The organism is Rhizobacter terrae, assembly GCF_003852895.1.
Taxonomy (GTDB): domain Bacteria; phylum Pseudomonadota; class Gammaproteobacteria; order Burkholderiales; family Burkholderiaceae_C; genus Albitalea; species Albitalea terrae.
Map to the genome: position 1 here is coordinate 513,100 of NZ_QUSW01000004.1, position 56,090 is coordinate 569,189.

Here is a 56,090-nt window from a genome sequence, read left to right on the forward strand (position 1 = left end):
CATGGGCAGCGCGGTGGCCGTCGCCGGCTCTTCGCGCAAGCGAGCGAGCACCTTGCCCGACCGCTCGGGCACCTACCGGCTCGACGGCTACACCCTGGAGCTGCGCTACGACAGCGGCCGCGTCGAACGCCTGGCCTTCTGCACGACGGACAACCGCGACACCCTCTACTTCAACGGCGAGGAACTGCGGCGCGAGAAGCCCGACAAGCGCTGAGGCTCCTCAGTCTTCCAGGCGCACGTGCATCAGGTGCACGAGTGCCGGCACCGTCTTGCTCGACTTGTCGCTCAGCGCGCCGTACTTGTCGTACAGCGCGTTGAGGTCGGCCGCCAGCGCCGCCTGCTCCTCGTGGGTGAGCCACAGCCTCGCCCAGTAGTAGATGAAGTCATCGGGCGGCGGCTCCACGCCTTCGCGCGGCATGATGGTCGTGAACGGCCCCCCGTTGCCATAGGGCTGGAAGCACAGCTCAAGGTCGGGCGCCTGCTTGGCGAGCGAGCGCGCGAGCGTCTGCTCGGCCGTCGTGTTCCATCGTGCCGAGAAGTCGGCAAACACCGCCTCGTAGCTTTCCATCGGCGCGTCCTTCAAAGCCACGCGCAAGCGGTCGGCAATGCTCCGGTAGAAGGTGAGCGTGTGGCGGCCGCGCTTCTCCGTGCGCTCCACGCGGATCAGGCCCGTCTCCACCAGGCGGTTGATCCAGTAGCTCATCGCCGTCTTCTTCACGCCCAGCTCGGCGCTGGCACTGGCGAGGTCGCTGCTGCGGCCCAGAAACGGCTTGAGGTGTATCCGCTTGTTCGGATGCCAGAGGATCTCCGCGGCCGCGGGATCGGTGACGAGCCAATCCGCCGCCGGCGTCCAGCGTGGTGCCATGTGTTCGAACTCCCGTTTCTCGATTGTTCTCGCGCCGCGAAGAGAGCGTGCGGCGATTCAGTCGGGCCGATGTTATTTGAACGGTGAGGCCCCTACTCTGCGCCCCGGCTCAGGACACGGTGGCCAGCAACGACAACACAGGGAGAGTCAACAATGCTGTCATCACAAGGAAAGCTCAGGGAAACGAAGCGACTCACCTCGGGTTGGGCCGCCGCTGTCCTGGCCGTTGCATTGGCGGGATGTGGGGGTGGAGGCGGCGCGAGTGCACCGCCTCCGGGCCCCGCGCCCGAACCGCCACCGCCCGCGCCCGCTGCCGCGCAGCTCGAAGGGCGCCTGTGGCACAACGACTTCGCGCTGGACACCGTCGACGGCACGGAAATTTCTCCCCTCGACGGCAAGCTGCCCGTGCTCGCATCCACCAACAGCGAAGCGAACCCGTGGCCGGACGGCACGCAGTTCGTCATCACCGACAGCAGCACCTACGGCCAGACCGACCTGAAGGTGATGGCCCTTGCCTCCGGCCAGACGCTCTACAGCCTGCGGACTGCCGGGTACCTGCGAGGCGCGAACCCATCGCCGGTCAACAAGGCGCTGCTGATGGCCACCATCGGGGACGACTCCATCTCGCCGGCCGACACCATCTTCATCGACCTCACCACGATGGCCGTGCTGCGCCGCTTCAGCGCCGAAGCGCCGGTGAACTGGCTGCCCGATGGCCGCTACATGCGCGTGCTGGCCGATGGCACCTTGCGCATCGGCGACGTGAATGGCGCCGAGGTGGACGCAGGCCGCGTCCAACCACCTGCAGACCACACGGCCCACGCATTGTGGGTGAGCCCCAAGGGCGACAAGATCACCTGGAGCATCACGCACCGGGTCTCGCCCACGCCTGAGAACGACATCTGGATCTCGGACCTGGACGGCAGCCACCTGGAGCGCATCACGCAGACCAAGATGAGCAACTACGCCGTCTGGTCGCCCGACAGCAGCAAGATCGCCTTCGACGTGGACACGGGCCACTTCTGCAACGGCGTGGGCTGCATGGGCTCGTGCGACCTGTGGTGGGTGCCCATCACCTCGCGCGGCGTGATCGCCGTGCCGGCCTCGGGCGACGCGTGGCGCTTCACGGTCAAGAACCGCTATGGCAGCGACCACACCCTGAACTGCGAACTGATGGCATGGACGAAATGACTCCAGCCGGAGAACCAACCATGCCGTCATCACAAGGAAAGACCAGGGAAACGAAACGGCTCGCTTCAGGGTGGGTCGCCGCCGTCCTGGCCATTGCGCTTGCGGGTTGTGGCGGAGGAGGCAGCGGATCAGCCCCTGGACCTGGCCCGGCCCCCGAACCACCGCCTCCTCCCCCGCCTGCGGCCGCACAGTTGCACGGCCGCCTGTGGCACAACAACTACGCGCTGGACTACCGCGAAGGCACGCAGATCGCGTCGCCCGAGGGCAAGCTGCCGGTGCTGGCAACGACCAACCAGGACGCGCACCCCTGGCCGGACGGCACGCAGTTCGTCACCGACAACTGGAACGTCTACGACGACAACAGCGACCTGCAGGTGGTGGACATGGCCAGCGGGCAGATGCTGTACAGCGCGAAGGCGGACGGCTACCTGCGCAACTCGCGGCCATCGCCCGTGAGCAAGACGATGATGATGGCCACCATCGGCAAGGACTCCATCTCGCCGGCCGACACCATCTTCATCGACCTCAAGACGATGTCGGTGGTGCGCCGCTTCAGCGCCGACGACCCGGTCAACTGGCTGCCCGACGGCCGCTACCTGCGCGTGCTGTCGGACGGCACCCTTCGCATCGGCGACCTGGCCGCCGGCGAGGTTGACGCGGGCCGGATCGATCCACCGGCCGCGCACAGCGTGCAGCACCTGTGGGTCAGCCCCAAGGGCGACCAGGTGGCCTGGCGCATCCAGCACAACGTGTCGCCCACGCCCGAGGTCGATCTGTGGGTGTCCAAGCTGGACGGCAGCAACCTCGAACGCGTGACGCAGACCAAGATGAGCCACGACGCGCACTGGTCTCCCGACGGCAGCAAGATCGCCTTCGACGTGGACACCGGCCACTTCTGCAACGGCGTCGGCTGCGTGGGGACATGCGACTTGTGGTGGGTGCCCGCCACGGCGCGCAACGTGATCGCCGTGCCCGCGTCCGGCGACGCATGGACCTTCAAGGTCATGGACACCCGTGGCTCCGAGCAGACCCTGGGCTGCGCCCTGATCGCCTGGACCCAGTAGCGCCGGCCGGGCCCGAAGGCGCCCTTGCCAGGGTGCGGAATCGCCGGGGACAATCGGCCGATTCCGCATTCCACGAAACCCCAAGGCGCCTTCCATGACCTACTGCGTGGGCATCAAGCTCGATGCCGGCCTCGTCTTCCTGTCCGACTCCCGCACCAACGCGGGGCTGGACCAGATCAGCACCTTCCGCAAGATGATGGTCTACGAGCGCCCCGGCGACCGCTTCATGGTGATGCTTTCGGCGGGCAACCTGTCCATCAGCCAGTCGGTGCGCGAGATCCTGCAGGTGGAAAAGCTCGACAACGGCACCGGGGTGCCGCTGACCATCTGGAACGCCACCAGCATGTTCGACGCCGTGCGCGTGCTGGGCAGCGCGGTGCGCCGGGTGTACGACCAGGACGGCCCCTCGCTCAAGCAGGCGGGCATCGAATTCAACGCCAGCTTCATCTTCGGCGGGCAGATCGGCAAGGAGGCCATGCGCCTGTTCCTCGTCTACTCCGCGGGCAACTTCATCGAGGCCACGCGCGAGACCTGCTACTTCCAGATCGGCGAGTCCAAGTACGGCAAGCCGGTGCTCGACCGCATGATCACCCCCAGCACGCCGCTGGACGAAGCCTCCAAGTGCGCGCTGGTGTCCATGGATTCCACGCTGAAGTCCAACCTCTCGGTGGGCCTGCCGCTGGACCTGCTGGTCTATGACGCCGGCGCCCTGCAGAGCAGCCAGATCGTCTGCATCGACGAGCAGAACCCGTACTTCCAGATGATCCGCACCACCTGGGGCCAGAAGCTGCGCCAGGTGTTCGAGGACATCGAGGACCCGCAGTGGAACGGCGGGCAGACGCAGTACCCGCTGCGGCCGGCGTCGGCACGCTACGAACCGATGAAGAAGATCACCACGCCCAGCGAGAAGATCATCTGACGCATCTGACGCCTCGAAACCGGACGGCCGGCGCGACGCACCTATAATCGCGCTTTACCACCACAGCACTTCCACGGTGCTGCATGCAATGACCAAGTTCGTCTTTGTCACCGGCGGTGTGGTGTCCTCGCTGGGCAAGGGCATCGCGGCTGCGTCCCTCGCGGCGATCCTCGAATCGCGCGGCCTCAAAGTCACCCTCATCAAGCTCGACCCGTACCTGAACGTGGATCCGGGCACGATGTCGCCCTTCCAGCACGGCGAGGTGTTCGTCACCGACGACGGCGCCGAAACCGACCTGGACCTTGGCCACTACGAGCGCTTCATCACCACGAAGATGCGCAAGGCCAACAACTTCACCACCGGCCAGATCTACAAGAGCGTGCTCGAGAAGGAGCGCCGCGGCGACTACCTCGGCAAGACGGTGCAGGTGATTCCCCACGTCACCAACGAGATCCAGGAATTCGTCAAGCGCGGCGCCGGCGTGGGCACGCCCAATGCCGTGGACGTCGCCATCGTGGAAATCGGCGGCACCGTGGGCGACATCGAGTCTCTGCCCTTCCTGGAAGCCGTGCGCCAGATGAGCCTGCGCATGGGCCCCAACAGCAGCGCCTTCGTGCACCTCACCTACGTGCCCTGGATCGCCGCCGCCGGCGAGCTCAAGACCAAGCCCACCCAGCACACCGTGCAGAAGATGCGCGAGATCGGCATCCAGCCCGACGCCCTGCTGTGCCGGGCCGACCGCCGCATCCCCGAGGAAGAGCGCGAGAAGATCTCCCTCTTCACCAACGTGCCCGAGTGGGGCGTGATCTCGGTGTGGGACGCCGACACCATCTACAAGGTGCCGCGCATGCTGCACGAGCAGGGGCTCGACGGCCTCATCTGCGACAAGCTGCGCATCAACACCCCGCCGGCCAACCTCAAGCGCTGGGACGAACTCGTGCACGAGGTGGAACATCCGCAACGCGAGGTGACCATCGGCATGTGCGGCAAGTACACCGACCTGTCGGACTCGTACAAGTCGCTCAACGAGGCGCTGCGCCACGCCGGCATCCACAACCATGCGCGCGTCAACATCGAGTACGTCGATTCCGAGACGCTCACGCCCGACAACGTGGGCCAGCTCGACCGCTACGACGCGCTGCTGGTGCCCGGCGGCTTCGGCAAGCGCGGGGTGGAAGGCAAGATCCTCACCGCGCAGTACGCCCGCGAGAACAAGATCCCCTACCTGGGCATCTGCCTGGGCATGCAGGTCGCGACCATCGAGTACGCGCGGCACAAGGCGGGGCTGGCCAAGGCCAACAGCACGGAGTTCGAGTCCGACACGCCGCATCCGGTCATCGCCCTCATCGAGGAATGGCAGGACGCCGACGGCTCCATCCAGAAGCGCACGGCGCAGTCCGACCTCGGCGGCACCATGCGCCTCGGCGCGCAGTCGTCCGACGTGAAGCCGGGCACGCTGGCCCACGAGATCTACGGCGACGTGGTGACCGAGCGCCACCGCCACCGCTACGAAGCCAACGTGAACTACCTCGACAAGCTGAGCGAGGCCGGCCTGGTCATCTCGGCGCTCACCCAGCGCGAGAAGCTCACCGAGATCGTGGAGCTGCCGCGAAGCGTGCACCCATGGTTCATGGGCGTGCAGTTCCACCCGGAGTTCAAGTCCACGCCCTGGGGCGGGCATCCGCTGTTCAAGTCGTTCATCGAGCAGGCGCTCAAGCACCAGAGCGAGCGCACGCAACGCAAGGTGGCGGCGTGAGGAGTCCAGCATGAAGTTGTGCGGTTTCGATGTCGGACTCGACAAGCCCTTCTTCCTCATCTCCGGACCTTGCGTGGTCGAGTCCGAGCAGTTGCAGATGGACGTGGCCGGGCGCCTGAAGGAGATCACCTCGGCACTGGGCATCCCGTTCATCTTCAAGAGCAGCTACGACAAGGCCAACCGCTCCAGCGGCACGTCCTTCCGCGGCCCGGGCATGGAAAAGGGCCTGGAGATCCTCGCCAAGGTCAAGCGCGAGCTGAACGTGCCGGTGCTCACCGACGTCCACAGCGAAGCCGAGATTCCCACCGTCGCGAAATTCGTGGACGTGCTGCAGACGCCGGCCTTCCTGTGCCGCCAGACCGATTTCATCCGCGCCGTGGCCCAGTCGGGCAAGCCGGTGAACATCAAGAAGGGGCAGTTCCTCGCGCCGCACGACATGAAGAACGTCATCGACAAGGCCCGCGCTGCCGCCCGCGAGAAGGGCCTGCCCGAAGACAGCTTCCTGGCCTGCGAACGCGGCGCCAGCTTCGGCTACAACAACCTGGTGAGCGACATGCGCTCGCTGGCCATCATGCGCGAGACCGGTGCCCCGGTGGTGTTCGACGCCACCCACTCGGTGCAGCTGCCCGGCGGGCAGGGCACCAGCTCCGGCGGCCAGCGCGAGTTCGTGCCGGTGCTGTCGCGCGCCGCGGTGGCCGTGGGCGTGGCGGGCCTCTTCATGGAGACCCACCCCGACCCCGCCAATGCGCTGAGCGACGGGCCCAATGCCGTGCCGCTCAAGCACATGAAGGCGCTGCTGGAGCAACTCGTCGCGCTGGACCGGGTCGTGAAGAAGCAGCCGCTTCTCGAGAACGACTTCAGCTGCTGAAGACAAGGACGTTCCCGATGGCCCCCGGCTACCTGCTCGTCACCATGCACATCAGCGACCCCGAGCGCTACAAGCAGTACCTGGCCGAAGCCCCCAAGTCCGTCCAGGCCTTCGGTGGCGAGTACCTGGTGCGTGGCGGCAGGCACGAGACGCTCGAAGGCGAGTGGAACCCGCACCGCATCGCCGTGCTGCGCTTTCCCAGCTACGAAAAGGCCAAGGCCTTCTACGACGACGCGCAGTACACCCAGACCCGGCAACTTCGCCAAGGCACGACCGAGTACTTCAACATGGTGCTCGTCGAAGGCTTCGAGGGTGCCATTCCCCAGAATCTTGATGCGCGCAGGTAACCGGATTCCGGCATGCTGCCCGCCGCCCTTTGCTACTGTTTTGACTGAACTGGAGTGAGAACCCCATGAGTGCCATCGTTGACATCGTCGGCCGAGAGATCCTCGACAGCCGCGGCAACCCCACCATCGAATGCGACGTGCTGCTGGAATCCGGCACCATGGGCCGCGCGGCCGTGCCCTCGGGCGCGTCCACCGGCTCGCGCGAGGCCATCGAGCTGCGTGACGGCGACAAGGGCCGCTACCTGGGCAAGGGCGTGCTCAAGGCCGTGGAGCACGTGAACACCGAGATCAGCGAAGCCGTGCTGGGCCTGGACGCCTCCGAGCAGGCTTTCCTGGACCGCACCCTGATCGACCTGGACGGCACCGAGAACAAGAGCCGCCTGGGCGCCAACGCCACCTTGGCGGTCTCGATGGCCGTGGCCCGCGCCGCGGCTGAAGAATCCGGCCTGCCCCTGTACCGCTACTTCGGCGGCTCCGGCGGCATGCAGATGCCCGTGCCGATGATGAACGTCATCAACGGCGGCGCGCACGCCAACAACAGCCTCGACCTGCAAGAGCTGATGATCATCCCCGTGGGCGCCCCGAGCTTCCGCGAGGCCGTGCGCTACGGTGCCGAGGTCTTCCACGCGCTCAAGAAGATCATCAACGACAAGGGCATGAGCACGGCCGTCGGCGACGAAGGCGGCTTCGCGCCGAACGTGGCCAGCCACGAAGCGGCCATCCAGCTCATCCTGCAGGCCATCGACAAGGCAGGCTTCACCGCCGGCGAGCAGATTGCCATCGGCCTGGACTGCGCGGCCAGCGAGTTCTACAAGGACGGCAAGTACGAGCTCAGTGCCGAAGGCCTGTCGCTCACCGCACCGGAGTGGACCGACATCCTCGCCACCTGGGTCGACAAGTACCCGATCATCAGCATCGAAGACGGCATGCACGAGGGCGACTGGACGGGCTGGAAGCACCTGACCGAGCGCCTGGGCTCCAAGGTCCAGCTGGTGGGTGACGACCTCTTCGTCACCAACACCAAGATCCTGAAGGAAGGCATCGACAAGCGCATCGCCAACTCGATCCTCATCAAGATCAACCAGATCGGCACGCTGACCGAGACCTTCGCCGCCATCGAGATGGCCAAGCGCGCGGGCTACACCGCAGTGATCAGCCACCGCTCGGGCGAGACGGAAGACTCCACCATCGCCGACATCGCCGTGGGCACCAACGCCGGCCAGATCAAGACCGGCTCGATGAGCCGCAGCGACCGCATCGCCAAATACAACCAGCTGCTGCGCATCGAAGAAGACCTCGGTGATGTCGCCAGCTACCCTGGCCGCGCCGCGTTCTACAACCTGCGCTGATCCAAACCACACGTGCGCTTCGTCACCCTCGCCCTCCTGGCCCTGATCGGCCTGGTGCATGCCGAACTCTGGTTCGGCAAGGGTGGCGTGTCGCGCGTGATGGAGCTGCAAGGCAAGCTCGCCGAGCAGAAGGCCACCAACGAGGCGGCGCGCACGCGCAATGCGCAGATGGACGCCGAGGTGCGCGACCTCAAGGAAGGCTTGGAGATGGTCGAGGAAAAAGCGCGCTACGAGCTGGGCATGGTCAAGCCTGACGAAATCCTCGTGCAGGTGTCCACGCCGCGGAAGTAAGGCGGCTTGCGATGGACGCCCTGCTGCACGCGATGCAGCCCCTGTTCGCATCGGCCTTCACGCTATGGGGCTCGGGCATCACCTGGCTGGAGATCGTCGCCTTCGTGCTGGCGGTCGCGATGGTGGTGCTGAACATCCGCGTGAATGCGTGGGCCTGGCCGCTGGCCATCGTCAGCTCGCTGCTGTACTTCGCGCTCTTCTGGAACAGCAAGCTGTACGGCGACGCCAGCCTGCAGATCTTCTTCGCCGCCGTGGCCGGCTGGGGCTGGTGGCAGTGGCTGCGCGGCACGACCGCCGAGGGCGACGCCCTGACCGTGCGCACACTCGGACCCAACGGCCGCTGGCTGGCCTTGCTGGCCCTGGCGCTGGCCTACCCCGCCACCGCCCTCTTCCTGCAGCACTACACCGACACTGACGTCGCCTGGGGCGACGCCTTCCCGACCGCCGCGAGTGTGGTGGGCCAATGGCTGCTGGGCCGCAAGTTCGTGGAGAACTGGCCGACCTGGGTGGTGGTGAACGTGGTCAGCGTGGGGCTGTTCGCCTACAAGGGGCTGTGGCTCACGGTGGTGCTGTACGCGCTCTTCATCGCGATGTCGTTCGTCGGCTGGCGGCAGTGGCGCCAGATGGCGGCTGCGGCTTGAGGTGAAGCCTGCGTTCGTCATCGGCATCCTGGGTGCCGAGAGCACGGGGAAGACGCTGCTGTCGTCGACCTTGCGTGATGCGCTGTCCACCGGCGGTCGCCGCGTTGCTGTCGTGAGCGAATATCTGCGCGAGTTCTGCGACCTGCAGGGACGCACGCCGATCGAGGCGGAGCAGGCAGGCATCGCCGCCGAACAATCGCACCGCATCGACGAGGCGGCACAGACCCACGACATCGTCATCGCCGACACCACCGCGCTGATGATCGCCGTCTACAGCGAGATCGTCTTCGGCGACACCTCGCTGTATGCGTCCGCCATCGAGGCGCACCGCCGCTGCGGCATCACCTTGCTCACCGCGCTGGACATCCCCTGGCAGGCAGATGCCCACCAACGCGACGGGCCGCACGTGCGCGAGCCGGTGGATGCACTGGTTCGCGCCGCCTTGCTGAAGGCGCAGCTGCCTTATGCGGTGGTGTCAGGCTCGGGCGAGAGACGGCTTGAATCGGCGCTGCTGGCCGTCAAGCATGCACTGGACGAGTCGTCGAGCGAAGACGAGGCACGCGCCAACCCACTGTGGAAGTGGGTGTGCGAGCGATGCGGCGATGCCAATTGCGAGAGACACCTGCTGCCCCGCATCGGGTGATGCGGCTCAATGCACCCCGCTCGACCCCGGCGCCTGCTTCAGCACCTGCGTGAACAGCTCCCCCACATCCACCGCGTCGTAGTGGTATTTCGTCCCGCAGAAGTCGCAGGCAATCTCCACGTTGCCGCGCTCTTCGAGGATGCTGTCGATCTCCTCACGCCCCAGGCTCTTGAGCATGCCGCTCACGCGTTCGCGTGAGCAGTTGCAGGCGAAGCGCGGCCCGTTGTCTCCCGTCATCGGCTCGAAGCGGCGCACCGTCTCCTCCCAGAAGAGGCGATGCAGCACGGTGTCGGCATCCAGCGTCAGCAGTTCCTCGCGCGTGAGCGTCGCGGCCAGGTGGGCGATGCGGTTGTAGGCCTCGTTCAGGCCGATCTCGTCCTCGTTGCGCGCGCCGGCCAGGTTGCCCGCGCCTTCCACCGGCAGCCGCTGGATCAGCAGCCCGGCCGCCACGTTTTCATCCGCCGCGAGGATCAGCTTCGTGTCCAGCTGCTCGGACTGCAGCATGTAGTGCTCCAGCACCTCGGACACCTTCTGCAGCGGCTCGCGATGGTCGCCATGCAGCGGGACCACGCCCTGGTAGGGCTGCTGACCGGGCAGCTTGTCCTTGGGGTCGAGCGTGATGGCGCAGCGGCCCTTGCCGTGCACGTTGAGCATCTGTTCCAGCGACGCCGACTCGGGCACCTCGCCCACCACCTTGGCCGTGACGCGGAACGCCAGGTCGGGCTGCACCTCGGCGACCGCCAGCTTCACCGGCCCATCGCCGAACACCTGCAGGACCAGCGCGCCGTTGAACTTGATGCTGGCCTGCATCAGCGTGGCCGCGGCCGCCATCTCGCCCAGCAGGTGCCGCACCGGTTGCGGGAACGCGTCCTGCGCCTTCTCGCGGCGGTGCAACACCTCGCGCCAGCTGTCGGTCAGGCGCACCAGCATGCCGCGCACCGGCAGCCCTTCGAACAGGAACTTGTGGAGTTCACTCACGAGGCATCCTCCAGCTTCACGAGTCCCTTCTTGAAGCGGCGCGCGTTCAGCACGTAATGCTCGGCGCTGCGCTGCAGCCCGGCGATCTGCTCGGGCGTCAGCTCGCGAACCGCCTTGGCGGGCGAGCCGATGATGAGCGAGCCATCCGGGAACTCCTTGCCTTCGGTCACGAGCGCACCGGCGCCCACCAGGCTGTTCTTGCCGATCTTCGCGCCGTTCAACACCACGGCCTTGATGCCGATGAGCGAGTTGTCGCCCACGGTGCAGCCGTGCAGCATGGCCTGGTGGCCCACCGTCACGTGGCGCCCGAGCGTGAGCGGGAAGCCCATGTCGGAGTGCATCACCGTGCCTTCCTGGATGTTCGTGCCCTCGCCCACCGTGAGCCATTCGTTGTCGCCGCGCAGCACGGCGCCGAACCACACGCTGGCGTCGTCTTCGAGCTTCACCTTGCCGATCACCTGGGCGCTGTCGGCCACCCAGGCGCTGTCCGCAATGTCGGGGTGGAGGTCGTCGATTCGGTAGGTGGCCATGGCGGTGCTGCAGGAAAGGAAAACCTCGATTTTACGAAGCGGCTCCAAGCCCTTGCCCGGGCAGCAGCCTTCGCAGCGCCCAGCCGGTGAACGGGCTGACCGGCTCGAGCCCCAGCGTCTGGCGGATGGACGGCTCCATGGTGGCGCGCATCAGCCGCCGGAACGCCCAGCGCGCGCCGGCCGGCACCGTCAGCTTCACCACGTCGCGCAGGCACAGCTGCGCCAGGCGCCGGCCTTCCTCGGTGAAGCGCAGGTGGCGCAGCTCGTAGGCGCGCTGCCCGGCCCGCCATTGCGCCAGCGTCCGAGGCAGGTCCTCGATGTGCATGGACTCGCCCACGCGGCGCCAGAAGCCGAGCAGCAGGTCCAGCTCGGGCGGGCTCAGGGGCGTGCGGCCGAACTCATCGTTCCAGCGCAGCGGCTCCAGGAAGAAGGTGGCCAGCACGTAGCGGAAGTCCTCGGGCGTGGCCTGCAGGCCGCGGTGCACGTCGCGCAGGCGTTGCACCGCCGCCTGCCCACGCGGGCTGTCGAAGCCGTCGCAGATGAGGTCGCGCAGCGTGGCCCGGGTGCGCGCCAGGCGGGCATGCGTCTGGGCCAGGAGCTGCGTGTGGCCGTACAGGGCCGTGACCAGGTGGCCGACGCCCATCATGCGGATCAAGGCCAGGTAGGTTCCCGCGCGGAAGGCCAGCCGGTGCCGGCCGTAGTAGAGCTGTTCGATGGTGAGGGGTGCCGCCGCTTGCATGGGGGCGATGATGCCAGCGTCGATAATCCCGCGATGCCTCCCACCCTCCGTGCCCGCGCCCTTGAAGTCCTGCAGATGGTGCAGCCGGCAGACAAGGCGGCGGCCGCACGCGAGCTGCATGAGCATCTGGCCGATCACGCGATCGACCCGTCGGAGGTGCTCGCCGAGCCGGCCGGGCTGCCTGGCCGGCCCGAGCGCCCCCGCCTCGTTCCGCCCAAGGACGTGCCTACGCGCTCACCTTTCACGCCGGAAGGCCGTGCCGCATTGCTGCACGCCATCGCGCACATCGAGTTCAACGCCATCAACCTCGCACTCGATGCCGTGTGGCGCTTCAGCGGCATGCCCGAGGCGTTCTACCGCGACTGGCTGCGGGTGGCGGCCGAAGAGGCCCTTCATTTCACGCTGCTGCGCGAGCACCTGATGTCGCTGGGCCACGACTACGGCGACTTCGACGCCCATGACGGCCTGTGGATCATGACCCAGCGCACCGCCCACGACATCGTGGCTCGCATGGCGCTGGTGCCGCGTACGCTGGAAGCCCGCGGGCTGGACGCCACGCCGCCGCTGCAGGCCAAGTTCGCCAAGGCGGGCGACGCGCGGGCCGTGGAGATCCTCGCCGTCATCCTGCGCGACGAGGTGGGCCACGTGGCCATCGGCAACCACTGGTATAGACATCTTTGCGACGAGCGCGGGCTGGACGCGGTGTCGCTGTACGGCGAGCTGGTGCAGCGCTACGCCGCGCCGAAACTGCGGCCGCCGTTCAACATCGAGGCGCGCACGGCCGCGGGTTTCACGGCCGATGAGATCGGCTATCTGCTGGGCGACGGCAAGGCAGACAGCCCCGGCTGAACGCCGCGGCGATCATCGACAATGTCGAGCGCGCCGGGCCTCACAAGCGCGGGCGCTGATCCACCAAATACATCCATCTCCAGGGAGAACTGCCATGAATGTCATCGCCCGCTGGCTGACAGCCGGCCTTCTGAGCCTTTGCGCCTTGTCGGCCACGGCCTCCGCCGCCATCGACCCCAATCTGCTGCTCGAAGACCTCAAGCAGCAAAAACTCTCCAAGGACGATTTCAGGCTGGCCATCTGGATGCCCGCGGAGTTCTTCATCGCATCGAACGGCAACTCCAGCGACGACCAGAAGCGGCAACTGAGCCGCCTGCTCGACGGCTACGTCCTGTTCATGGTGCTCGATGCCCAGCTCAGCCCGATGGCCACCGTCACGCCCACGCCTCGCGCCGAACTGCTTCAGAAGACGAACCTCGTCATCAATGGTGCAGCGCCCTTGTCGCCGCTGAAGGACACCGAGCTGAAGCAGGACTTCAAGACCTTCCGCGAAATCATGCGCCCCGTCCTCAAGAACATGGCCGGTCCCACAGGTGACGCCATGGAACTGCTGGTGTTCAAGCTCCCGGCCGGCGGCCCGAAGGTCATCCAGCCCACGGTCGAGGGCCGCCTCAAGCTCACCGTCAACGGCCATGTCCACGCCTGGCGCCTGCCTCTCGGAAGCCTTCTGCCTCCGATGATGGATCCCGAGAACGGCGACAGCTTCCCGGGCAACTACAAGTTCAGCCCGTTCAGCGGCAAGCCCTTGCAACCCCAGTAACAAGACCCACCGCGTTCACCCCGGCGTCGCCAACTCCCTACATTCGGCGGCGCGAGGGGTGCAATCCCGAATGTGGCAGCCCGCTGGCGTCATAAACTCCGCCACTTGCGCGGCCGGCCATTCATGAGATGTCCGGCCGGACCACAAGTATTCCGGAGGATTCCCAGATGACGACCCTGCTGGCACGACGCCACATCCTGGCCGCTGCACTGCTTTCGAGCCTGGCCCTGGCCGGCTGCGGCAAGAAGGACGCCACCGGCTCCGCGCCTGCCGCATCTGCCCCCACCACCGCCAGTGCGCGCGTGCTCGCCGTGGGCACCGACGCTGCCTACGCCCCCTTCGAGTCCCAGAACGAGAAGGGCGAGATCGTGGGCTTCGACATCGACGTGGTGAAGGCCGTGGCCGCCAAGGCCGGCCTTGAAGTCAAGTTCGTCAACACCCCCTGGGAAGGCATCTTCAACGCCCTGAACCAGGGCGACCGCGACCTGCTGGTGTCGGCGATCACCATCACCGACCAGCGCAAGCAGACGATGGACTTCTCCTCGCCCTACTTCGACGCCGTGCAGCTCATCGCGGTGAAGGCCGATGCCAAGGTGGCGAAGTTCGACGACCTCAAGCCGCTGAAGGTCGGCGTGCAGACCGGCACCACCGGCGACGAGGCGGTCAGCAAGCTGCAAGGCAAGACCAGCACGAACATCAAGCGCTTCGAGTCCACCCCGCTGGCGCTGAAGGAGCTGGAAGCCGGTGGCCTGGACGCCGTGGTGGCCGACAACGGGGTGGTCATCAACTACGTGGCCAACAACGCCGGCGCCAAGTTCAAGACGGTGAGCGACACCAGCTTCACGCCCGAGCAGTACGGCCTGGCGGTGAAGAAGGGCAATGCCGAGCTGCTGGCCAAGGTCAACAAGGGCCTGGCCGACATCAAGTCCGACGGCACCTACGACAACCTCTACAAGAAGTACTTCGGCACGGCGGCCGCCGCCGCGTCCGCCGCCTCGGCCGCCAGCAAATAAACCTCGCGCGGAGGCCGCATGCTCGACCTGCGCTGGGACATCCTCCTCGGCTACATGCCCTTGTTCATCGAGGGCCTGTGGATGACGGTGAAGCTCACCGTCATCTCCATCGGCGCCGGGCTGCTGCTGGGCGTGGTGCTGGGGCTGGTCAGCAGCTCCAAGGACGCCCCCAAGCCGCCATCCGCGCTGGTGGACTGGAGCTGGAAGATCCTGCGCGTGCTGACGCGCGCCTACGTGGGTTTCTTCCGCGGCACGCCGCTGTTCGTGCAGATCCTGCTGGTGCACTTCGCGCTCATGCCCACGCTGGTCCACCCGGACGGCGGCCTGCTGCTCAGCGGCGACGCGGCGCGCGAGTTCCGGCAGAACCACGGCGCCTTCTTTTCGGGCGCCCTCGCACTGACGCTCAATGCCGGTGCATACATCTCGGAAATCCTGCGCGCGGGCATCCAGAGCATCCACATGGGGCAGACGCAGGCGGCCTACAGCATCGGCCTCACCTACAGGCAGGCCATGCGCTACGTGGTGCTGCCCCAGGCGTTCCGCAGGATGGTGCCGGCCCTCGTCAACGAATTCGTGACCCTGGTCAAGGACTCGTCGCTGGTCTCGGCGATCGGCCTGGCCGAACTGGCCCTGGCCGCGCGCACCGTGGCGGGCTCGTATTCGCGCTACTGGGAGCCGTACCTCTTCATCTCGGCCATCTACCTGGTTCTGACCTTGTTGTTGTCCGCCCTGGCCAAGCGGTTAGAAGCACCGGCACATCTGCGCGGCCGATAAGGGTCATCCCCTGAGTCGCGCACGCAACATGCTTAGGACGAGACCGGCGTTATCGCGCTGACTTCACCTAGCATCATTCCGCTCTCACCATCGTCGAGGAGAACACACCGTGTCGAAGAAGAAGTTCACGTCCCGAAAGAAGCTGTTTGCGCCCGCGGTCCTGTCCGGGCTGGCCTGCTTTGGCGCCTCGCCGCTGGCCTTTGCACAGGACGCGGCTCCGGCACCCGCCGCCGCCGCTTCGGCCCCCGACAAGGCGGTGACGCTCGACCAGGTGATCATCACCTCGCAAAAGCGCAAGGAAGACATCCGCAAGGTGCCGTTGAGCGTGTCGGTGGTCTCCGGCGAGAGCATCGCCGAGAACCACGTCACCGACATCACCGACCTCACGCGCAGCGTGCCCAACGTGTCGTTCTCGTCACAGGGCGGTCCCGGCCTGAGCACCATCGAGATCCGCGGGGTGAGCTCGCAGGCAGGCTCGGCCACGGTGTCCATCTACCTCGACGACGTGTCGCTGACCACGCGCAACATCTACAGCCAGGGCTCGGCCGAACCCCGGTTCTTCGACGTGGAGCGCGTGGAAGTGCTGCGCGGCCCGCAAGGCACGCTGTACGGTGCGAGTTCGCTGGGCGGCACCATCAAGTTCATCAGCAAGCAGCCCGACACCAAGACCTTCTCCGGCAGCGCGACCGCCGAGATCTCCGGCACCTCGCACGGCGGCACCAACTACATGGCCCAGGGCATCCTGAACGTGCCGCTGGTCAAGGGCAGCGTGGGCCTGCGCCTGGGCGTGCAGACGGGCAAGGACAGCGGCTACATCGACCAGGTCGACCCGAACACGCTGGCAGTGACCAACAAGGGCATCAACAGCACGAGCTGGGAAGTGGTCAAGGCAGCGCTGAAGGCCGACATCGCGCCGGGCTGGTCCGTCACGCCTGCCCTGTTCGCGCAACGCGTGAAGCCCAAGGACATCGACGCCGCCTACCTCTCGGTGGGCGACTACCAGGGCGCCAACGCCGGCGTGCCGCTGGGCAAGTTCCAGACGAGCAAGATCGTGCAGGAGCCAGCCACCGACAAGCTCGTGGTGCCCAGCCTCACGGTGACCGGCGACGTCGGCTTCGGCGACCTCACCGGCATCCTGAGCGGCTACCAGCGACGCTTCACGCGGGTGCAGGACGGCACGTCGATCAACGTGCCCTACATCGGCGACGTGATCCGCTACGGCAACACGGACGGCGATCCGGCCGCGCTGGGCCGCGATGCCACGCCGCACGATGCGCTGGGCGTGCTGGTGGGTGCCATGCCCTCGGCCGTGAACCTGGACAACAAGATCGACCAGACCTCGCTGGAGCTGCGCCTGGCCTCGAAGGACTACCAGCCCGGCGGCAGTCCCTTCACCTGGATCGGCGGCGTGTACTTCGCCAAGACCAAGACGCAGGTCATCGACGATGAGCCGATCTTCGGCATCAACGCCGCCTTCACGGCTGCGGGCGTGGACATCAACGATCCGGCGCAGTTCGCCGGCACCTTCCCGGGTGCGTTCACCGGCGACAGCTCGTACTACAGCGCGCGCCACTACACCGACAACCAGACCTCCATCTTCGGCGAGCTGACCTACCACTTCAGCCCCACGCTGCGCGGCATCGTCGGCCTGCGTGCATTGCGCGCCACCCAGCACTTCACGCGCGAAGGCGACCGCTACTACGCGGGCGGCCCGTCCAGCGTGGTGATCGACAACAACACCAACGCCACCACACCGCGCTTCGCCATCAACTGGGACATGGACCCGCAGACCACGGTCTACGGCAACATCGCCAAGGGCTTCCGGCTGGGCGCGGCCAACCGCCCCGTGCCGATGACGGCCCTGGTCGCCGCCGACCTGGCGCAGCTGGGCCTGCCGTCGACCATTCCCGCGGCCTTCAAGCCCGACAGCCTGTGGAGCTATGAAGTGGGCAGCAAGTCGCGCCTGCTGGACAACCGGCTGGCGCTGAACCTTGCGGCGTTCTACATCGACTGGAAGGACATCCAGCAGGACGTGGTGCTGCCCTCCTCCGGCTTCGACTTCGAGACCAACGTCGGGCGCGCCAAGAGCTACGGCCTGGAAGTCGATGGCCGTTATCGCGCCACCGATGCGCTGACCCTCAATGCCGCGGCGAGCATCACGCGCGCTGTCTTCGCCGAAGACCAGCCCGCGCTGGGCACGACCGACGGCACGCCCACGGGCCCGCTGAACGTGCAAAAGGGCGACTGGGTGCAGGGCGTGCCGCGCTACAGCGCGCAACTGGGCTTCGAGTACAAGTTCTACTCCGCCGGCCCCGGCCAGGCCTTCATCCGCGGCAACGGGCAGTGGACGGGGTCCAGCCACGGCAGCTTCATCCGCACCTCCACCGACCACCTCCGCCCGGGCTACTTCACCGCCGGAGCAGCAGCAGGCATGACCTTCGACAAGTGGGAGTTCTCGGTGTTCGCCAAGAACCTCTTCAACAACGCGAAGGTGATCCAGCGGCCGTCGGTGCAAGGGGTGGACGAGGCGTTCTATCTGCGGCCGAGGACGATTGGCGTCACTGCGTCATACGAGCTGTGATTTGACTGGGGCCGCTGCGGCGGCCTGAGCTTGTCACCGCGCCCCGGCTTCGTGCCGGGGTTTTGCTTTTCAGCCCACGACGAAGTAGCGCTTCAACCCCGCCAAAATCATCTCCACCGCGATCGCCGTCAGCACCAGCCCCATCAGCTTCTCCAGCGCCGACACGACCGAATCGCCCAGCAGCTTGCGGATGCGGTCGCACAGCAGCAGCACCGCGCCGGAGACGAACATCGCGGTGAAGAGCGCGCCCACCCACTGCAGCATGCGGTCGGGCTGGCGCGAGGCCAGCAGCAGCACCGTCGCCATGGCCGACGGCCCGGCCAGCAGCGGCACGGCCAGCGGGAAGATCAAGGGCTCACGGCCTTCGGGCGTGCCGTACACGCCGCCTTCGTGGCTGAAGATCATGCGGATGGCGACCATCAGCAGGATCACCCCACCGGCCACTTCCAGCGAGCGCTCCGACAGGTGCATCACACGCAGGAAGCCGTCGCCCAGGAACATGAAGGCCAGCAACACGCAGAACGCGATGGACACCTCGCGCACCGCCACGCGCTTGCGCCGCTCCGGCGCGACCGTGCGCATGATGGGAATGAAGACCGGCAGGCTGCCCAGCGGATCGAGCACCAGCAGCAAAAGAATGAGGGCCGAGACGAAGGTGTGATCCATGGGCGGGAATTGTCGCGCAAGACCTGAGGTCGGCGTAACTGGCCTAGACCAGTTTCCTCACTCGCCCATGACAATTCCTTCACGCCGCGGGTCTGCTCCTCCGAACCATCCGGCCTGTCCATCCTTCGAGGTGCGCTGGATGCCCTGCAGCCCGCTGGTCTGGGTCATCACCTTCACCTCGTGGCCCTTGGCCTTCAAGGCATCGACCAGCGCCTGCGACGCCCGCCCATCCTCCAGCTCCGTCGGTCCGTTGCGCGAGCCGAAGTTCGGCAGCGAGATCGCCTCCTGCACGTTGAGCTTCCAGTCCAGCGTGCCGAACAGCACCTTGGCGGTGTAGTTGATGATGGCCGAGCCGCCGGGCGAGCCCACGCTCATCACCAGCTTGCCGTCGTCGCGGTTGAACACCAGGATGGGCGACATCGACGACCTCGGCCGCTTGCCGCCCTCCACCCGGTTGGCGACCGGCACGCCGTTCTCGCTCGGCGTGAAGGAGAAGTCGGTCAGCTCGTTGTTGAGCATGAAGCCGCGCACCATGATCTGCGAGCCGAAGACGTTCTCGATGGTCGTCGTCATGGCGATGGCGTTGCCGAAACCATCCACCACCGAGATGTGCGAGGTGCTGGGCAGCTCGGGGCTGCGGTCGTTCGCCAGGGCCACCGGCTGCGGAACCGGGGCGCCGGGCTGGGCCTTGCCCATGCTGCGGTCGGTGATGAGACGGCCTCGCTCCCACAGGTACTGCGGGTTCAGCAGCGCGTTGGCATTGCCGCCGGGCAGCGGCACGAAATCGGGGTCGGCGACGAAGCGGCCACGGTCGGCATAAGCCAGTCGGTCCGCCTCGGTGATGAGGTGCACGGCCTCCGGGTTCGGCTCCCAGCCGAAGCTCTGCTTGACGGGCGTGAGCATCTCCAGGTTGCGGGTTGCCATCAATCCCATGATCTGGCCCAGCGCCAGCGGACCGGACGACGGCGGCGGCATGCCGCACAGGCGCCATTGCTTGTAGTCGAAGCACAGCGGCGCGCGCTCCTTGGCGCGGTAGCCGGCGAGGTCCGCCTCGCTCAGCAAGCCGGCGTTGGTCGGATGGCTGCGCACCTTGGCGACGATGTCCTTGGCCACCGCCCCTTCGTAGAACGCCACCGGGCCGCGCTCGGCCACGTCGCGCAGCACGGCTGCGTACTCGGGGTTGCGCAGCACCGTGCCGATGGGCTTGGGCGTGCCGTCGGCTTGCAGGAAATAGGCCGCGGCGGCTGCGTCATTGCGCAGCGTCTTGCTGGCGTCGTCCTTGAGCTGCGCGAACAGCCTCGGGCTGATCTGGAAGCCGCCTTCGGCCAGCTTGATGGCCGGCTGGAACAGCGCCTTCCACGGCAGCTTGCCGTACTGCTGGTGCGCCAGCTCCAGCGCGCGCAGCGTGCCGGGCGTGCCCACCGAGCGGCCGCCCACCACGCCCTCCATGAAGCCCATGGGCTTGCCGTCCTTCATGAAGAGGTCGGGCGTGGCGGCGGCGGGTGCGGTCTCGCGGCCGTCGTAGGTCTTCACGGCCTTGCCGTCGAAGTGCACGAGGAACAGGCCACCACCGATGCCGGACGACTGCGGCTCCACCAGCCCCAGCACCATCTGCACCGCAATGGCCGCATCCACCGCGGAGCCGCCGGCCTTGAGCACCTGGAAGCCGGCGTCCGTGGCCAAGGGGTTGGCCGCGGCCACCATGAATTTGCTGGACGACCAGCCGGGCTTTTCGGTGTAGCCGCTGGCCGCCTCGGGCGCGCGCTGGGCGAAGTCGGGCACGCGGTAGTCGAGCGCACCGCCCGGGCCGGACGGCGCGGCGCACGCGCCCAGCAGGGCGGCAACGAGGGGAAGCAACAGGTGTCTGCGCAGGTTCATCAGGGTGTCTCCTTTGGCGCTGGCGATTGCACCATGTGCATCACCCGCTGCGGGTACGGAATCTCGATGTTCTCGGCGTTGAGCACGTCCAGCACCGCCAGGTTGACTTCGGACTTGACGCTGCCCTGCCCGTTCTCCGGGTCCCCGATCCAGAAGTGCATGTTCAGGTCCATGCCGTCGTTGCCGAAGCTGGCGAGCTGCACGGCAGGCGCCGGGTCTTCCAGCACGCGCGGCACGCGGCGGATGGCCTCTTCCAGCTTGGGCTGCAAGGCCCGCACGTCGGTGCCGTAGGCGATGGACACGGTGCTCGTGATGAGCACGCGCGGATCCGCCAGCGAGGAGTTCTCCACCCGCTGCGTGATGAGGATCTCGTTGGGCACGATGGACTCGCGCCCGCCCAGCGAGCGGATGACGGTGTAGCGGGTGCGGATGTCGGTGATGCGGCCTTCGAAGTTGTCGACCTTCACCATGTCGCCGATGCGCAGCGAGCGTTCGGCCAGGATGACGAAGCCGCTCACGTAGTTGGCCGCGATCTTCTGCAGGCCGAAGCCCAGGCCGACGCCGAGCGCGCCGCCCAGCACGCTGAGCGTCGTCAGGTCGATGCCCGCCGCCGACATGGCCATCAGCAGCCCGATGAACAGCAGCGCCGCACGCACGAGGTTGGCCGCGATCTTGCGCAGCGACAGGTTGGTGGCCACCGCGCCCTTGATGAGCTGCGCCTCGATGGCCGCGGAGATCCACAGGGCCAGCACCAGCACCACCACCGCCGAGAGCGAACCCTCGATCACGTTGCGCACCGAGATGCGCGCGCTGCCCATCTTCCAGGCGATGCCGTCGAGCTCCTCCATCACCACCGGCAGCACGCCGGTGACCCACAGCACCACGCCGATCCACGCCAGCCAGGACACCGTGCGCTCGATGGCGCGCATCACCCGCGAGGTGGGAAACGCCGCCGTCAGCACCCGCACCGTGAGCCGGATGACGACCAGCGAGGTCAGGATGGGAATGGCCAGCTTGAACACCGCCATCGGCACGCCCAGCGTGGGCAGCATGCCACGGGCAATGAAGGCGAGCACCAGGGCCAGCACCGGGAACAGCACGCCGTCGACGATGCGCCGGCCAAAGAGGATGGATGCCGGCTTGACCTGCGTGCCGCGCGCGAGGCGCACCACCGTCCAGGCGATGAGCAGGCAGCCGGCGATCAGGCCGGCTTCGGTCAGTGCGCTGGGCTGGAGCAGGGAGTCTGCGAGGTCTCGGAGTTCGGTGCTGGTGAGGGGACGGGACATGGGTTGTTGTTGTGCAGGAGCAATCTCAATCGACGTCGGCCAGCACCCGCAGGTGGGCCGCCACGCTGCGCGCAAGCGCGCCCAGCGCGTAGCCGCCTTCCAGGCAGGACACGATGCGTCCCTTGGCGTGGCGGTCGGCCACGTCCTTGATGCGGCGGGTGATCCATTCGTAGTCGGCCTCGACCAGCCCGAGCTGGCCCAGGTCGTCCTCGCGGTGCGCATCGAAGCCGGCGGAGATGAACACCATCTGCGGCTTGAACTCCTCCAGCCGCGGCATCCACATCGCCTCGATCATCTCGCGCACCTCGGGGCCCTTGGTGTAGGGCGGCACGGGCAGGTTGATCATGTTCGTGCCCTTGGGCACGGCGCCGCTGTAGGGGTACAGCGGGTGCTGGAAGATGCTGACCATCAACACCCGCTCGTCGCCGGCGATGATGTCTTCGGTGCCGTTGCCGTGGTGCACGTCGAAGTCGACGATGGCCACCCGCTTGAGGCCACGCACGTCCAGCGCATGGCGTGCGGCCACGGCCACGTTGTTGAAGAAGCAAAAGCCCATGGCCTGGTCGCGCGTGGCATGGTGGCCGGGCGGGCGCACCGAGCAGAAGGCGTTGTCGGCCTGGCCGTCGATGACGGCATCGGTGGCGGCCACCGCCGCGCCCGCGGCGCGCAGCACGGCGGCCCAGGTCTGCGGGCAGGCGCTGGTGTCGGGGTCCAGCGAGCGGGAGCGGCCGCTGTCGGCAATCTGCTCGAGCAGGTCCTTCAGCTCGGCCACGTACGCGCTGTGGTGTGCGAGTTCCACCTCGCGCAGGTCGACCTGGGGGGCATCGCGCATGTCCAGCGCCACGTCCAGCCCGGTGGCGCGCAGGTGGTCGGCGATGGCGTCCAGCCGCTGCGGGCACTCGGGGTGACCCTGGCCCATCTGGTGCAGCCGGCAGTCGGGGTGGGAGTAGAAGGCTGTGGGCATCTCAAGACGCGCAGTGCATACGGATTGAGCCAGCTCGAAGATTTGGGTTAACGTCAGCCGCATGCCTACACCGCTTGCAGCCCAGCTCACCCGCCTGATCGACCAGATTAGCACGATCATCGTGGGCAAACGTGCGCAGATCGAAGACTGCGTGGCCTGCCTCCTCGCCGGGGGACATCTGCTGATCGAGGACGTGCCCGGCGTCGGAAAGACCACGCTGGCGCATGCGCTGGCGGTGTCGCTGGGCCTGCGCTTCTCGCGGGTGCAGTTCACGGCCGACCTGATGCCCTCGGACCTCATCGGCGTGAGCATCTACGAGCGCAGCAAGGAATCCTTCGTCTTCCACCCGGGCCCGGTGTTCGCCCAGGTGCTGCTGTCCGACGAGATCAACCGCGCCGGGCCCAAGACGCAGAGCGCCCTGCTGGAAGCGATGGAGGAACAGCAGGTCACCGTCGAAGGCGAGACACGGGCGCTGCCGCGGCCGTTCTTCGTCATCGCCACGCAGAACCCGACCGACCAGCTGGGCACCTACCCGCTGCCGGAGTCGCAGCTGGACCGCTTCCTGATGTGCATCACGCTCGGCTACCCGGACCGGGCCAGTGAACGTGCGCTGCTGGCCGGCCAGGACCGCCGCGAGGCCATCCATGCGCTGGGCGCGATCATGACGCCCGAGGAGCTGGTGGCCGCGCAGAAGGCGGTGCTGGCCGTTCACGCCTCGGACGCCCTGCTCGACTACCTGCAGGCCGTGATCGCGGCGACGCGCTCCGGCGCCTGGTTCGTCGAAGGCCTGAGCCCGCGCGCGGGCATCGCCATCCTGCGCGCGGCCAAGGCCCGGGCCCTGCTGGGCGAGCGCGACTACGTGGCGCCGGACGACGTGCAGGCTATCCTCGTGCAGACGGCTGCCCACCGGCTGGTGCCGGTGGCCGGTGCGGGACGCGGCCGTGCCGAGCAGGTGCGCGCCATGGTGGCGGCGGTGGGATTGCCTTGACGCTGTCCATCCCCACGCCCACCGGCTTCGTCACCTCACGCTTTCGCGCCTGGTGGCAGGCCCGGCTGCGCAAGTCCGACACCCTCGTCCTCACCCAGCGCAACATCTACATCCTGCCCACGCGGGCCGGGCTGCTGTTCGCCGCGACGCTGGCCATCCTGCTCATCGCGTCCATCAACTACCAGCTCAACCTCGGCTACGTGCTCACCTTCTTGCTGGCGGGCAGCGGCATCGTGTCCATGCAGCTCACGCACAACACACTGCGCGGACTCACGCTGCACATGAAGCCGGTGCCGCCGGTGTTCGCGGGCGACGCGGCGGGCATGGAGGTGGTGCTGTCCAGCCCCTCGGGCGGCCGGCATGGCATCGGCCTGAAGGTGGAAGGGGCCGATGCCGACACCCTGACCTGGGTGGACGTGCCCGCCGGCGGCCAGGCCACCGCGCACGTCAGCTTCGTGCCGGCGGCACGCGGCCGGCACGACCTGCCCACGCTCAGCGCCGAGACCCGCTTCCCGCTGGGATTCTTCCGCGCCTGGACCATCTGGCGGCCGGCAGCGCAGGTGCTGGTGTACCCGCAGCCCGAGCGCCCGCCCGCGCCCATGCCCTCGGCCCGACCCGTGCCCGGCGGGCCCGCCCTCTCTCGCCGCACACAAGGTGCCGAAGTCGAAGGCGTGCGGGCGTACCGGCGCGGCGATCCGCTCAAGATGGTGTTCTGGAAGAAGGCCGCCAAGACCATGGAGACCGGCGGCGAGCTCGTGAGCCGCGACACCAGCGCATCCGCCCAGCACGAGCTGTGGCTGGACTGGCAGGCCTGCGGCACGCTGTCGCCGGAAGACAAGCTGTCGCGCCTGACGGCGTGGGTCCTCGCCGCCGACCGCGCCGGCGTGAACTACGGCCTGAAGCTGCCCGGCACCGACATCGGCCGCGACCACGGCGAGGCCCACCGCCGGCATTGCCTGGAGACCCTGGCGCTGTGGAACTGAGCCTGGTCCAGCGGTTCCACCGCCTGCCGCGCGAGGCGCGCGACACGCTGTTCCTGCTCGCGGTCATCGCCTGGACGGTGATGCCCCACCTGTCCCACCTGCCGCTGTGGTGCACCGCGTTGACGGCCCTGGTACTGGCCTGGCGCACCCAGCTCGCGCTGGCCAACGCGCCGCTGCCCGGCAAGTGGTGGCTGGCCGTGCTGCTGGTCGTCTCCGGCAGCCTCACGCTGTGGACCTTCCGCAGCCTGCTGGGCAAGGAACCGGGCGTGACCATGGCCGTGGTGCTCATGGCGCTGAAGACACTGGAGCTGCGTGCGCGGCGCGATGCCTTCGTGGTGTTCTTCCTCGGCTTCTTCATCGTGCTCACGCACTTCCTCTACTCGCAGACGCTGCTGGTCGCGGCGGCCACGCTGGTGTCGGTGTGGGGGCTGCTGACGGCATTGGTGCTGGCCCACATGCCGGTGGGCCAGCCGGCATTGGCGCATGCGGGCCGCCTGGCCCTGCGCACAGCGCTGTTCGGGGCGCCCATCATGGCCTTGCTGTTCGTGCTGTTCCCGCGCATCGGCCCCTTGTGGGGCGTGCCGGCTGATGGCGCGCCGACGACCGGCCTCTCGAACACCATGCGCATGGGCTCGGTGGCCGAGATCGCGCAGGACGACAGCGTGGCCATGCGCGTGCGCTTCCTCGGCCGCGTGCCGGCGCCGGAGACGATGTACTTCCGCGGGCCGGTGCTCACCGCCTTCGATGGCCGCGAGTGGCGCCCCCTGCCCCTGCAGCGCGCCACGCAGCGCTTCGACCTGCGGGTGCGTGGCGAGCCCATCCGCTACGAGATCACGCTGGAGCCGCAGCGCCTGTCGCTGCTGCCGCTGCTGGATGCCGCGGCACAACCGCCGGCGGTCGAGGGCTACCGCGTCTTCGCCCGCGACGACCTGCACTGGGAGACCGACAAGCCGGTGTTCGAGCGGCTGCGCTTCGAGGCCGTGTCGCACGTCGATTTCCGCCACGGCCTCACCGCATCGCCCGCCATGCTGCGCGATTCGCTGGAGCTGCCACCCGGCCACAGCCCGCGCACCATCGAATGGGCCCGGCAATTCCATTCCTCACCAAAGTTGGCCAATGCCGATGCCCGCACCCTGGCCTTCGCTGTGATGCAGCACATCCGCACCGGCGGCTACAGCTACACCCTGGCGCCGGGCAGCTACGGCGACATCGACCCCAATGCCGCCACCGACGAGTTCTGGCTGGACCGCAAGCTCGGCTTCTGCGAGCACTTCGCCTCGGCCTTCGTGATCATCATGCGCGCCATGGGCGTGCCGGCCCGCGTGGTCACCGGCTACCAGGGCACGGATCCGCTGCCCATCGACGGCTACTACGTCGTGCGGCAAAGCTATGCGCATGCCTGGGCCGAGTACTGGGTGGAAGGCACGGGCTGGATGCGCGCCGACCCCACGGCCGCCGTGGCGCCCGACCGCGTGCTGCGCAGCCGCAACCTGGTGCGTGCGCCGGGGCTCGTCGCCGGTGCCATCGGCACCGTGAACCCGGCCTTGCTGGCGCAGATGCGCGACGCCTGGGAGGCCGTCAACAACCGCTGGAACCAGTGGGTGCTGAACTACTCGCGCGGCCAGCAGCTGGACCTGCTCAAGAACCTGGGCTTCAGCTCGCCGAGCTGGGAAGACCTGTCGCTGCTGCTCATCGCGGCACTCAGCAGCATGGCGCTGGCCGGCGCGCTGTGGGCCTGGTGGGATCGGCATCGCGTGGACCCCTGGGTGCGGCAGATGGACCGCATCCGCCATGCACTGCGCTCGCTGAACGTGGAGGCGGCCCCGCATGAGCCGCCGCGCACGCTGGCCCTGCATGTGAAGCAGCAGTTGGGCGATGCCGCCCATGCGCTCGTGGACTTGCTGCACGCACTGGACCGTCAACGCTATGGCCGCGAGGCCGTTCGACGTCCTGACACCTCACTCACTCGACGCTTCGTCAGCACCGCCAGAACACTGCGACGAAGCCGTTGAGCGCCGATCCACTCGCTCTCTCGCTCTCATCCATGTCCGCTCTCTTCACCAGAACCGCGCTGGCCTGCATGGTCGCGCTGTCGGCCTGCGTCGCCGCCGGTGCCGTGCAGGCCAAGGCCAAGCCGCGCAAGCACAGCAAGGTGGTGCCCGACAAGGCGCCCGACGTCGTCATCTACGGCCAGCGCGAGGACGTGATGCGCTTCGCCGCCGAAGCCGCCGCGCGGCGCGAACTCGACGTGGATGCCACCCGCGCCGCGCTCGCGCAGGCGAAGTACATCCCCTCGGTGGCCAGGCTCATCATGCCGCCGCCCGCAGGCACCGCGAAGAACTGGGGCGCCTACCGCAGCCGATTCGTGGAGCCGGTGCGTCTCAAGGCCGGTGCCGCGTTCTGGAGCGCCAACGAGGCCTGGCTGCGGCTGGCCGAGGAGCGCTACGGCGTGCCGCCGGAGATCATCGTGGGCATCGTCGGCGTGGAGACCATCTACGGCCAGCAGATGGGCAGCTTCCGCATCATCGACGCGCTGGCCACGCTGAGCTTCGACTTCCCCGCGGGCCGCAAGGACCGAAGCGCCTTCTTCCGCGACGAGCTCGAAAACTACCTGCTGCTGTGCAGGCAGCAGGGGGTGGATCCGCTGTCGTGGCGCGGCAGCTACGCGGGTGCCATCGGCATGCCGCAGTTCATGCCGTCGAGCATCCTCGCGCATGCGGTGGATTTCGACGGCGACGGGCACATCGATCTGCACAACAACCCGGCGGACGTGATCGGCAGCGTGGCGCACTTCCTGTCCAACCATGGATGGCAACGCGGCATGCCCACGCGCTACGACGTCAGCGTGCCGGTGGACACGGCGCAGCGGGCGCTGCTGCTGGCGCCGGACATCCTGCCCAGCTTCACGCCGCAGGAGTTCGCAGGCCATGGTGCGGTGCTCGATGAATCCGGCAAGGCGCATCCGGGCAAGCTGGCCTTGGTCGAACTGCAGAACGGCGACGCAGCGCCGACCTATGTGGCCGGCACGGAAAACTTCTACGCGATCACCCGCTACAACTGGTCGAGCTACTACGCCTTGGCGGTGATCTCGCTGGGCGAGGCGATCAAGCGGCAGCGGCCGCCGCTGGCCAGCGAGCCGGTGCCTGCTCCCGCTCTGCCGGCAAGCGCGCCGATGGCGGCAGACCCCGTAGCAGCCGTGCCGGCGCAGAGTCCCGCATCTGCACCCGAGCCGGCGGCCAGCGCCGCGCCCGCCAGCCTCCCCGCTTCGGGCGTTGCGCCCATGCCTCCCGCCGAGCCAGCAAGCCGATAGCCTGCCGGCGCCGGCCTGGCGTCAGGAGATCAAGGTCCTGAATGGCGACGCACAAGAGCGCGATGATCTTCTGCGGCGTCTGCCGATCGCCAAGGATGTGCAGGTGAAGCAGCAGATTGGCTTGCCGGAGGATGATCTCGATCGGGAAGGGAAGCTAGAGCACGATGGCCGCGGTCAGCAGCTTGCGTGCGAATTGCAGCGTACCCTTGTGTCGGTGGAGTTCGCGAAGCGCCGTCATGGAGAGGAAAGTTCGCGGCCAAGCTTAACCGCAAGCATTCCAGCACTGGGGTCAGGTGATCGGACCGAGTTCCTTCCAGGTGAAGCCTTCAGCCAGCACCTCGACCGAGCAGTCGTGGCCCCGAAAGAAGAAATGCTTCATGTCCTTGAAGTTGTCCGGATACGCTGGGAAGTGCCTCATTTGATACGTGTTGGCTTCGGCCAGCCATCTACTGCCTTTGACCTCTCCCATGCCCTGGCGCGACTCACCGCCGATCGCCAGTAGCCGTGCAGAGATGCATCGAAAGAATTCCAAGCGGATGGCCGCGCGACGATTTTCTCCTTGGAACCAGGCGATGAACTCGAGGGAACTGATCCCAATCTCCCTGGCGTCCAAAGAAAGATACGAGGTGGACGGTGAGACAGTGAATGGCAACCCATTGAGGGTGGTCAGCATGTTGTTTGGTGTAATCACGATAGCTATCAGCGCAATCCATGAACCTGATTGACAGGGGCACTTGCTCTGGATTGGCTAATTGCCGCAAGCTTATCCGGCGCTCTCCAGCCCAGAAGCCCACCAGTCTTCAGTACGGCGATAGCGATGCAGGCCCACCGTTTCAAATTCATCTTGCGCAGGAGCAGCGACATGAACTCCAAGCAGAGTGAGCGCCTGATTGATGGGACCGAACTCGCCTGCCTGTGGACCAAAGATCAGAGCTCCGTCACGAAATGCAGCCGCGCCTTGACTGCCTATGCCACCGAAGTACTCAGTCTCGAAATATACGAGGGTACAGCCTGCCGACGCATCGGATAGCTTGAGCAGCAGTTGTTGGGAGAGATTGTTGAATCCTTCCGGATAGCTACTCAACGGCGGTCCGAGGATGGAGTCGATGTCATCGACGCGTAGCGGCAGAAGCCCGAGTCCCAATGCCAGCGGCACTGGCGACCGAAGTGACCGTTGCCGTGCAAACAACTCAAGCGCTTCGAGCTTGGCGACCAGTCCTGTGACGGTGTGCCCCATGGCGGCTAGGCCGGCTGCGCCGACCTGGGCTGGAGCAAGTCCCAACGGTTCCCGTAGAGATCCTCGAACACCGCCACCTTGCCGTAAGGCTCGTCCCTCGGCTCGCCCACGAACCTGACGCCTTTGGCCTTGTAGGCCTGATGGTCGCGTTCGAAGTCATCGGTGTGGAGAAACAGGAACACGCGACCACCGGATTGATCCCCGACGCGCGCAGCCTGTTGAGGGTTCGATGCGCGTGCCAGCAACAGCCGGGTTTCGCGCGAACCGGGAGGGGCCACGACGACCCAGCGCTTGTCCTGCGCCGGCACGTGCGTGTCCTCGATCAACACGAAATCCAGGATGCCGGTGAAGAAGGCCAGCGCCTCGTCGTAGTCGCGAACCAGAAGCGATACGAGACCCAACGATTGATTCATGGCCCTCCACCGGTCCCGGGCGTTCACTCCGGACGAATGTGCCCGTCCTTCACCACCTTGCCCCAGCGCGCCGCCTCCGCACGGATGAACGCCGCGAATTGCTCGGGCGTGCCGCCAGCGATTTCGTTGCCCTGGCTGAGCATCTGCTCGCGAATCGCCGGGTCGGCCAGCGCCTTGTTGCAGGTCTGGTTCAGCAAGGTGACGATGGCCGGGGGCATGCGGGCCGGACCGACCAGGCCTTGCCAGTTCTGCACCTCGAAGCCGGCCACGCCTGCTTCCTGCATCGTCGGCAGATCGGGGAACAGCGGCGAACGCCCCTTGCTCGTGATGGCCAGCGGACGCAGCTTGCCCGCCTTGATCATCGGCGCGGCTTCGTACATCTGCGTGAACATCATGTCGACCTGGCCACCGATCAGGTCAGTCGCCGCCGGCGCGCCGCCCTTGTACGGCACGTGGATGATGTCGATGCCGGCGATCTGCTTGAAGGTCTCGCCGGAGAGGTGGTGCGAACCGCCCATGCCGCCCGATGCGAAGGTCACCTTGCCAGGCGTGGCCTTGGCCGCGGCAATCACGTCCTTCACCGTCTTGAACCGCGAGTCAGGACGCACGGTGAGGATGAGCGGGCCCTTCTCGATCAGGCAGATGGGCGTCAAGTCCTTCGCCGGATCGAACGACAACTTCTCGAACATCGTCGGGTTCACCGCGAGCGGCGCGAAGTTGCCCATGCCGATGGTGTAGCCGTCCGGCTTGCTCTTGGCGATCGCATCGGTGCCGATGTTGCCGCCTGCACCCGCCTTGTTGTCCACGAGCACGGGCTGGCCGAGCGCCGTGGAAATGAACTTGCCGACCTGGCGCGAGCGCTGGTCTGCATTGCCGCCTGCAGCGTACGGGCAGATGAGGGTGATCGGCTTGGACGGGTACTTCTCCTGCGCCCAAACGCCCGCCGCGGGCAGCAGCAGGGCAGAAGCTGAACTGAACATGAAATGGCGGCGTTGCACGCTTGTCTCCTTTTGGATGGAATGGCCAAGAGGTTACTCGCTGAGGCTGTCGATCGGCTGTCGATCCACTGTCGATATTGCGGCAATGCGGCCTCGGCGGTCAGCGGGTTGTCAGGCGCAACACGACTACCCCGCCCGCCTCACCGGCAAGCCCGCAAACTGCTTCATCGTCCGCAGCACAAAGGCTGAGCGCGTCTCCCGCACGCCCGGCAGCGTCCCCGCGACGCGGGTGATGAAGTCGGAATAGCTGTCCATGTCCTTGGCCACCACATGCAGCAGGTAGTCGCCCCCACCGGACACCATGTGGCAAGAAATCACCTCATCGATCGCCGCCACCGCCGCCTCGAAGAGCTGGATGTTGCGCTCGTCATGCGAATGCACGCTGACCATCAGGAAGGACTCGATGCCGAAGCCCAGCCGCTTCGCATCGAGCAGCGCGTGGTACCCGCGGATCAGCCCGGCCTCCTCCAGCCTCTTCACGCGGCGCCAGGTGGGCGTGACCGAGAGGTTGAGCTTGTCAGCCAGGTCCGTGCTGGACAGCCTCGCGTCGCGCTGCAGCTCTTCGAGGATCGTCATCTCGACGTCGGTCAATTCGGAGGTGCGGCTCATCGGGACCCTCTGGTTTACATGCGCAAAGTAGACCATGCGCTGCAGGCGCTGTCATCGCGGCATCCCCTTCAGCCGCCGGCATCCAGCGCGCAGCGGTCGATGAAGCGCGCCAGCCGGACATCGTTGCCCGACAGCCCGCCCACGTCGTGCGTGGTCAGCAGGATGTCGACGCGGTTCCACACGTTGCTCCACTCCGGGTGGTGGTTCATGCGCTCGGACTCCAGGGCCACGCGGCTCATGAACCCCCAGGCCCTCGAGAAGCAGCCAAAGGTGAACGTCTTGCGGATGGCCTGGCCATTGGCCACCAGGTCCCAGCCGCCCAGCGAAGCCAAGGCCTCGTGGCGCTCTTGCGCATTCAGCCGCACCACGGCTGCCTCAGACGACGCGGCAGGCATCGCTGAACCGCAGGCGCGGGCTGCGCGGGAACAGGCCGGCCGGGTCCCCATGCCCGAGGTTGCAAAGGAAGTTGACGCGGATGGACGTGCCTTCGAAGTACAGCGCGTTGACGGCGTCCTCGTCGAAGCCCGACATCGGACCGCAGTCCAGGCCGAGCAATCGCGCGGCGAGGATGAAGTAGCCGCCTTGCAGGCTGCCGTTGCGAAAGGCCGTCGACGCAGCCACCGCCGGGTTGGCGAACCAGGTGGGCGCATCCGGTGCGTGAGGAAACAGCACCGGCAGTTGGCGCGCGAAGTCCAGGTCGTAGCCGACGACGGCGGTCACCGGCGCATGCCGCGTCTTGGCGCGGTTGCCCTCATGCAGCGCAGGCAGCAGCCGCTCCTTTTCATCGGCGGAAGCCACGAACACGATGCGTGCCGGCGAACAGTTGGCCGACGTGGGTCCAAGGCTGGTCAGTTCGAAGAGTTGCTCCAGCAGTTCGGCCGCCACGGGCCTCGCCTGCCAGGTGTTGAAGCTTCGCGCCTGCGTGAACAGGCGGCGGATGGCCGCTTCGTGGAGCGAGGTGTCGTCGGTGGCAGGCATGGGGCGCGGCATGGATGAGGATGCCGCGGATTCTTTCGCGGCTGCCCGGCAAAAACGTTGCGCATTCCGGTGCCGTCACGCTGCCGAAAGGAAAACCTTTGCGATTGGCCCGGGGTAAGGAGCCCCTTCCAGGAGCACGGCGTCAAACACCCAGGCCACGGAGCAAGCGCCACTGCACGATCGCCTGCAGCCCCACGCCGCCAGGCCCATCATCCAGCCGGATGCTCGCCCGGTTGCGCGCCGCTGCGCGCTCGGCGATGGACAGCCCCAGTCCGCTGCCGGTCTGGTCCTGATCAGGCAGCCGGAAGAAGCGCTCGAAAGCACGTGCCCGCAGATGCTGTGGAATGCCCGGCCCCTGGTCGATGACGGTGATGCTCGGCCCCGTGACCTCGTCGACCACCGACACCACCACTGTCGACCCATCTGGCGAATACTTCACCGCGTTGTCCACCAGGTTGTCGATGAGCGAGGCCGCGCTCTCGCGGTGCAGCGGCAGCACGCAAGCCTCGTTGGCATGCAACTCGATCTCGATGCCGCGCCGATGCGCGATCTCGGCCATCACCGCAAGCCGGTCGCGCACCAGCTCCACCAGGTCCAGCGGCTTGAGCGCATCGGCCTGTGCATCGCCACCGGAGCGTTCCAGCGCGAGCAACTGGTGGACGGTGTGGGTGGCCCGAGCGACACCGTTGAGAAGGCCTTGCCGTGCCTCATCCAGGCGCGAAGGATCGCGCGCGGTGGCCAGCGCATCGGCATTGAGCTGCACCACCGCCAGCGGTGTCTTCAGTTCATGCGCCGCGTCGACGAGGAATTCCTTCTCCCGCGCCAGTCGCTCGGCCAGCCGCTGCATCAGTTGGTTCACGGCCGCGACGATGGGCTTGAGTTCCTTGTAGCGCGCCTCGGGCAGCGGCGAGAGGTCCGCCGCCGATCGCCGCTCGATCTGAGAGCGCACCTCGTTCAATGGCCTCAGGCCTGACCACACCATGAACCCCGCGGGAATCACGAGGATGGGAATGCACACCAGCAAGGGCAGCAGGTAGTAGCCCATGCTGGACAGGGTGAACATCCAGCTGCCCACCACTTCCTGCACCAACTGCACCGTGAGGCCGGTCTCGGCATCGTTCTGCACCCATCCCGCCAGGGCTCCGGGCATCGGCTTGGGGCGACCCTGGCCTGGCTCGACATGCGGCATGGGCTCTGGTTGTGCGACGCCTTGCGAATACAGCAGCGTACCGTTGCGCCACACCTGCACCTGCAGGGCAGGCGCGTACCAGTCGCGGGCCTTGAAGACCTCCAGCCGCTTCTGGTCAAAGCGCTTCAGGGTGGTGCGGATCTGGTCGGGCCGGTCGGCCACGGTGTACAGCGCCGCCAGCAGATGCTGCGAATAGGACTGGATCTCCGACTGGGCCAGGTCACGTCGGCCGTGTTGGGTCTCGTAGACATCCAGGCCCAGCACGCCGAGCCACACGACGCTCATCACGAACAGGAAGCCGCCGAACAGGCGCAGGAACAGCGAACGGCGCGGCAGCAGACGCATCAACGCTCCATCACGTAGCCCACGCCGCGCACGGTGCGGATGTAGCCGTCGCCGATTTTGCGGCGCAGGTTGGACATGTGCACGTCCAGCGCCGGCCCGTCGCTGTGCGGCAGCGCCCTCGCCTCCAGTTCGCGCCGGGTGAGAACGCGGTCCTGGTAGCGCATGAGCGCATGCAGCAGCGCGAACTCGGTGGGCGACAAGGCCACGGGCGCGCCGGCGCGGGTCACGGTCATCATCTTGTCGTCCAGCTGCAGGTCCCTGGCCTTCCAGGCCGTCTCGCCCGAGTCGCCGCGGCCGGTGGACCGGCGCACCACCGCACGCAGCCGCGCCAGCATCTCGCTCACGGCAAAGGGCTTGACGAGGTAGTCGTCCGCGCCCAGGTCGAGCCCGCTCAGGCGGTCTTCCAGGCTCTCGCGCGCAGTGATGACGAGGATGGGAACGGTGGCGCCTTCGGCGCGCAGCTTGCGCATCAGGTCGAGCCCGCTGCCGTCGGGCAGGCCCAGGTCCAGCAGCACGGCGTCGAAGCGTTCCTCGCGCACCCAGTGCAGGGCGTCGGCCACGCGCCGGACCCAGACCACTTGATGACCAGCATCTTGCAGGGCTGATTGCAAGGCGCGCCCCAGCTCCAGGTCATCTTCGATCAGGCACACCTTCATGCCCGGGGACTATAGCGGAGGGCGCCTAAAGAAAGCCTTAAGTCGGCCCTTAGGAAGCGTGAAGGAAGTGGGCTCAAAGTAACTACCACTTCAACACCAGTCAAGCACGCGGCGTTGCAGTGGACTGCCTTTGGGATTCAACGAACAGGAACACACCAGCCATGAGACACCTCACTCCCATCCTGACTCCGGTCGCCTCCGCCGTGGCCGTGCTCATCCTGAGCACCTGCACGCTGGCAAGCGCCCAGCAGGCCGATGCCAAGCCAGCGGACGCCGCCAAGCCCGAAGCGAAGGCGGCCGACTCCAAGAGCCCGGCGCCCCCCCAGACCCTGGCACCGGTGATCATCACCGGCATCCGCGGCTCGGTGCAGCAGTCCATCACGCAAAAGCGCAACGCCGACAGCGTGGTGGAGGTGATCACCGCCGAAGACGTGGGCAAGATGCCCGACAAGAACGTGGCCGACTCGCTGCAGCGCGTGCCCGGCGTGAACGTGGCGACCTCCGGCGGCGCGGAAGGCGGCTTCGGCGAGAACGACCGCGTGAGCCTGCGCGGCACGCCCTCGGCGCTGACGCTGACCACGCTCAACGGCCACTCGGTGTCCAGCGGCGACTGGTTCTCCGACAACATCGTGGGCGGCGGCCGCAGCGTGAGCTACTCGCTGCTGCCCTCGGAGCTGATCGGCCGCGTCACCGTGCACAAGAGCGCGCAGGCCGACGTGCTGGACGGCGGCGCCACCGGCGTGGTGGACATCGAGACGCGCAAGCCGCTGGACTTCAAGGAGCGCCTGACCTCCGCCATCCGCTTGGACGGCGTGCACTCCAGCCTGTCGGGCAAGACCGACCCGCAGGTGAGCGGCATGGTGAACTGGAAGAACGACGAAGGCACGCTGGGCGTGCTGGTGCACGCCTTCCACGAGAAGCGCCACCTGCGCCGCGACGGCCAGGAATTCCTGTGGTGGGGTGCCACCGACAACGCCGCGGTGCTGGCCGCCAACCCGGGGCTCAAGGACAAGGCCTTCTCCTTCCTCACGGGCTCGGTGTTCTTCGAGCAGGAGCGCACCCGCGAGGGTGGCCTGCTGGGCGTTCAGTTCAAGCCCTCGTCGGACCTGACGCTGGGCGTGGACATGTTCGCCTCGCGGCTGAACGCGCCCAACATCAACCACAACTACATGCAGAACACGAGCAGCGCGCTCAACAACGGCATCAGCCCGACGAGCTACACCGTGACGGGCAACACGGTGACCTCGGCCACGTTCGCCAACTCCTGCCCCATCGCGAGCTGCGCCGGCGTGTCGTCTTCGGTGCAGGACATCTTCGCGCGCCCCGTGGCCTACAGCGACTCGAAGTTCATCAACTTCGACGTGGCCTACAAGGCCAACGACAAGCTCAGCTTCACCGGCAAGCTGGGCACGACGCGCGGCACCGGCCACACCGAAAGCGTGGGCTTCGAAGTGTGGAGCCCGTGGGTGGGCGGCAGCTACACGCTGCACGGGCTGGGCAGCACGGCCGACGTGTCCGTGCCCGGTTCCGGCACCTACTCGAACGGCGGCGTGAACACGGGCGTGGGCACCTTCGGCTCGGCCGTGACCGCCATCGACAAGGAGACCTACGCGCAGATCGACGCGACCTACCGCACCGACCTGGCCAACCTTCCGACCGTGAAGGTCGGCCTGCGCCATGCGGACCATGAGCGTTCGCTGGAGTTCATTCCCATCGTACTGAGCGCGGCGGGCGCATTGCCCAGCAGCGTGCCGATCGGCTCGCTCACGACCTTCCCCTCGAACTTCGGCAGCACGCTGGATGGCGGCCTGCTCAAGAACGCCTGGACGCTGCCGCTGTCGGCCGTGTCGGACTGGGCCAAGACCTACACCACCTTCACCGGCCACGGCCTGCAGAACGAGTTCCACATCAAGGAGCCGACCACCTCGGCCTACCTGATGGGCAACCTCGACTCGGACACCGTGCAGGGCAACTTCGGCGTGCGGCTCGTGCGCACGACGGAGAAGGTCGGCATCAACCAGCTGGTGTCGGCCGGCGTGTATGCCCCGATCACGGTGACGAGCCAAACCACCGACGTGCTGCCCAGCGCGAACTTCAAGGTGGACCTCTCCAAGGAACTGGTCGGCCGCGTCGCCATGAGCCGCACGATGGCGCGCCCCGAGCTCGGCCAGATGGCCGGGCTGGACCTGCGAGACATCCAGGGCACGGGCACGGTGGGCAACAACACGCTCAAGCCCATCCGCTCGAACAACGCCGACGTGGGCCTGGAGTGGTACTTCGCGCCGCGCTCGATGGTGTCCGGCGGCGTGTACGCGATGAACTTCGAGTCCTACGTCACCTTCGGCGCGGGCAGCGGCACCTACTTCAACGCCAGCAAGGGCGTGTACCAGGTCTACACAGTGAGCCAGCCGGTCAACACCACCGCGCGGGTGTACGGCGTGGAGCTGGCCTACGTGCAGGCCCTGCCGGGCGGCTTCGGCATCAACGCGAACTACACCTATGCCGACGGCAAGGAGACCGGCAAGGCGCCGGCATCGGCCTGCGCCACCACCAACAACTGCGACATGATCGGCACCTCCAAGAACTCCTACAACCTGGGCGGCTACTTCGAGAACGACAAGTTCAGCGCGCGCGTGGCCTACAACTACCGCTCGACCTTCCTCAACGGCACCGACCGCAACAGCGCGATCTACCAGAACGGCGTGGGCACCTTGTCGGCAGCCCTGTCCTACAACGTGAACAAGGACCTGACCTTGTCGCTGGAAGGCAAGGACCTCAACGATCCGCTGCTGAAGTCCTACGCCTCCACGCCGGACCAGCCGCGCGCGTTCTACCGCAACGGCCGGCAGATCTACTTCGGCCTGCGCGCCAAGATCTGAGCACCATCGGTGATGTGAAGTGAAGCGGGGCGCCGCCGGCCACGAGCAGGCGGCGCCTCGCGCATTGCGGAAACAGTGAACATGACGGTCCCACTCGGCCAGTTCGTCCCCGACATCCACAGCGCCACGCCGGCCTACCTGCAGCTGGCGGGCAAGCTCACCGAGGCCATCCATGGCGGCCTGTGGCGGCATGACGTGGCCCTGCCCTCCGAGCGCACCCTGGCCGACGCGCTGTCGATCTCGCGCAGCACGGCGCGCAAGGCCATCGACGTGTTGTGCCAACGCGGCATGCTCAACCGCAAGCGCGGCTCGGGCACCTACGTGAATGCCGCTGCGCCGTCGCTGCCCACCTTGCAGCAGCCGCTGTCGCGGCTCACGCATTTCAGCGAGGAGCTCAGGCGCCGCAACATGACACCGGGCTCGCGCTGGCTCCTGCGCGAGGTGGGGCTGGCGGATGCGGAGGAGACACTCTCATTGGGCTTGTCGCCCTCTGCACCGGTGTCGCGGCTCAAGCGGCTGCGGCTGGCCGACGGCGTGGTGATCGGCATCGAGAGCACGACGATCCCGAGGCAGTACCTGCCGCGGCCCATCGAGGTGGAAGACTCGCTGTACGCGTACCTCGATGCGAACCAGGGCGCACCGTCGCGCGCGCTGCAGCACATCCGCGCAGTGAACGCGACACTGGAACAGTCACGCGTGGCCGGCATCAAGCGCGGCGCGGCCATGCTGTTCATCACGCGGGTGGGTTACCTCGACAACGGCTGCGCCATCGAACTCACCCACTCGTACTACCGCAGCGAGTACTACGACTTCCTCGCCGAACTCAGGCGCTAGTCACTTCGATGGAATGCCCTGGGCGAACTTGAACAGTTCGTTCGGGTCGTAGGCCGCCTTCACCTGCACCAGCTTCGCGTAGTTGCTGCCGTAGTAGGCCGCCTGCCAGTCGGTGATCAGCGGGTCGATGTAGTTCACGTAGGCGCCGCCGCTGCTCCAGGGCTTCATCGCGGTACGCAGGTCGTGGTGCCAGGTGGCCGGCGCATTCGGAGGCGCATCCATGTAGTACTCGGCGCTGAACAGCGCATCGCGGTGCCAGAAGGCTGTCGCGTCCTTGGCGACACGGCCCAGCGCCCCGCCCATCACGTCCAGCAGCACCTGCCCGGTGATGCCCGCCGTACGTGCGTTGTCCATGCTGGTGAGCAAGGTGTCGATGCCTTGCGACGGCAGCGGCTGGTTGAAGTAGTCGGAGGTGGACGCGAAGTAGTACGGCGTCATGTTGCCATCCGGCGTCAGTCCCACCATGTGGCACTGCGACACCGTCCTCGATCCGCAGCCGGCGAGCATCACGTCGCGGTAGCTCTTGCGGCCCGTGCTCGTGAACGCCGGCGTCACGCCGGTGGCCGTCTTGAAGGCGTTCCAGTAAGGCAGCAAGGCGGCCTCGTCCAGCAGGCTCACGCCATAGAGCGTGGCCGAGGGAGGCTGGTTGGACGCGTAGAACGAAAACACCAGGAAGGACCAGATCTCGTCGGGCAGCCCCTGCTGCCAGGTCTGCCAGGTGTCCAGCACCTTGTGCAGGTCGGAGAAAGCGTAGCCGGCAGAGAACTCGGTGAGGTCCTGCGCGGCGTGGGTCTTGAAGGTGAACGACGTGACCACGCCGAAGTTGCCTCCGCCGCCACCTCGCAATGCCCAGAACAGGTCGGGCTCCTGCGTCTCGCTGACGTCCAGCAGGCGGCCGTCGGCCGTCACCATGCGGGCCGACACGAGGTTGTCGCAGGTCAGGCCGTACTTGCGGTCCATGAAGCTGATGCCGCCACCCATGGTGATGCCCGAGATGCCCACGGTCGGGCAGGTGCCGGTCGGGATGGACACCCCCTGGGCCGTGAGCTGGTCGTACACGTCTGCCAGGCGTGCACCGGCGCCGATCGTGCAGGTGCCGTTGCCGTTGACCTGGATGGCGTTCATGGGTGTCACGTCCAGCACCACGCCCGTGCCGGTGGAGTAGCCGCCGAAGCTGTGGCCGCCGCAGCGCGGCGTGACGGCGAGCTGGTTGCTGCGCACGAAGGCCAGCACTTCCTTCACGTCGTCAGGGCTGGCACAGCGCGCGACGGCCTGCGGCTGCACGGCCTCGTAGCGCTTGTTGGCCACTGCCGCGGCCTGCGCGTACAACGGGTTGCCGGGCAGGATGAGCTTGCCGTCCAGGCCGTTGGACAAGCCGGTCCAATCGAGCCCCGTCGCGGGCGGTGGTGCCGGCGATGGCGCCGGACCTGCGGACGAACCTCCTCCTCCGCCACAACTTGCCAGCGATGCTGCGGTGGCGGCCCCCATCCATCCGATGAACCTGCGGCGATCCATGTCGCTCTTTGTGTCTCGCGTCTGAAAAGCAAAAAGCGAGGGCTGCTTGGGCCCTCGCCGGTTCTCCTCCTACAACCTCGTCAAAGCTTGGGCAACGCCGGGATCGACTGGTTGCAATCGCCCTTCAGCGGCAGGTTGCGGCAGACGTACTGGCCGGCCGAGTTCTCGGTGGCCGCGCCGGCCGGTGCCGGCTGGTGCACGCGCTGCTTCCAGATCTGCCACAGCATGAAGCCGTCGTTGGGCTTGCCCTTGTTCTTCACGTAGTTCACGAAGGTCTCGACGTTGTAGTACGGCGTTGCGATGTTGTTGGTGCCGTTCATCATGTCGGCGTCGTATTGCACGCCGTTGGCCGGAATCTTCAGCACCGCGCCGCCCGCGCCTTCCGGTGCGATCTCCATGCCCATGTTGATCGGGCCGCTGTAGATCGCGCGGTACGACTCGTAGCCTTCGCGCGGGTCGTAGTAGTCGCCGCCGTCATACGACATCAGGTTGATGTGGCTGAGCTTGTTGCCGCGCGTCTTGACGACGGTGTACATCACGCCGCCGAACGGCGAGCCCCACTGCACCTTGCCTTCCTCGAAGGGCGAGCCCTTCACGTAGTAGGCGCCGGTGGACCAGCCCGCCACCGAGATGCCCAGCTTCGTGCCGCTGCGAGACTGGATCTCGCTGTAGAGGCTGTCGATGATGCCGTTGATCTGGCCATCGGTGTTGCAGCTGAAGTTCGCCGCGTCGAGCTTGTTGCACGAAGAGCCGTTGGTCTCCCAGTCGATGTCCACGCCCGAGGCGCCCAGGTCGAGCGCCAGGTCGACCACGCCCTTGGCGTTGAAGTTGGACCACTCGCTGCCCTGGCTGTAGGCCCAGCCGCCGTAGGACACCCACACCTGCGTGCCGCGTGCCTTCAGCGCCGCGATATTGTTGCGCAGGTCCTGCGCCTGCTGCGCGGTGAAGGTGCGCTGGCCGTTGTTGGTGGCCGCGCCTTCCACGAACTCGAAGCCCGCCATGTTCTGGTCGAACGCATAGCTGCCCTTCACGTACTGCGTGTTGGGCTTGGCGAAGGCCAGGTTCACGTGCGTGAAGTAGTTCGGGATGTTGCTCGTGGTCAGGTCGTAGATGCTGGTGTTCCACGTGCCCGAGTAGCCGACGTAGCTGCGTGCGGCCGGAGCGGGTGCGGGTGCGGGGGCAGGCGCCGGAGCGGGAGCCGGCGCGGGCGCAGGGGCCGGCGCAGGTGCGGGGGCGGGAGCCGGCGCCGGGGCGCAGGTGTTGACCTGCGTCCAGGGCTGGCCGCTGCCGGTCGGGCCGTTGTTGGTCGAAGGGTTCTGGCCCTGCGTCCACCAGTTGGCCTTGTAGTTCACGCCGTTGACGCTGGCTTGCTGGCCTTGCGTGTAGGCGGTGGCGGCAGCCCAGGCCGGCTGGCAGCCCGGGGCAGGTGCCGGCGCGGGCGCAGGCGCCGGGGCGGGAGCCGGTGCAGGCGCCGGAGTGGGTGCGGGGGCCGGAGCCGGCGCAGGGGCAGGCGTCGGAGCCGGTGCGGGCGCAGGGGCCGGCGGGTTGGTGCTGGAACCGAGGTCCTTCCACAAGCTCGTGTTCGTCGGATTCCAGCCGGTGCTCGCGTAGTCGGTCTGGTCCACCAGGGCCTGGTAGTCATGCCCGCTGTAGGACACGATGGTTCCGGCCTTGTAGAAGGTGTCGGCCTTCCAGGCGGGGTAGGTGGCAGCGTAGATCGACGTGGCGGCGAGCGCCGCCGTGAGTGCGCTCAGGACGCGCAGGCAGCGGGTTCGCGAGCTGGTGGAAGACGTGGTTGCGGGCATGGACGGAAATCTCCGAGTGGGCGGTATGGCGTTCCGGCACAACTGCTGTCGGGACTCTCGCCCGGGCCCCATTCACGCACGCCGACGAGGCGCCAACTGGCGAGTGAAATCACTATAACCAGTTAAATACCATTTGAGTACCACTACCAGCGAAAGAGTGGTAATGGTTTGTGCTGACCAGGGTTCACCCGGATGCGCTCAGAACGCGTTCAGCACCCGCTCGGAATCGAGGTTGGTTTCCATCAGCAGCACACCGCGCCGGACGGTCTCGCGCGGCGAGGCCTTGAGCTGCGCCATCAGGGACGCGCCTTCGGTGCGATGCGTCGCCCCCAGCCCCACCCACGCGTTGCGCCCTGCCCGCTTGGCCGCGTACAAGGCCATGTCGATCATCGCCACCACTTCCTGCCACGACAGCGCCAACGGGTTCGACGTGATGAACGGATGGCAGGCGAAGCCGATGGAGCAGGTCTTCGCCAGGCGCGTGCCGTCGGGCAGCACGAAGTCTTCGTCGGCGATGGCGCTGCGCACGCGCTCGGCCACGCGGGCCGAATGGCTGCGCTGCGTGGCGCGGGCGACGATGAGGAACTCCTCGCCGCCCCAGCGCACGAGGTAGTCGGACTCGCGGAACACGCGCAGCAGACGCTCCTTGATCTGGATGAGCACTGCATCGCCCGCCTGGTGGCCGTAGGTGTCGTTCACGTGCTTGAAGTGGTCCAGGTCCACCATGAACATCACGGTGTCGGTGGCTTCGCGCGCGGCGGCCGGGTCGCGCATCTGGCGCATGCTGAGCGCAGCGTCCTTCTCCAGGTGCTGCAGCAGGAAGCGACGGTTGCGAAGGCCGGTGAGCGGGTCGGTGAGGCTCATGTCCTCCAGCGCGCTCAAGGCCGTCTCCAGCTCCGCCGTTCGCTCGGCCACGCGCAGCTCCAGGTCGCGGTTGGCGGCTTCGAGCTCGCGCTGGATGTCGATGTGCTGCGCATCGCTCAGCAGGTGCTCCACCAGGTTGGCGATGTGCGAGGCGAAGAGCACGTCGTCGCGCGTCCAGTTGCGGCGCCTGCCGCATTGGCCGAAGCTCGCCACGCCCACGTTCACGCCGCGCAGGCGCAAGGGCACCTCCACCAGCGAGCGCACGTCGGCCGAGGCCAGCACCGGCACCAGTTCGTCAGCGGATGGATGCAGGCGCAGGTCGTGCACCACCAGGGCATGCTCCAGCGAGCGCTGCAGCGCTTCGTAGTGAGGCAGGCCACCGGCGTCGATCGCATCACCCACCTTGAAGCGCAGCGCGTCCGGTGCATGCAGGGCACGGCAGACGATGGCGCCGCTGGCGTCATCGCGCAGGCAGATGGCCACCAGCTCCACCTTCAGGATGTCCGCCGCGTTGGTCACCACCTGGGCCAGCGATTCGTCCAGGCCCACGGTCTTCATCGTGCCGCTGGCCGACAGCTCCAGCAGCTTCTGCACGGCGGGTTTTTCCGAGAGGTCGTGCTGCTCCAGGTTGCGCAGGCGGTCGGGTGCGCTCAACTCGGACTTGATCTCCAGCTCCAGCGCGAGATGGCGGCGTGCATGGCGCAGGGCCTGCGTGTCGTCGCCCAGTTCCTCGCACAGCTGCGACAAGGCGCTGTGGCAGGCCATCTGCTGCGGGCGCGAGCCGTTGCTGACGGCATGCGCCAGCGCCTCTTCGTAGGCCGACACCGATTCCTTCAGCCGCTTCTGCTGGCGGAAGATGTGCGCGAGCGACATCATCGCCGCCGAGCTGAGCCAGACGTACTTGCAGGCAAAGGCCAGGCGCAAGGCCTCGCGCGTGAGCGACTCGGCGCGATCGAGCTGGCCCTCGTCCAGCGCGCACTGGCCCAGGTGCCAGTAGGCCTCGGCCTCGTACTCGCGCACATCGCCTCGCTTTGCATGGAGCAGCGCGGATTCGATCTCCATCACCGCGCTGTTGCGCTCGCCCATGGCGCGCTCGTGCACGCCCAGGTTCAGGCCGAGCTTGGCGAGGAGATAGGGATCGTCGATGCCCTTGAGCAGCGCTCGCGCGTCGCGCTGGAACCGCGCACCCGTGTGCGGGTCGCCCAGTGCAATGTAGATGGCCCCCAGCCCGATGCGCGCTTCCGTGCCTGAGCGGATGTCGCCGGTGAGCTTGAACAGCTCCAGGCAGCGGCCCCAGTGATGCATCGCCTCGCGGTACTCGCCCTGGGTGTAGCGCACGCGGCCGATCGCCTCCAACATGCGGCCGGTCTGGGGAGCGAGGCCGAGGTCGTCGGCACGCTGCAGGCCGCTGTAGAGGTCATCGATGATGGACGTCGCTTCGCCCAGGCGCTCCAGCACGAAGTAGCGCTGGTACAGCGCATCGAGCGCCACGTCGAAGCGCGCTTCCCTTGCAGCAGCATCTTCCAGCGATTGAAAGAGATAGATGGCCGGCCTGGGATGCCGCCGGGCCATGCGCTCGATCCGATGCAGTTCTTCCATCGGCCCCGTCCTGGGTTGACCAATGGAGTCCTTGTATCACCGGGCACGCGGCTTCGTGGTTGGTGGTTGCGCCAAGCACAGGGTGATTGAAACCGCCGCCACGGAAGATCTTCACACGGCGGCGGCCGCGGTGTGGTTCGGTACCGTACCGCCCGCTCAGGGCAAGGGCGCGAGCAAGAAGGCCGTGATGGACACCGTGGCGGCCAGGATGAGCCACCCCAGCGCCGGCCACGGATTGCCCAGGGTGTCGTCGTCGAACATCGTTTCCTGCGGATTCATGGTTTCCCCCTGTGATGCCAGCCTGCAAAGCGACCGGTTCACAGGGACATACGCAGCCCGGCCGCCAAAGCGGACAAGCCCCTACCGGAATATCGGCCAAGGCCTGCGTGGACGAGCAGGACATGCGCTTGGCTCAGGCGGCCCTTGCCAAACGGTCATTGCGAAGACACAAGGCATTCGCAGACTCGCGGACTTTTGATCCACGCCCACCACCAGGAGAAGACATGCTGAAGAAGCTGATCGCACTTGCCGCTGCCGCCTTGCTGGCCGCTGGCAGCGCCCAGGCCGTGACCACCGCCGAACTCGCGTTCCACCACGCGCCGGTGCACTACCAGGACACCGACTCCAGCGACTACCCGTCGGACTACATCACCGCCTTCGACTATGACGGCGACCGCATCATGACCAACAACTGGGACAACCGCGGCAACGGCCTGTGGCCCGCGACGGTGTATTACTCGGTGGTGGAGAGCTGCACGCACTACTTCATCAGCTATGCGTTCTACCACCCGAGGGATTGGTCCGACACCATCTTCGACCAGGAGCATGAGAACGACCTCGAAGGCCTGATCATTGCCGTGCGCAAGGACGGCACGGCCTACGGAACGATGGAAGGCATGATCACCGTCTTCCACACCGACTTCTTCTCCTACACCCCGCCGGGCAGCCCGTACACCAACGGGCACGAGACCATCGACGGCAAGGTGTCGTTCGAGATGCACGACGGCGTGAACCGCATGAAGACCGTGCAGGAAGCCAAGGGCCACGGCCTGAAGGCCTGGCCGTACGCATCCGACTTCAACGGTGCGGCGAACCAGGACGGGATCATCTACTACCCGACCCTGGGCACGCCTGGGGTGCCGACCTCGGGCAACGACCGCCACGTGAACTACCGGTTGGTGGACATGCTGGCGCCCGGCGGCATGTACTCGTCCGCACTGAGCGACGCATTGCAGCCCGCGGCGCAGATGCTGACCTTCAGCACCTGGGGCACCTTCCGCGGCGACAAGAGCGGTGGATGCGGCTCCGGCCTGAAGACCTGCAGCACGAACTCGGCGAACACGCCCTGGGGATGGGATGACGGCAACGATGGTGCGAGCTACCGCGGCGAGTTCGGGCTCGATCCGGCGCATCTGTTCTCGTTCTACTTCGGCGGCACGGGGAACTTCAGCCAGAAGTACATCAGCAATCCGTATCTCACGGGGCTCAGGAACAGCGGGTTCTACAGCGGGCACACGCCGGCGGGGTTCCCGTCGCAGCTGGACCTGAACACGCTGTTTGGCAAGCTCACCAACTCGTGCTCCTGAACACCTCAAGCGCATTGAGGGTCTCGATCAACTGAACTGGCTTTCGCTGCGGACGGTCCCTCTCGACAATGGCGCATTGATTGTCAAGGGGATCGCCCGATGGAGGCTTGGAGATGGTGATCGAGTACATCCGCTACGGCCTGACCGACGATGCGCAGGCGACGGCCTTCGAACGCGACTACGCGCTGGCCGCCCGCTTTCTGGACGACAGCGAGCATTGCCTGTCGTATCAACTGGCGCGCTGCGTCGACCAGCCCTTGCAATACATCCTGCAGATCCGCTGGGACTCCGCCGATGGCCACCTGCAAGGGTTTCGCCGCAGCGCCGGCTTTGCGGACTTCGTGCGGCTGGTCGGCCCCTACACGCGCCAGTTGCTGGAAATGCGCCACTATCAACCGACGGCGGTGGCGGGAGCAAGGCCCGGCCAAGCCCTCTAAGATCCTGCTGGCGATGCACACGGGCTGACCGGCCTGGAAAGGGCGACATGGCGATACGCGAAGTCGATTTCCGCAAGATCGACCTGAACCTGCTGGTGGTGTTCCATGCCCTGATGCGCGAGCAAAGCGTGGCACGCGCGGCCGAGCGCCTGTTTCTCGGGGCGTCGGCCGTGAGCATGTCGCTGCGCCGGCTGCGCGAGCTGTTCGACGACACCCTGTTCGTGCGCTCCGGCCAGCGCATGGTGCCCACCGGCCGTGCCGAAGAGCTGGCAGCGCCGATCGAGAACCTGCTGATCGCGGCACACAAGCTGGTCTACGAGCGCAGCACGTTTCGGCCGGCTGACCTGGACCGGGTGTTTCGCATCGGCGCCAATGAATCTTGCGAGGTGGGCCTGGTGGCACAGCTGCTGGCCGAATTGAGGCAGCAGGCGCCCAGCGCCCGCCTCGTGGTGCGCACGACCAGTTCCGCCAACGCTGCCACGTTGATCGATGCGGGTGACATCGAGCTGGCGCTGGGTTATTTCAAGGACGTCCCGTCGCATCACGACCGCGAGACCGCATGCCACCACCAGTTCGAATGCCTCTTCGATGCACGGACCGCGAAGAACCCGTTGTCGCTGGAAGACTATCTGCAAGCCGACCACGTGTTGATGTCAACGGCCGGTGACCTCGAAGGCGTGGTTGACTTGCGCCTTCGCGAACTCGGCCTGAAGCGCAAGGTGGTCGCCAGCACCGCACGTTTCTCGGCGCTGCCTTCATGGCTGCAGCGCTCGCCCTTGATTGCCACCGTGCCGGCGCACGTGGGCGCCGAGCTCGCACGCGCCTCGGGGCTGGTGACCTGTGCCGTGCCATTCGACCTGCCGGGCTACGACGTGCAGATGAGCTGGCACAAGCGCCTGGCCGACGACGCCGCGGCCACCTGGCTGAGACAACTCGTGCGCCGCGTCTCGACCGAGATGTTCGGCGAGCGCGACACCATGACGGAAACCTCCATCCCATGATTCCAGAATCGAACATCGTCATCCGCAGCCGCGAGCAGTTGCTCTACACCTTGTCGGAAGCCTCGGAGATCGAGCACAACCTGATGTGCTGCTACCTGTATGCGGCATGGAGCCTGAAGACCGAAGACGATGACGGCGTGGACGACGAGGTTCGCGCTGAACTCAAGCGCTGGCAACGCGTCATCGTCCACGTGGCCATCGACGAGATGAGCCATCTCGCGCTGGTCGCCAACCTGATGAATGCCTTGGGTGGCGCCGCGCATCTGCACCGGCCCAACTTCCCGATCTCATCGGGCTACCACCCCGCCGGGCTGCAGGTGAAGCTCGCGCCCTTCAGCCGCGCAACACTGCAGCACTTCATCTACCTCGAACGGCCCGAAGGCAGCGACGAACCCGACGGCGAAGGCTTCGAGGTGGCGCTCAACTACCGCCGCGGCTTGAACGGCCTGGAGTTGATGCCGTCGGCGCAGGACTTTCCGACCGTGGGGCATCTCTACCATTCGGTCGAGGCCGCCTTGCGTGAGCTGTCGGGCGCGCTCGGCGAACGGCAGCTGTTCTGCGGCGACCCCGACTTGCAGGTCGGTCCCGACATCGTGCAGTTGCCCGGCCTGCTCCCCGTGACCGACCTGGCTTCTGCCTGCCGGGCGATCCAGACCATCGTCGAACAGGGCGAAGGCAGCCAGGCGGACACGGCGAACAGCCACTTCCAGCGCTTCATCGGCATACGGACGGCGCATGAGCGGCTGATGGCTGAACGGCCAGATTTCAGTCCGGCCCATCCGGCCGCCCACAACCCGGTGATGCGGCGTCCGCCGGATCCCAAGGGCAAGGTGTGGGTCCAACTGGACGCGCCGCGTTCCGCGCTCGACCTGGGCAATGCCGTCTACAACCACATGCTGCGCTTTCTGGCGCAGGGCTTCGGCGAGACCCAGCGCGAGCGCAAGCGGGATCTGATCAACGCGGGCATCGACCTGATGTTCGCCATCGATCCCTTGGCGAAGGAGCTTGCGCGCCTGAGGGCCAACGACACGGACGACTGCCATGCCGGACTCAGCTTTGCGACGCTGCGGTCCTATCCTGTCATCCACCCTGATGTGGCGCAGGCCACTCTGGTGACGAGGCTTGCTGAGTTGTGCGAGGGCAATCCGAAGCTCGAACGGACTCCGCGCGTTGCAGCTGCACTGGCGGCGCTATCAGCCACACATGCACGGCTTTCCCCTGGCACCGCCGACATGCCCGTGGCGGTGGCGCAGCCGGAGAAACCGGTGGACGTCCCTGCTCCAACCGAAGAGGCCGTGGCTGTCACCGCCAACAGCGAGCCTGAGGTGGTTGAAGGCACGGAGATGCGCCTGATCTTCGATGCGAAGCGCTGCATTCATGCGCGTTTTTGCGTGACTGGTGCACCGAAGACATTCCTGGCCAATGTTCAAGGGCCGTGGCTGCACCCCGACCGCACGCCGTTGGCGCGTTTGATCGAGGTCGCACACGCCTGCCCGTCGGGCGCGGTGCAGTACCGCCGCAAGGACGGTCAACCGGACGAAGCTGCGCCTGAGGTGAACCTGCTGCATGTGCGCGAGAACGGCCCCTATGCCGTGCGAGCGCCTTTGGTCCTGAGCGGGCAGGACGCCGGCTTTCGCGCCACCTTGTGCCGCTGCGGCGCCTCTGCCAACAAGCCGTTTTGCGATGGGTCGCACCAGGCCGCGTCGTTTTCAGCGAGCGGTGAACCAGTGACGATCAGTCTTGATGCCTTGAGCGTCCGTGACGGCCCGCTGCGCGTCGACCCTCAGCAAAACGGGCCTTTGCAAGTCAGCGGCAACCTGGAGATCTGCTCCGGCACGGGTCGCGTCGTCCAGCGTGTGACGCAAGCCAAGCTGTGCCGGTGCGGTCAGTCGAAATCCAAGCCGTTCTGCGACGGCAGCCATCGCGCTGCTGGCTTCGTCGCGGCCGGCGCGTAGGTTCATTCGCCGAGTGCTTGCACCACCAGTCGAGCGTTTCCTCGCCTGAGAAGTTTTGCTGCCCGGTGATGAGATTGCCGTCGCGGATGGCAAAGCTGCGCCACAGCCCGGCCTGGATGTAGTTGGCGCCCAGCTTCTGCAGCTCGTCTTCGATGCGCCAGGGCATCAGGTGCTTTTCGGGCGGCAGCAGGCCGGCGATCCACACCGCGTTGTCGGCATAGTCTTCCTCGACGTTGGCAAAGCCCGTCACGGTCTTTCCCTTGACCAGGTAGTCGCCGTTGGAGAGCCTGGTGTGGGCCAGGATGGCCGTGCCGTGGCACAGAGCGGCGGCGATCTTGCCGGCTTCGTAGAACTCAACGAACTTTTGGTGCAGGTCCGTGGCTGAGTCGAACGAGAACATCGGCGCCTGGCCACCGGCCACCACGATGGCGTCGAAGGCTGCCACGTCGATGTCGCTGACCTTGCCGGTGCTGTCCACCAGCGCCTTCAACGCCGGGGTGTGGATGAAGCCCTGGCTGATGAGATCGGAGCTGCTGTAGTCGCTGGGATCGTTCGGATCGCTCATGGCGTCGGCGACGCACTGGCCACCCTCCGGGCTGAAGACCTTGAGGTCGTAGCCCTTCTCGGAAAACACGTGATACGGGTGGGTCAACTCACTCCACCAAAAACCCACCGGCCAACCAGAGGTGGTCGAGATGGTGGGGTTGGCAATGACGATGGCAATGCGCTTCTTGCCTTTGACATTGACGATGTTGGGATCCCTCAGACTCATGGCATGCTCCATCGAATGGGTGGTGAACATGGGCTCGTCAACTGATAGGTTGAAGAGTCCATGTGACGCGAAGATGGATTCTTGGCAGGGAGTCTGGTCGCTACAAGTTTGTTGAATTGAAGGGCGACCTCAATTGAATTGGGTTTGGTCGCTTGGCCGCCGCCCATGGCGGCGGCACAACTCAAAACACTTCAGTAAAGGATGCCGGTTCCAGGCGCAGAATCGTCCAATGCACTCGGCGCGATCGAGCCCTCAGATGCAATCCAAAGAAGATCGTCAACATCACTCAACGAAAGAGGAGCCAAGGCAAACGCCTCAACAATATGTGGAGCGCCGCCTTGCGCCTGAGCAATTTGAGCAACCAGTGCCAATACGCTGCATGCTCCGAGTTTGACAAAGAATTTCATGAGCATCCTTCTTGAAATAGGAACGATGGATTGACATCCAAAGATAAGCCTGACGGGAAGACGCACTTCAGGCGGCCGATGGCCGCCTGAGTCAACGCGCCCCCTTACTTCGGCGAGTCGGTGTTGGATTGAGAATTGCGACGGCGGTTGCAAAGCCAGCATGCCAACAACGCCCCAATCAATCCCCCAGCGAACCCGCCGGCAAAGGCGTAGGCCACGTGGCCCGTTTCCGGAATCGTATCGGCGCGAGCGAGCAAAGGCGCGGATAGCAAAAAAAACGAGACTGGCAGTTTGAATTCTGTCTTCACGGAAGCTCCTTGTTAGTCACTCAGAAAAAATCGATTGAGAGCCGAGTCCCAGGCACTGACCTCCGCCTGCCAGCCTCTTCAGTAGCAAGATCAGGAGAGCGAATTGTGAGCTCAAGCCGATCTTGAAGCTTTCTTATCCTAAGGTATGTTGGAGCCTCGGCACCCAGAGATTGGCGAAGCACAGGCTCAACTTTTTTGACAATTTCCAAGGCAGAACTAGTTTGCCCCATTGCCTCAGTCACAAGGGCCAGATTAGCCGCATAAAACTGCACCGCCGGATGCTTGGCACCGAACACTTGTGTGACTCTTTCTAACGCTTGTCGTAAAGACTCCTGAGCATCAGACTTTTCGCCGCGTTGGAACTCAGCAATTCCGCGCATCGACATTGCGATTGCCCCATCAACCGAGATTGGCAAAGAACCATCAGGTCGGAGCAATAGAGAATCCAGTTTGGCTAGCCATTCCTGAGCGGTGGTCAAGTCACCCTGTCGCAGTTCGAATTCTGCCAATGCCATCAGGCCTTTCATCCGGTAGTTCTTGTTGGCCGAGGCCCCATTGGAGGACTCCGCAAGAGTCCGGATGCGGAGATATTCCTTTGAGTCTTTACCGAGAATTCTTTTGGCTGCAGAAATTTTGAATATCAGTAGAGCTGCTTCAGCCCCGAGTGTTGGAGACTTTTGATCTTCCGATATTGCCTCCAGACTCGGCAACTCTTCAACGGCATCATCCACAAGCCCCAATCGCAGTTGAGCTAGCACCTTGCGAATCGCGAGGCTTCTGCAGTCGGTTCCATTTGGGCCCAAATCAGCGGCGCATCTAGCTACTGCTCCACGCAAATGTTCCAGCTGCGCAGCATATTGGCCTGCAGCGCTGAGTACCCCTGAACGATCCACAGCGAGCGACGCCAGCTCCCTGGCATCCGCAGAATGCGTACTCATCACGGCTGATTCAAGTTGCCCAAGAAGTTGCAGAGCACCATCGTAGTCTTGCATTCTTTGTGCTGTGTAGATGCGACCTCGAAGTGCATCCATAGTTTTCGGGTGGTTCGGCCCGAAGGCCTTAAGCGCCTGCTCATGACTTCGCTCAAACAAGGTCTTGGCCTGCTTCGAGTCCCCTTGGATCTCGGCAATCCACCCTTCAACCTCGCTCATGCGTGCGTTCAGTTCCGGCTCGTTCCCATGCTGGGGATCCATTTCCCGCGCTTCTTGCAGAAGAGTACGAGCTTGCTTCAGATTTCCGGAGCGAAGGGCCATGTTGCTTTGGGCTGTTAGAGCAAGTGCGGCGTCGCGAGGTTGACCGAGCTCCGCATAGACGCGTGCTGCATCTGCAAAGGTGCTATCAGCTCCGACAAATTCCCCCATGTCCTTCTGGATGTTGGCGATCCCTAGAAGCAACTCGCTTTGAAGACGCGGTTGTGTCTTCAATCGCGTCAAAACATCTTTCCGTCCGGTTTCAAGCAACTCTCTGGCCGTGATGTCGGCCCCTCTGGCCTTCTCCTGGTCCGCACGCTTGAAGAGATTCAGCATGAAATCTCGTGCAGCTCCAGCCCTGGCAGACTCTTCGCGAGCCTGCAGGCCAAAGACCACAGCAGCCGTGGCAACCACAACCAGCGACACGATGGAAGCCAATCCCAGGCCGACACCGAGACGATGGCGCCCTGCGAACTTCCACAGTCGGTAGTACGCGCTTGGCGCCTTGGCCAATACGGCTTCACCTGCCAACCACCGATCCACATCGGCCAGCACTGCATCGACCGACGAATACCGCGACGATGGCTTCTTCTCAAGACAGCGAAGAGCAATCGCATCCAGCTCAGGTGCGAGGAGCTTGCGCAGCCCTTTGGGACTTGTTCCTCGAGGTTCAGCTTGTTCATCCCCCAGGGACCTTCGACTCGGTGCCCTTGGATCAACCTCAAGAATCGCGTGCTCCAACTGCGCTGCCGACTCCGTCCTCAGCTCATACGGCCTCTCCCCGCAAATGAGCTCATAAAACACCACCCCCAGCGAGTACACATCACAAGCCGTCGTCAACGGCAGCCCCATCAATTGCTCCGGGCTCGCATACCGCGGCGTCATCGAGCGCCCGGCCTGCCGCGTCAGCTCCGTTTCCTCGATCGCATCGCCTTGCGCTTCCAGCAGTTTGGCAATGCCGAAGTCCAGCAGCCTCACCTCACCCTGCGAGGTGACCAGGATGTTCCCGGGCTTCAAGTCCCGATGAATGACCAGGTTCGCATGCGCATGCTGGACAGCGAGAAGCACCTGCCGAAACAACTGCACCCGCTCCCGCACCGGCAGCTTGCGCTCATCACAGAAGGTCGAGATCGGCTGACCCTCGACGTATTCCAGCGCCAGCCAGGCCTGCCCCTCTTTCGTCACCCCAGCGTCGTACAGCCCCGCAATGTGCGGATGCCTCAGCGTCGCCAGGATGTCCCGCTCGCGATCGAACCGCGCCGCAAACGTCTCGCGCCCCGGCCGCGGGTACGGCAGCTTGATCGCCACCTGCCGCTTGAACGCGCCGTCCGCGCGCTCGGCCAGCCACACCTCGGCCATGCCGCCCTCGCCCAGCGGCTTGACCAGCCGATAGGGCCCCACGCGATCGTCTTCATGCCAATCGCTCGCGTTGGCCGCGTCCGATGACAGCCTGGGCAAGGTGCCGAGGAAGTCGTCCGTCTCCAGGTGGCTCCTCGCGTCCAGCATCAGCCGGAGCTGCGGCAGCAGCGGGTTACCTTCACGCTCCAGCCGCTCCAGCCAGGCCTGCAATTCGTCCGCGCGCATGCCGTCGGCTTCCTCATAGAGGGCTGACAGGGCAGACCACTGTTGCTCTGGCGTACGGTTCATGGCGTGCGTCCATGAGGGCCCTCAGGCCTGCCACGGACGTGCTGTTGTTCGGCGGGTCGGCCGGCCCGGGGCCGGTGCACTGCGGGGCGCATCTTATGCAGGTGCGGCCCATGAGGGAATCCCGAGGTTGAACCTAGTTGCCATGGAACCCGAAGGGCGTTCATTGACTTGCTGTCACACTGGCGCCGCGCCGTCCATCCCATAAAGAAGACAATCGCCCCCATGCCCCTGGACACTCCGCCCGAACTGCCGCCCATCACCTTGCTGCTGCGCCGCGCGACTGAAGGCGACCGCGCCGCGCTGGACAAGGTGTTCGAGTCGCTCTACCCCGACCTGCGCCGCGTGGCCCGCGCCCGCCTGCACAGCCAGGGCCGGGCCGATTCGATGAACACCACCATGCTGGTGCATGAAAGCTTCGTGCGGCTGGTCAATGCCAGCGGGCTGCGGCTGGAAGACCGCCACCACTTCTTCGCCTACGCGGCCAAGACCATGCGCAACGTCATCATCGACGCCGCCCGCGAGCACCAGGCCGAGCGGCGCGGCGGCGGCGCCGAGCACCTGACGCTGGGCGGCGAAGACAGCCTGCAAGTGCCCGACACCAGCGCCAGCGACGAACTCATCCGCGTCAACGACGCCCTGCTGGAACTCGAAACGCTGGACCCCGAGCTGGTCCAGGTGGTGGAGATGCGCTACTTCGGCGGCTACAGCGAGCAGGAAATCGCCGACTTCCAGGGGGTCACCGAGCGCACCGTGCGCCGCCGCTGGGACAAGGCCCGCGCCTGGCTGTACGTGGCGCTCGGCGGCTCGGGGCAGATGCCGGGCTAGGCTCACACCGACTCCAGCAGCCAGTCGCCACCGGCCGACTGGGCCATCATCTCGTCCATCCAGGCGTCGAGTTCGGCCTGAGCGTCGGTGGCCTCGATCACCGACAAGCCTTGCTTCAGATCCCAGCTCGATTCGAACCAGCCCGGACCGGTGTCGTCGCGGCCATCAATGCACACGGCGGGCGGCAAGGCCCCCGCACGGAGCGCCGCCTCGCGCAGCGTCCTCGCGTCCATCAGCTCGCGCATCCATGTGCCGGCACCATCCTTCGCCATCTCCCGTCCTCCTGATGTTGTCGTGGAGGCGGCAGTGTCTGGTGCGATGCCCGCGCTGACCATCGCTCGAAGGTCGGGCCCGGCACCCCCGCTGGGACGTCATCCCCTCAATCGTTGGGCACCACGCTCACCGAAACCTGCATTTCCTGGGTGCCTCCACCGAGGATCACCCCGCGCAGGGGCACCACGTCCGCGAAGTCCGCGCCCCAGCCCAGCGTGATGTAGCGCTCGTCCGCGCGCTGGTCGTTGGTGGGGTCGAATTCCACCCAGCCGTGTTCGGGCGAATACGCCGCCACCCAGGCATGCGATGCGTCCACGCCCATCAGCCGCGGCATGCCCGGCGGCGGGTCGGTGAGCAGGTAGCCCGACACGTAGCGCGCCGGCAGCCCGTGCGAGCGCAGGCAGGCCAGCAGCAGGTGGGCGAAGTCCTGGCACACGCCGTGGCGCTTGGCGATGACTTCATCCACTGAGGTGCTGACGGTCGTCGCGCCCGGCTCGAATTCGAAGTCCTGGTGGATGCGGTGCATCAGCTCGGTCATCGCTTCCAGCCAGCCGCGGCCTTCGGAGAAGGACGGCGCCGCATAGTCGCGCGCCAGCTCCGACAGCGGCACAAGCGGGGTCGGCTCGCAGGTGCGCGCAGGGTTCAGGTCGTCCAGGGCCGGCTGCGAACGCACGGCATCGCGCACCGACTCCCAGCTCTCAGAAGACTCTGCGACCTCTGGCCGCGGGCCCACCTCGACCAGGCACTGCATGCGCACACGCAGCACCCGATGCGCACCATGCAGGCCGAAGTGCGTCACCGAATTGCCGAAGCTGTCGGTCTCCTCGTTGCGCTCGTCCGGCGGTGGGTCGATCTGCAGCGAGTACGACAGCAGCTTCTGCCATGGCAACTGCCTGGGTGTCAGCCGCGCCAGTTGCCAGCTCTGCGACACCGGCGCGGTATAGGCATAGCGGGTTTCATGGTCGACGGTGTAGCGTTGGGCGGTCATCGTCGGGCCGTTCATGCCACCAGCGACAGCACGCTGCGCGAGGCGGCATGCGAGAAGAACTTCAGGCTCAGTTCATCGGACAGGGAGAAGGCCGCGCGCCGCAGCATGTCCAGCACATGGGCCACGTCCTCGCTCTCGGGGTGCAGGTCTTCCGGCGCGAGCATGCGCAGGGCCGCGTGGCCGGGGTGCAGCACGTCGCTGGCGAAGCGGCCGTGCGTGAGTTCGAGCTTGGCGATGTACTCGCTCAGGCCCTTCACCTGGAAGGCGACGGAACGCGGGTTGGCTTCGTCGCGCAGCAGCAGGTCCAGCACCGGCATCCATTCGGGCCCGACGAGGTAGCGCGAGCGGTAGGTCACGGTGGAGTCGGCCAGCTCCAGCAGCCAGTCCAGGCCGTGCGTGCGGCCGTCCTTGATCGCCACGTCGAGCATGGCGCACACGCCGGCCAGCCGCTCGATGCGCCGCCCCAGCGACAGGAAGCGCCAGCCGATGCTGCGCGTCATGCCGTCGAGCACGAAGCCCGACAGCGTCATCATCGAGGTCACCGCGC

At 66.3% G+C, this 56,090-nt stretch carries 54 protein-coding genes and 1 pseudogene (2 of these 55 only partly in view); 27 read left to right on the forward strand and 28 right to left on the reverse strand.

Annotated elements, in window-relative coordinates; translation table 11 throughout:
* Positions 1 to 214: the final stretch of a hypothetical protein gene (locus DZC73_RS17110; RefSeq protein ID WP_124541557.1), read on the forward strand. It extends 1,061 nt beyond the left edge of the window; only the last 214 of its 1,275 coding nucleotides appear in the window; the start codon falls outside the window, past its left edge; the stop codon is at positions 212 to 214.
* A gap of 6 nt (positions 215 to 220) precedes the next feature.
* Here the strand turns inward: DZC73_RS17110 and DZC73_RS17115 are convergent, their stop codons facing one another.
* Positions 221 to 865 (reverse strand): helix-turn-helix domain-containing protein, encoded by a 645-nt coding sequence (locus DZC73_RS17115; RefSeq protein ID WP_124541558.1) that lies wholly within the window; start codon positions 863 to 865, stop codon positions 221 to 223.
* 153 nt (positions 866 to 1,018) lie between these two features.
* On the opposite strand from DZC73_RS17115, the gene DZC73_RS30015 reads away from it, so the two are divergent.
* From DZC73_RS30015 to DZC73_RS17165, 10 genes are all read left to right on the forward strand, one after another.
* Positions 1,019 to 2,056, forward strand: coding sequence for a TolB family protein (locus DZC73_RS30015; protein WP_198414869.1), 1,038 nt, complete (start codon positions 1,019 to 1,021; stop codon positions 2,054 to 2,056).
* A 191-nt stretch (positions 2,057 to 2,247) separates the two neighbouring features.
* A complete protein-coding gene (locus DZC73_RS17125) occupies positions 2,248 to 3,120 on the forward strand; it encodes a TolB family protein (protein WP_124541559.1) in 873 nt (290 codons plus the stop codon).
* 94 nt (positions 3,121 to 3,214) lie between these two features.
* Positions 3,215 to 4,039 carry a proteasome-type protease gene (locus DZC73_RS17130; RefSeq protein ID WP_124541560.1) on the forward strand — a complete coding sequence of 275 codons (825 nt, stop codon included), beginning with the start codon at positions 3,215 to 3,217 and terminating at the stop codon, positions 4,037 to 4,039.
* A gap of 88 nt (positions 4,040 to 4,127) precedes the next feature.
* Positions 4,128 to 5,795, forward strand: coding sequence for a CTP synthase (locus DZC73_RS17135; protein ID WP_124541561.1), 1,668 nt, complete (start codon positions 4,128 to 4,130; stop codon positions 5,793 to 5,795).
* 10 nt (positions 5,796 to 5,805) lie between these two features.
* A complete protein-coding gene (kdsA, locus tag DZC73_RS17140; RefSeq protein WP_124541562.1) occupies positions 5,806 to 6,663 on the forward strand; it encodes a 3-deoxy-8-phosphooctulonate synthase in 858 nt (285 codons plus the stop codon).
* 17 nt (positions 6,664 to 6,680) lie between these two features.
* Positions 6,681 to 7,010: a DUF1330 domain-containing protein gene (locus tag DZC73_RS17145; RefSeq protein ID WP_124541563.1), complete on the forward strand. Its 330-nt coding sequence runs from the start codon at positions 6,681 to 6,683 to the stop codon at positions 7,008 to 7,010.
* A 65-nt stretch (positions 7,011 to 7,075) separates the two neighbouring features.
* Positions 7,076 to 8,359, forward strand: coding sequence for a phosphopyruvate hydratase (gene eno / locus DZC73_RS17150; RefSeq protein WP_124541564.1), 1,284 nt, complete (start codon positions 7,076 to 7,078; stop codon positions 8,357 to 8,359).
* Between the two features lie 12 nt (positions 8,360 to 8,371).
* The gene (gene ftsB, locus DZC73_RS17155) at positions 8,372 to 8,650 is read left to right on the forward strand and encodes a cell division protein FtsB (protein ID WP_124541565.1); all 279 of its coding nucleotides are present in this window, start codon (positions 8,372 to 8,374) and stop codon (positions 8,648 to 8,650) included.
* An 11-nt stretch (positions 8,651 to 8,661) separates the two neighbouring features.
* Positions 8,662 to 9,291, forward strand: coding sequence for a nicotinamide riboside transporter PnuC (pnuC, locus tag DZC73_RS17160; protein ID WP_235835170.1), 630 nt, complete (start codon positions 8,662 to 8,664; stop codon positions 9,289 to 9,291).
* 1 nt (position 9,292) lies between these two features.
* Positions 9,293 to 9,934: an AAA family ATPase gene (locus DZC73_RS17165; RefSeq protein ID WP_235835171.1), complete on the forward strand. Its 642-nt coding sequence runs from the start codon at positions 9,293 to 9,295 to the stop codon at positions 9,932 to 9,934.
* Between the two features lie 6 nt (positions 9,935 to 9,940).
* On the opposite strand, the gene hslO is transcribed toward DZC73_RS17165, so the two are convergent.
* From hslO to DZC73_RS17180, 3 genes are read right to left on the reverse strand one after another with little or no spacing between them, the layout of a single operon-like run.
* Positions 9,941 to 10,912, reverse strand: coding sequence for an Hsp33 family molecular chaperone HslO (gene hslO / locus DZC73_RS17170; protein WP_124541567.1), 972 nt, complete (start codon positions 10,910 to 10,912; stop codon positions 9,941 to 9,943).
* On the reverse strand, positions 10,909 to 11,442 hold the full coding sequence (locus DZC73_RS17175) for a gamma carbonic anhydrase family protein (protein WP_124541568.1): 534 nt from the start codon (positions 11,440 to 11,442) through the stop codon (positions 10,909 to 10,911). Before DZC73_RS17175 ends, hslO begins: the two co-directional genes overlap by 4 nt.
* A gap of 31 nt (positions 11,443 to 11,473) precedes the next feature.
* Entirely contained in the window at positions 11,474 to 12,181 is a 708-nt protein-coding gene (locus DZC73_RS17180) for an oxygenase MpaB family protein (protein ID WP_161974622.1), read from the reverse strand.
* A gap of 33 nt (positions 12,182 to 12,214) precedes the next feature.
* Here DZC73_RS17180 and DZC73_RS17185 point away from each other — a divergent pair, with 33 nt between their 5' ends.
* The 5 genes from DZC73_RS17185 (at position 12,215) to DZC73_RS17205 (ending at position 18,158) form a co-directional block, all read left to right on the forward strand.
* Positions 12,215 to 13,030: a ferritin-like domain-containing protein gene (locus DZC73_RS17185; protein WP_124541570.1), complete on the forward strand. Its 816-nt coding sequence runs from the start codon at positions 12,215 to 12,217 to the stop codon at positions 13,028 to 13,030.
* Positions 13,031 to 13,124: 94 nt separating this feature from the next.
* On the forward strand, positions 13,125 to 13,790 hold the full coding sequence (locus DZC73_RS17190; RefSeq protein WP_124541571.1) for a hypothetical protein: 666 nt from the start codon (positions 13,125 to 13,127) through the stop codon (positions 13,788 to 13,790).
* A gap of 167 nt (positions 13,791 to 13,957) precedes the next feature.
* Positions 13,958 to 14,803 (forward strand): basic amino acid ABC transporter substrate-binding protein, encoded by an 846-nt coding sequence (locus DZC73_RS17195; protein ID WP_124541572.1) that lies wholly within the window; start codon positions 13,958 to 13,960, stop codon positions 14,801 to 14,803.
* Positions 14,804 to 14,821: 18 nt separating this feature from the next.
* The gene (locus DZC73_RS17200; protein ID WP_124541573.1) at positions 14,822 to 15,577 is read left to right on the forward strand and encodes an amino acid ABC transporter permease; all 756 of its coding nucleotides are present in this window, start codon (positions 14,822 to 14,824) and stop codon (positions 15,575 to 15,577) included.
* 109 nt (positions 15,578 to 15,686) lie between these two features.
* On the forward strand, positions 15,687 to 18,158 hold the full coding sequence (locus DZC73_RS17205; protein WP_124541574.1) for a TonB-dependent receptor: 2,472 nt from the start codon (positions 15,687 to 15,689) through the stop codon (positions 18,156 to 18,158).
* Positions 18,159 to 18,227: 69 nt separating this feature from the next.
* Here DZC73_RS17205 and DZC73_RS17210 read toward each other — a convergent pair whose 3' ends face one another.
* The 4 genes from DZC73_RS17210 to DZC73_RS17225 are packed head-to-tail and all read right to left on the reverse strand — an operon-like array spanning position 18,228 to position 22,952.
* Positions 18,228 to 18,824: a MarC family protein gene (locus DZC73_RS17210; protein ID WP_124541575.1), complete on the reverse strand. Its 597-nt coding sequence runs from the start codon at positions 18,822 to 18,824 to the stop codon at positions 18,228 to 18,230.
* 57 nt (positions 18,825 to 18,881) lie between these two features.
* A complete protein-coding gene (gene ggt / locus DZC73_RS17215; protein ID WP_124541576.1) occupies positions 18,882 to 20,702 on the reverse strand; it encodes a gamma-glutamyltransferase in 1,821 nt (606 codons plus the stop codon).
* Positions 20,702 to 21,988: a mechanosensitive ion channel family protein gene (locus tag DZC73_RS17220; protein WP_124541577.1), complete on the reverse strand. Its 1,287-nt coding sequence runs from the start codon at positions 21,986 to 21,988 to the stop codon at positions 20,702 to 20,704. Before DZC73_RS17220 ends, ggt begins: the two co-directional genes overlap by 1 nt.
* A gap of 25 nt (positions 21,989 to 22,013) precedes the next feature.
* Entirely contained in the window at positions 22,014 to 22,952 is a 939-nt protein-coding gene (locus DZC73_RS17225; RefSeq protein WP_124541578.1) for a histone deacetylase family protein, read from the reverse strand.
* A gap of 61 nt (positions 22,953 to 23,013) precedes the next feature.
* Here DZC73_RS17225 and DZC73_RS17230 point away from each other — a divergent pair, with 61 nt between their 5' ends.
* From DZC73_RS17230 to mltB, 4 genes are read left to right on the forward strand one after another with little or no spacing between them, the layout of a single operon-like run.
* Entirely contained in the window at positions 23,014 to 23,940 is a 927-nt protein-coding gene (locus tag DZC73_RS17230; RefSeq protein WP_124541579.1) for an AAA family ATPase, read from the forward strand.
* Positions 23,937 to 24,923, forward strand: coding sequence for a DUF58 domain-containing protein (locus tag DZC73_RS17235; RefSeq protein WP_124541580.1), 987 nt, complete (start codon positions 23,937 to 23,939; stop codon positions 24,921 to 24,923). Before DZC73_RS17230 ends, DZC73_RS17235 begins: the two co-directional genes overlap by 4 nt.
* Positions 24,914 to 26,935, forward strand: a complete 2,022-nt coding sequence (locus DZC73_RS17240) for a transglutaminase family protein (RefSeq protein WP_235835172.1) — start codon at positions 24,914 to 24,916, stop codon at positions 26,933 to 26,935. The genes DZC73_RS17235 and DZC73_RS17240 overlap by 10 nt, the downstream gene beginning before the upstream one ends.
* Positions 26,936 to 26,967: 32 nt before the next feature.
* The gene (mltB, locus tag DZC73_RS17245) at positions 26,968 to 28,233 is read left to right on the forward strand and encodes a lytic murein transglycosylase B (RefSeq protein ID WP_124541581.1); all 1,266 of its coding nucleotides are present in this window, start codon (positions 26,968 to 26,970) and stop codon (positions 28,231 to 28,233) included.
* 289 nt (positions 28,234 to 28,522) lie between these two features.
* Here mltB and DZC73_RS17250 read toward each other — a convergent pair whose 3' ends face one another.
* From DZC73_RS17250 to DZC73_RS17290, 9 genes are all read right to left on the reverse strand, one after another.
* Positions 28,523 to 28,906, reverse strand: coding sequence for a hypothetical protein (locus tag DZC73_RS17250; RefSeq protein ID WP_124541582.1), 384 nt, complete (start codon positions 28,904 to 28,906; stop codon positions 28,523 to 28,525).
* 90 nt (positions 28,907 to 28,996) lie between these two features.
* Positions 28,997 to 29,470 (reverse strand): hypothetical protein, encoded by a 474-nt coding sequence (locus DZC73_RS17255; RefSeq protein WP_124541583.1) that lies wholly within the window; start codon positions 29,468 to 29,470, stop codon positions 28,997 to 28,999.
* A 5-nt stretch (positions 29,471 to 29,475) separates the two neighbouring features.
* Positions 29,476 to 29,883 (reverse strand): VOC family protein, encoded by a 408-nt coding sequence (locus tag DZC73_RS17260; RefSeq protein ID WP_124541584.1) that lies wholly within the window; start codon positions 29,881 to 29,883, stop codon positions 29,476 to 29,478.
* Between the two features lie 23 nt (positions 29,884 to 29,906).
* A complete protein-coding gene (locus DZC73_RS17265) occupies positions 29,907 to 30,881 on the reverse strand; it encodes a Bug family tripartite tricarboxylate transporter substrate binding protein (RefSeq protein ID WP_235835173.1) in 975 nt (324 codons plus the stop codon).
* A gap of 126 nt (positions 30,882 to 31,007) precedes the next feature.
* Positions 31,008 to 31,490, reverse strand: a complete 483-nt coding sequence (locus DZC73_RS17270; RefSeq protein WP_161974623.1) for an Lrp/AsnC family transcriptional regulator — start codon at positions 31,488 to 31,490, stop codon at positions 31,008 to 31,010.
* 68 nt (positions 31,491 to 31,558) lie between these two features.
* Positions 31,559 to 31,885, reverse strand: coding sequence for a 4a-hydroxytetrahydrobiopterin dehydratase (locus DZC73_RS17275; protein WP_124541586.1), 327 nt, complete (start codon positions 31,883 to 31,885; stop codon positions 31,559 to 31,561).
* Positions 31,866 to 32,468, reverse strand: coding sequence for a malonic semialdehyde reductase (locus DZC73_RS17280; protein WP_124541587.1), 603 nt, complete (start codon positions 32,466 to 32,468; stop codon positions 31,866 to 31,868). The genes DZC73_RS17275 and DZC73_RS17280 overlap by 20 nt, the downstream gene beginning before the upstream one ends.
* A gap of 142 nt (positions 32,469 to 32,610) precedes the next feature.
* Positions 32,611 to 34,002 (reverse strand): ATP-binding protein, encoded by a 1,392-nt coding sequence (locus tag DZC73_RS17285; RefSeq protein ID WP_124541588.1) that lies wholly within the window; start codon positions 34,000 to 34,002, stop codon positions 32,611 to 32,613.
* Entirely contained in the window at positions 34,002 to 34,658 is a 657-nt protein-coding gene (locus DZC73_RS17290; RefSeq protein ID WP_124541589.1) for a response regulator transcription factor, read from the reverse strand. The genes DZC73_RS17285 and DZC73_RS17290 overlap by 1 nt, the downstream gene beginning before the upstream one ends.
* A 161-nt stretch (positions 34,659 to 34,819) precedes the next feature.
* On the opposite strand from DZC73_RS17290, the gene DZC73_RS17295 reads away from it, so the two are divergent.
* Both DZC73_RS17295 and DZC73_RS17300 read left to right on the forward strand, forming a co-directional pair.
* Positions 34,820 to 37,537 carry a TonB-dependent receptor gene (locus DZC73_RS17295; RefSeq protein WP_124541590.1) on the forward strand — a complete coding sequence of 906 codons (2,718 nt, stop codon included), beginning with the start codon at positions 34,820 to 34,822 and terminating at the stop codon, positions 37,535 to 37,537.
* An 81-nt stretch (positions 37,538 to 37,618) separates the two neighbouring features.
* Entirely contained in the window at positions 37,619 to 38,371 is a 753-nt protein-coding gene (locus DZC73_RS17300) for a GntR family transcriptional regulator (protein WP_124541591.1), read from the forward strand.
* On the opposite strand, the gene DZC73_RS17305 is transcribed toward DZC73_RS17300, so the two are convergent.
* The 4 genes from DZC73_RS17305 to DZC73_RS30475 form a co-directional block, all read right to left on the reverse strand.
* Complete coding sequence (locus DZC73_RS17305; protein WP_161974624.1) at positions 38,372 to 39,745, reverse strand: FAD-binding oxidoreductase; 1,374 nt, start codon at positions 39,743 to 39,745, stop codon at positions 38,372 to 38,374. It lies immediately after the preceding gene.
* A 221-nt stretch (positions 39,746 to 39,966) separates the two neighbouring features.
* The gene (locus DZC73_RS17310; RefSeq protein WP_198414870.1) at positions 39,967 to 41,691 is read right to left on the reverse strand and encodes a carbohydrate-binding protein; all 1,725 of its coding nucleotides are present in this window, start codon (positions 41,689 to 41,691) and stop codon (positions 39,967 to 39,969) included.
* 198 nt (positions 41,692 to 41,889) lie between these two features.
* Entirely contained in the window at positions 41,890 to 44,154 is a 2,265-nt protein-coding gene (locus DZC73_RS17315; RefSeq protein WP_124541594.1) for a diguanylate cyclase, read from the reverse strand.
* 156 nt (positions 44,155 to 44,310) lie between these two features.
* Positions 44,311 to 44,433: a hypothetical protein gene (locus DZC73_RS30475; RefSeq protein WP_268879047.1), complete on the reverse strand. Its 123-nt coding sequence runs from the start codon at positions 44,431 to 44,433 to the stop codon at positions 44,311 to 44,313.
* Between the two features lie 224 nt (positions 44,434 to 44,657).
* Between DZC73_RS30475 and DZC73_RS17320 the strand changes: the two genes are divergently transcribed.
* The 4 genes from DZC73_RS17320 to DZC73_RS30285 all read left to right on the forward strand — a co-directional run bounded on the left by DZC73_RS17320 (position 44,658) and on the right by DZC73_RS30285 (position 49,133).
* Positions 44,658 to 45,740: a hypothetical protein gene (locus DZC73_RS17320; RefSeq protein ID WP_124541595.1), complete on the forward strand. Its 1,083-nt coding sequence runs from the start codon at positions 44,658 to 44,660 to the stop codon at positions 45,738 to 45,740.
* 113 nt (positions 45,741 to 45,853) lie between these two features.
* Positions 45,854 to 46,177, forward strand: coding sequence for an antibiotic biosynthesis monooxygenase family protein (locus tag DZC73_RS17325; RefSeq protein ID WP_124541596.1), 324 nt, complete (start codon positions 45,854 to 45,856; stop codon positions 46,175 to 46,177).
* A 47-nt stretch (positions 46,178 to 46,224) separates the two neighbouring features.
* Positions 46,225 to 47,178, forward strand: a complete 954-nt coding sequence (locus tag DZC73_RS17330) for a LysR family transcriptional regulator (protein WP_124541597.1) — start codon at positions 46,225 to 46,227, stop codon at positions 47,176 to 47,178.
* Complete coding sequence (locus tag DZC73_RS30285; RefSeq protein ID WP_268879050.1) at positions 47,175 to 49,133, forward strand: ferritin-like domain-containing protein; 1,959 nt, start codon at positions 47,175 to 47,177, stop codon at positions 49,131 to 49,133. Before DZC73_RS17330 ends, DZC73_RS30285 begins: the two co-directional genes overlap by 4 nt.
* Positions 49,134 to 49,206: 73 nt before the next feature.
* On the opposite strand, the pseudogene DZC73_RS17340 reads toward DZC73_RS30285, so the two are convergent.
* From DZC73_RS17340 to DZC73_RS17355, 4 genes and pseudogenes are all read right to left on the reverse strand, one after another.
* Positions 49,207 to 49,935 (reverse strand): annotated as a pseudogene (locus DZC73_RS17340) (type 1 glutamine amidotransferase domain-containing protein); the annotation flags it as partial.
* A 161-nt stretch (positions 49,936 to 50,096) separates the two neighbouring features.
* Positions 50,097 to 50,312 carry a hypothetical protein gene (locus DZC73_RS17345; RefSeq protein ID WP_124541599.1) on the reverse strand — a complete coding sequence of 72 codons (216 nt, stop codon included), beginning with the start codon at positions 50,310 to 50,312 and terminating at the stop codon, positions 50,097 to 50,099.
* A gap of 104 nt (positions 50,313 to 50,416) precedes the next feature.
* On the reverse strand, positions 50,417 to 50,620 hold the full coding sequence (locus tag DZC73_RS17350; RefSeq protein WP_124541600.1) for a hypothetical protein: 204 nt from the start codon (positions 50,618 to 50,620) through the stop codon (positions 50,417 to 50,419).
* 20 nt (positions 50,621 to 50,640) lie between these two features.
* Positions 50,641 to 53,457, reverse strand: coding sequence for a serine/threonine-protein kinase (locus DZC73_RS17355; RefSeq protein WP_124541601.1), 2,817 nt, complete (start codon positions 53,455 to 53,457; stop codon positions 50,641 to 50,643).
* A gap of 222 nt (positions 53,458 to 53,679) precedes the next feature.
* Between DZC73_RS17355 and DZC73_RS17360 the strand changes: the two genes are divergently transcribed.
* Positions 53,680 to 54,282 carry an ECF-type sigma factor gene (locus tag DZC73_RS17360; protein ID WP_124541602.1) on the forward strand — a complete coding sequence of 201 codons (603 nt, stop codon included), beginning with the start codon at positions 53,680 to 53,682 and terminating at the stop codon, positions 54,280 to 54,282.
* Positions 54,283 to 54,284: 2 nt separating this feature from the next.
* Here DZC73_RS17360 and DZC73_RS17365 read toward each other — a convergent pair whose 3' ends face one another.
* The 3 genes from DZC73_RS17365 to DZC73_RS17375 form a co-directional block, all read right to left on the reverse strand.
* Positions 54,285 to 54,554: a hypothetical protein gene (locus DZC73_RS17365; protein WP_124541603.1), complete on the reverse strand. Its 270-nt coding sequence runs from the start codon at positions 54,552 to 54,554 to the stop codon at positions 54,285 to 54,287.
* Between the two features lie 107 nt (positions 54,555 to 54,661).
* Entirely contained in the window at positions 54,662 to 55,543 is an 882-nt protein-coding gene (locus DZC73_RS17370) for a transglutaminase family protein (RefSeq protein WP_124541604.1), read from the reverse strand.
* Between the two features lie 11 nt (positions 55,544 to 55,554).
* Positions 55,555 to 56,090 carry the end of a circularly permuted type 2 ATP-grasp protein gene (locus tag DZC73_RS17375; protein WP_124541605.1) on the reverse strand. It continues 1,921 nt past the right edge of the window, so 536 of the gene's 2,457 nt are visible here — the last part of the coding sequence; its start codon lies beyond the right edge, outside the window; it ends in the stop codon at positions 55,555 to 55,557.

What these genes read in the sequence shown, in the direction of transcription:
- DZC73_RS17115 (WP_124541558.1), bottom strand. Translation starts at nt 865, where the DNA reads ATGGCACCACGCTGGACGCCGGCGGCGGATTGGCTCGTCACCGATCCC.
- DZC73_RS30015 (WP_198414869.1), top strand. Translation starts at nt 1,019, where the DNA reads ATGCTGTCATCACAAGGAAAGCTCAGGGAAACGAAGCGACTCACCTCG.
- DZC73_RS17130 (WP_124541560.1), top strand. Translation starts at nt 3,215, where the DNA reads ATGACCTACTGCGTGGGCATCAAGCTCGATGCCGGCCTCGTCTTCCTG.
- DZC73_RS17135 (WP_124541561.1), top strand. Translation starts at nt 4,128, where the DNA reads ATGACCAAGTTCGTCTTTGTCACCGGCGGTGTGGTGTCCTCGCTGGGC.
- kdsA (WP_124541562.1), top strand. Translation starts at nt 5,806, where the DNA reads ATGAAGTTGTGCGGTTTCGATGTCGGACTCGACAAGCCCTTCTTCCTC.
- DZC73_RS17145 (WP_124541563.1), top strand. Translation starts at nt 6,681, where the DNA reads ATGGCCCCCGGCTACCTGCTCGTCACCATGCACATCAGCGACCCCGAG.
- eno (WP_124541564.1), top strand. Translation starts at nt 7,076, where the DNA reads ATGAGTGCCATCGTTGACATCGTCGGCCGAGAGATCCTCGACAGCCGC.
- pnuC (WP_235835170.1), top strand. Translation starts at nt 8,662, where the DNA reads ATGGACGCCCTGCTGCACGCGATGCAGCCCCTGTTCGCATCGGCCTTC.
- DZC73_RS17175 (WP_124541568.1), bottom strand. Translation starts at nt 11,442, where the DNA reads ATGGCCACCTACCGAATCGACGACCTCCACCCCGACATTGCGGACAGC.
- DZC73_RS17180 (WP_161974622.1), bottom strand. Translation starts at nt 12,181, where the DNA reads ATGCAAGCGGCGGCACCCCTCACCATCGAACAGCTCTACTACGGCCGG.
- DZC73_RS17185 (WP_124541570.1), top strand. Translation starts at nt 12,215, where the DNA reads ATGCCTCCCACCCTCCGTGCCCGCGCCCTTGAAGTCCTGCAGATGGTG.
- DZC73_RS17190 (WP_124541571.1), top strand. Translation starts at nt 13,125, where the DNA reads ATGAATGTCATCGCCCGCTGGCTGACAGCCGGCCTTCTGAGCCTTTGC.
- DZC73_RS17195 (WP_124541572.1), top strand. Translation starts at nt 13,958, where the DNA reads ATGACGACCCTGCTGGCACGACGCCACATCCTGGCCGCTGCACTGCTT.
- DZC73_RS17200 (WP_124541573.1), top strand. Translation starts at nt 14,822, where the DNA reads ATGCTCGACCTGCGCTGGGACATCCTCCTCGGCTACATGCCCTTGTTC.
- DZC73_RS17210 (WP_124541575.1), bottom strand. Translation starts at nt 18,824, where the DNA reads ATGGATCACACCTTCGTCTCGGCCCTCATTCTTTTGCTGCTGGTGCTC.
- ggt (WP_124541576.1), bottom strand. Translation starts at nt 20,702, where the DNA reads ATGAACCTGCGCAGACACCTGTTGCTTCCCCTCGTTGCCGCCCTGCTG.
- DZC73_RS17220 (WP_124541577.1), bottom strand. Translation starts at nt 21,988, where the DNA reads ATGTCCCGTCCCCTCACCAGCACCGAACTCCGAGACCTCGCAGACTCC.
- DZC73_RS17225 (WP_124541578.1), bottom strand. Translation starts at nt 22,952, where the DNA reads ATGCCCACAGCCTTCTACTCCCACCCCGACTGCCGGCTGCACCAGATG.
- DZC73_RS17230 (WP_124541579.1), top strand. Translation starts at nt 23,014, where the DNA reads ATGCCTACACCGCTTGCAGCCCAGCTCACCCGCCTGATCGACCAGATT.
- mltB (WP_124541581.1), top strand. Translation starts at nt 26,968, where the DNA reads ATGTCCGCTCTCTTCACCAGAACCGCGCTGGCCTGCATGGTCGCGCTG.
- DZC73_RS17250 (WP_124541582.1), bottom strand. Translation starts at nt 28,906, where the DNA reads ATGCTGACCACCCTCAATGGGTTGCCATTCACTGTCTCACCGTCCACC.
- DZC73_RS17255 (WP_124541583.1), bottom strand. Translation starts at nt 29,470, where the DNA reads ATGGGGCACACCGTCACAGGACTGGTCGCCAAGCTCGAAGCGCTTGAG.
- DZC73_RS17260 (WP_124541584.1), bottom strand. Translation starts at nt 29,883, where the DNA reads ATGAATCAATCGTTGGGTCTCGTATCGCTTCTGGTTCGCGACTACGAC.
- DZC73_RS17270 (WP_161974623.1), bottom strand. Translation starts at nt 31,490, where the DNA reads ATGAGCCGCACCTCCGAATTGACCGACGTCGAGATGACGATCCTCGAA.
- DZC73_RS17275 (WP_124541586.1), bottom strand. Translation starts at nt 31,885, where the DNA reads ATGCCTGCCGCGTCGTCTGAGGCAGCCGTGGTGCGGCTGAATGCGCAA.
- DZC73_RS17280 (WP_124541587.1), bottom strand. Translation starts at nt 32,468, where the DNA reads ATGCCTGCCACCGACGACACCTCGCTCCACGAAGCGGCCATCCGCCGC.
- DZC73_RS17285 (WP_124541588.1), bottom strand. Translation starts at nt 34,002, where the DNA reads ATGCGTCTGCTGCCGCGCCGTTCGCTGTTCCTGCGCCTGTTCGGCGGC.
- DZC73_RS17290 (WP_124541589.1), bottom strand. Translation starts at nt 34,658, where the DNA reads ATGAAGGTGTGCCTGATCGAAGATGACCTGGAGCTGGGGCGCGCCTTG.
- DZC73_RS17295 (WP_124541590.1), top strand. Translation starts at nt 34,820, where the DNA reads ATGAGACACCTCACTCCCATCCTGACTCCGGTCGCCTCCGCCGTGGCC.
- DZC73_RS17300 (WP_124541591.1), top strand. Translation starts at nt 37,619, where the DNA reads ATGACGGTCCCACTCGGCCAGTTCGTCCCCGACATCCACAGCGCCACG.
- DZC73_RS17310 (WP_198414870.1), bottom strand. Translation starts at nt 41,691, where the DNA reads ATGCCCGCAACCACGTCTTCCACCAGCTCGCGAACCCGCTGCCTGCGC.
- DZC73_RS17315 (WP_124541594.1), bottom strand. Translation starts at nt 44,154, where the DNA reads ATGGAAGAACTGCATCGGATCGAGCGCATGGCCCGGCGGCATCCCAGG.
- DZC73_RS30475 (WP_268879047.1), bottom strand. Translation starts at nt 44,433, where the DNA reads ATGAATCCGCAGGAAACGATGTTCGACGACGACACCCTGGGCAATCCG.
- DZC73_RS17320 (WP_124541595.1), top strand. Translation starts at nt 44,658, where the DNA reads ATGCTGAAGAAGCTGATCGCACTTGCCGCTGCCGCCTTGCTGGCCGCT.
- DZC73_RS17325 (WP_124541596.1), top strand. Translation starts at nt 45,854, where the DNA reads ATGGTGATCGAGTACATCCGCTACGGCCTGACCGACGATGCGCAGGCG.
- DZC73_RS17330 (WP_124541597.1), top strand. Translation starts at nt 46,225, where the DNA reads ATGGCGATACGCGAAGTCGATTTCCGCAAGATCGACCTGAACCTGCTG.
- DZC73_RS30285 (WP_268879050.1), top strand. Translation starts at nt 47,175, where the DNA reads ATGATTCCAGAATCGAACATCGTCATCCGCAGCCGCGAGCAGTTGCTC.
- DZC73_RS17345 (WP_124541599.1), bottom strand. Translation starts at nt 50,312, where the DNA reads ATGAAATTCTTTGTCAAACTCGGAGCATGCAGCGTATTGGCACTGGTT.
- DZC73_RS17355 (WP_124541601.1), bottom strand. Translation starts at nt 53,457, where the DNA reads ATGAACCGTACGCCAGAGCAACAGTGGTCTGCCCTGTCAGCCCTCTAT.
- DZC73_RS17360 (WP_124541602.1), top strand. Translation starts at nt 53,680, where the DNA reads ATGCCCCTGGACACTCCGCCCGAACTGCCGCCCATCACCTTGCTGCTG.
- DZC73_RS17365 (WP_124541603.1), bottom strand. Translation starts at nt 54,554, where the DNA reads ATGGCGAAGGATGGTGCCGGCACATGGATGCGCGAGCTGATGGACGCG.
- DZC73_RS17370 (WP_124541604.1), bottom strand. Translation starts at nt 55,543, where the DNA reads ATGACCGCCCAACGCTACACCGTCGACCATGAAACCCGCTATGCCTAT.